Annotated in this window: 50 protein-coding genes and 4 pseudogenes (2 of these 54 cut by a window edge); 39 read left to right on the top strand and 15 right to left on the bottom strand. The window is 70.5% G+C overall.

What is annotated here, in order from left to right; genetic code table 11:
* Together OG507_RS13115 and OG507_RS13110 are read left to right on the top strand one after the other, a co-directional pair.
* Window positions 1-791: pseudogene (locus OG507_RS13115) on the top strand (IS5 family transposase); it begins 193 nt to the left of the window's first position.
* A 308-nt stretch (window positions 792-1099) separates the two neighbouring features.
* Window positions 1100-1984: a YceI family protein gene (locus OG507_RS13110; protein ID WP_327367372.1), complete on the top strand. Its 885-nt coding sequence runs from the start codon at window positions 1100-1102 to the stop codon at window positions 1982-1984.
* A gap of 23 nt (window positions 1985-2007) precedes the next feature.
* On the opposite strand, the gene OG507_RS13105 is transcribed toward OG507_RS13110, so the two are convergent.
* The gene (locus OG507_RS13105; protein WP_327367371.1) at window positions 2008-2253 is read right to left on the bottom strand and encodes a hypothetical protein; all 246 of its coding nucleotides are present in this window, start codon (window positions 2251-2253) and stop codon (window positions 2008-2010) included.
* Window positions 2254-2330: 77 nt separating this feature from the next.
* On the opposite strand from OG507_RS13105, the gene holA reads away from it, so the two are divergent.
* Window positions 2331-3317 carry a DNA polymerase III subunit delta gene (holA, locus tag OG507_RS13100; RefSeq protein ID WP_327367370.1) on the top strand — a complete coding sequence of 329 codons (987 nt, stop codon included), beginning with the start codon at window positions 2331-2333 and terminating at the stop codon, window positions 3315-3317.
* Window positions 3318-3580: 263 nt separating this feature from the next.
* Here holA and rpsT read toward each other — a convergent pair whose 3' ends face one another.
* A complete protein-coding gene (rpsT, locus tag OG507_RS13095) occupies window positions 3581-3847 on the bottom strand; it encodes a 30S ribosomal protein S20 (protein WP_093897085.1) in 267 nt (88 codons plus the stop codon).
* A 215-nt stretch (window positions 3848-4062) separates the two neighbouring features.
* Between rpsT and lepA the strand changes: the two genes are divergently transcribed.
* The 4 genes from lepA (at window position 4063) to hemW (ending at window position 11645) form a co-directional block, all read left to right on the top strand.
* Window positions 4063-5937 carry a translation elongation factor 4 gene (lepA, locus tag OG507_RS13090; protein WP_327367369.1) on the top strand — a complete coding sequence of 625 codons (1875 nt, stop codon included), beginning with the start codon at window positions 4063-4065 and terminating at the stop codon, window positions 5935-5937.
* 333 nt (window positions 5938-6270) lie between these two features.
* Window positions 6271-8160: an AMP-dependent synthetase/ligase gene (locus OG507_RS13085; RefSeq protein ID WP_327367368.1), complete on the top strand. Its 1890-nt coding sequence runs from the start codon at window positions 6271-6273 to the stop codon at window positions 8158-8160.
* 217 nt (window positions 8161-8377) lie between these two features.
* Window positions 8378-10309: a SpoIIE family protein phosphatase gene (locus tag OG507_RS13080; RefSeq protein ID WP_327371957.1), complete on the top strand. Its 1932-nt coding sequence runs from the start codon at window positions 8378-8380 to the stop codon at window positions 10307-10309.
* 94 nt (window positions 10310-10403) lie between these two features.
* Window positions 10404-11645 (top strand): radical SAM family heme chaperone HemW, encoded by a 1242-nt coding sequence (gene hemW, locus OG507_RS13075; protein ID WP_327367367.1) that lies wholly within the window; start codon window positions 10404-10406, stop codon window positions 11643-11645.
* A 58-nt stretch (window positions 11646-11703) separates the two neighbouring features.
* On the opposite strand, the gene OG507_RS13070 is transcribed toward hemW, so the two are convergent.
* Both OG507_RS13070 and OG507_RS13065 read right to left on the bottom strand, forming a co-directional pair.
* Complete coding sequence (locus OG507_RS13070) at window positions 11704-12537, bottom strand: DUF3097 domain-containing protein (RefSeq protein ID WP_327367366.1); 834 nt, start codon at window positions 12535-12537, stop codon at window positions 11704-11706.
* Window positions 12538-12562: 25 nt separating this feature from the next.
* A complete protein-coding gene (locus OG507_RS13065) occupies window positions 12563-13285 on the bottom strand; it encodes an MBL fold metallo-hydrolase (RefSeq protein ID WP_327367365.1) in 723 nt (240 codons plus the stop codon).
* Window positions 13286-13481: 196 nt separating this feature from the next.
* Between OG507_RS13065 and hrcA the strand changes: the two genes are divergently transcribed.
* The 9 genes from hrcA to OG507_RS13020 all read left to right on the top strand — a co-directional run bounded on the left by hrcA (window position 13482) and on the right by OG507_RS13020 (window position 24084).
* Entirely contained in the window at window positions 13482-14498 is a 1017-nt protein-coding gene (gene hrcA / locus OG507_RS13060; RefSeq protein WP_327371956.1) for a heat-inducible transcriptional repressor HrcA, read from the top strand.
* On the top strand, window positions 14499-15635 hold the full coding sequence (gene dnaJ, locus OG507_RS13055; RefSeq protein ID WP_327367364.1) for a molecular chaperone DnaJ: 1137 nt from the start codon (window positions 14499-14501) through the stop codon (window positions 15633-15635). It abuts the gene before it with no gap.
* 178 nt (window positions 15636-15813) lie between these two features.
* The gene (locus OG507_RS13050; protein ID WP_327367363.1) at window positions 15814-16890 is read left to right on the top strand and encodes a nitronate monooxygenase; all 1077 of its coding nucleotides are present in this window, start codon (window positions 15814-15816) and stop codon (window positions 16888-16890) included.
* On the top strand, window positions 16887-17633 hold the full coding sequence (locus tag OG507_RS13045) for a 16S rRNA (uracil(1498)-N(3))-methyltransferase (protein WP_327367362.1): 747 nt from the start codon (window positions 16887-16889) through the stop codon (window positions 17631-17633). Before OG507_RS13050 ends, OG507_RS13045 begins: the two co-directional genes overlap by 4 nt.
* 121 nt (window positions 17634-17754) lie before the next feature.
* Window positions 17755-18285, top strand: coding sequence for a hypothetical protein (locus OG507_RS13040; RefSeq protein WP_327367361.1), 531 nt, complete (start codon window positions 17755-17757; stop codon window positions 18283-18285).
* A gap of 80 nt (window positions 18286-18365) precedes the next feature.
* Window positions 18366-21602, top strand: coding sequence for a S41 family peptidase (locus tag OG507_RS13035; protein ID WP_327367360.1), 3237 nt, complete (start codon window positions 18366-18368; stop codon window positions 21600-21602).
* A gap of 150 nt (window positions 21603-21752) precedes the next feature.
* A complete protein-coding gene (locus tag OG507_RS13030) occupies window positions 21753-22112 on the top strand; it encodes a histidine triad nucleotide-binding protein (protein ID WP_327367359.1) in 360 nt (119 codons plus the stop codon).
* A gap of 19 nt (window positions 22113-22131) precedes the next feature.
* A complete protein-coding gene (locus tag OG507_RS13025) occupies window positions 22132-23040 on the top strand; it encodes a ribonuclease Z (RefSeq protein WP_327367358.1) in 909 nt (302 codons plus the stop codon).
* A gap of 51 nt (window positions 23041-23091) precedes the next feature.
* Window positions 23092-24084, top strand: coding sequence for an adenosine deaminase (locus OG507_RS13020; protein ID WP_327367357.1), 993 nt, complete (start codon window positions 23092-23094; stop codon window positions 24082-24084).
* On the opposite strand, the gene OG507_RS13015 is transcribed toward OG507_RS13020, so the two are convergent.
* Window positions 24048-25406, bottom strand: a complete 1359-nt coding sequence (locus tag OG507_RS13015; RefSeq protein WP_327367356.1) for an MFS transporter — start codon at window positions 25404-25406, stop codon at window positions 24048-24050. The two genes, OG507_RS13020 and OG507_RS13015, sit on opposite strands and share 37 nt — an antisense overlap.
* 343 nt (window positions 25407-25749) lie before the next feature.
* Between OG507_RS13015 and OG507_RS13010 the strand changes: the two genes are divergently transcribed.
* From OG507_RS13010 to OG507_RS12980, 7 genes and pseudogenes are all read left to right on the top strand, one after another.
* On the top strand, window positions 25750-26883 hold the full coding sequence (locus OG507_RS13010; protein ID WP_327367355.1) for a carbohydrate kinase family protein: 1134 nt from the start codon (window positions 25750-25752) through the stop codon (window positions 26881-26883).
* Window positions 26884-27023: 140 nt separating this feature from the next.
* Entirely contained in the window at window positions 27024-28106 is a 1083-nt protein-coding gene (locus OG507_RS13005; protein ID WP_327367354.1) for a PhoH family protein, read from the top strand.
* A gap of 12 nt (window positions 28107-28118) precedes the next feature.
* Window positions 28119-28616 (top strand): rRNA maturation RNase YbeY, encoded by a 498-nt coding sequence (ybeY, locus tag OG507_RS13000; protein WP_327367353.1) that lies wholly within the window; start codon window positions 28119-28121, stop codon window positions 28614-28616.
* Window positions 28613-29905 carry a hemolysin family protein gene (locus OG507_RS12995; RefSeq protein WP_327367352.1) on the top strand — a complete coding sequence of 431 codons (1293 nt, stop codon included), beginning with the start codon at window positions 28613-28615 and terminating at the stop codon, window positions 29903-29905. The genes ybeY and OG507_RS12995 overlap by 4 nt, the downstream gene beginning before the upstream one ends.
* Window positions 29902-30255, top strand: a complete 354-nt coding sequence (locus OG507_RS12990; RefSeq protein ID WP_327367351.1) for an MmcQ/YjbR family DNA-binding protein — start codon at window positions 29902-29904, stop codon at window positions 30253-30255. The genes OG507_RS12995 and OG507_RS12990 overlap by 4 nt, the downstream gene beginning before the upstream one ends.
* 127 nt (window positions 30256-30382) lie before the next feature.
* Complete coding sequence (locus OG507_RS12985) at window positions 30383-30736, top strand: cytidine deaminase (protein WP_327367350.1); 354 nt, start codon at window positions 30383-30385, stop codon at window positions 30734-30736.
* 34 nt (window positions 30737-30770) lie between these two features.
* Window positions 30771-31179, top strand: a pseudogene (locus tag OG507_RS12980) (beta-xylosidase); the annotation flags it as partial.
* On the opposite strand, the gene OG507_RS12975 reads toward OG507_RS12980, so the two are convergent.
* Window positions 31169-31726 carry a hypothetical protein gene (locus tag OG507_RS12975; RefSeq protein WP_327367349.1) on the bottom strand — a complete coding sequence of 186 codons (558 nt, stop codon included), beginning with the start codon at window positions 31724-31726 and terminating at the stop codon, window positions 31169-31171. The pseudogene OG507_RS12980 and the gene OG507_RS12975 sit on opposite strands and share 11 nt — an antisense overlap.
* Before the next feature lie 108 nt (window positions 31727-31834).
* Between OG507_RS12975 and era the strand changes: the two genes are divergently transcribed.
* Window positions 31835-32809: a GTPase Era gene (era, locus tag OG507_RS12970; RefSeq protein ID WP_327367348.1), complete on the top strand. Its 975-nt coding sequence runs from the start codon at window positions 31835-31837 to the stop codon at window positions 32807-32809.
* 165 nt (window positions 32810-32974) lie between these two features.
* On the opposite strand, the gene OG507_RS12965 is transcribed toward era, so the two are convergent.
* Together OG507_RS12965 and OG507_RS12960 are read right to left on the bottom strand one after the other, a co-directional pair.
* Window positions 32975-33241 (bottom strand): protealysin inhibitor emfourin, encoded by a 267-nt coding sequence (locus tag OG507_RS12965; RefSeq protein WP_327367347.1) that lies wholly within the window; start codon window positions 33239-33241, stop codon window positions 32975-32977.
* A gap of 40 nt (window positions 33242-33281) precedes the next feature.
* Window positions 33282-34358: a M4 family metallopeptidase gene (locus OG507_RS12960; protein ID WP_327367346.1), complete on the bottom strand. Its 1077-nt coding sequence runs from the start codon at window positions 34356-34358 to the stop codon at window positions 33282-33284.
* Window positions 34359-34652: 294 nt separating this feature from the next.
* On the opposite strand from OG507_RS12960, the gene leuA reads away from it, so the two are divergent.
* From leuA to OG507_RS12920, 8 genes are all read left to right on the top strand, one after another.
* A complete protein-coding gene (leuA, locus tag OG507_RS12955; protein WP_327367345.1) occupies window positions 34653-36440 on the top strand; it encodes a 2-isopropylmalate synthase in 1788 nt (595 codons plus the stop codon).
* A gap of 206 nt (window positions 36441-36646) precedes the next feature.
* Complete coding sequence (locus tag OG507_RS12950) at window positions 36647-37324, top strand: TerB family tellurite resistance protein (RefSeq protein WP_327371955.1); 678 nt, start codon at window positions 36647-36649, stop codon at window positions 37322-37324.
* A gap of 161 nt (window positions 37325-37485) precedes the next feature.
* Window positions 37486-39582, top strand: coding sequence for an MMPL family transporter (locus OG507_RS12945; protein ID WP_327367344.1), 2097 nt, complete (start codon window positions 37486-37488; stop codon window positions 39580-39582).
* A gap of 24 nt (window positions 39583-39606) precedes the next feature.
* Window positions 39607-40857: a sensor histidine kinase gene (locus OG507_RS12940; protein WP_327367343.1), complete on the top strand. Its 1251-nt coding sequence runs from the start codon at window positions 39607-39609 to the stop codon at window positions 40855-40857.
* On the top strand, window positions 40854-41537 hold the full coding sequence (locus OG507_RS12935; protein ID WP_327367342.1) for a response regulator transcription factor: 684 nt from the start codon (window positions 40854-40856) through the stop codon (window positions 41535-41537). The genes OG507_RS12940 and OG507_RS12935 overlap by 4 nt, the downstream gene beginning before the upstream one ends.
* A gap of 58 nt (window positions 41538-41595) precedes the next feature.
* Window positions 41596-42342 (top strand): DNA repair protein RecO, encoded by a 747-nt coding sequence (recO, locus tag OG507_RS12930; protein WP_327367341.1) that lies wholly within the window; start codon window positions 41596-41598, stop codon window positions 42340-42342.
* Window positions 42343-42377: 35 nt separating this feature from the next.
* Window positions 42378-43205: an isoprenyl transferase gene (locus tag OG507_RS12925; protein WP_327367340.1), complete on the top strand. Its 828-nt coding sequence runs from the start codon at window positions 42378-42380 to the stop codon at window positions 43203-43205.
* Between the two features lie 45 nt (window positions 43206-43250).
* On the top strand, window positions 43251-43781 hold the full coding sequence (locus OG507_RS12920; RefSeq protein WP_327367339.1) for a hypothetical protein: 531 nt from the start codon (window positions 43251-43253) through the stop codon (window positions 43779-43781).
* A 73-nt stretch (window positions 43782-43854) separates the two neighbouring features.
* On the opposite strand, the gene OG507_RS12915 is transcribed toward OG507_RS12920, so the two are convergent.
* The 4 genes from OG507_RS12915 to OG507_RS12900 all read right to left on the bottom strand — a co-directional run bounded on the left by OG507_RS12915 (window position 43855) and on the right by OG507_RS12900 (window position 47034).
* Window positions 43855-44298: a Fur family transcriptional regulator gene (locus OG507_RS12915; protein ID WP_327367338.1), complete on the bottom strand. Its 444-nt coding sequence runs from the start codon at window positions 44296-44298 to the stop codon at window positions 43855-43857.
* 65 nt (window positions 44299-44363) lie between these two features.
* Window positions 44364-45257: a metal ABC transporter permease gene (locus OG507_RS12910; protein ID WP_327367337.1), complete on the bottom strand. Its 894-nt coding sequence runs from the start codon at window positions 45255-45257 to the stop codon at window positions 44364-44366.
* Window positions 45258-45259: 2 nt separating this feature from the next.
* The gene (locus tag OG507_RS12905) at window positions 45260-46042 is read right to left on the bottom strand and encodes a metal ABC transporter ATP-binding protein (protein ID WP_327367336.1); all 783 of its coding nucleotides are present in this window, start codon (window positions 46040-46042) and stop codon (window positions 45260-45262) included.
* Between the two features lie 38 nt (window positions 46043-46080).
* Entirely contained in the window at window positions 46081-47034 is a 954-nt protein-coding gene (locus tag OG507_RS12900) for a metal ABC transporter substrate-binding protein (protein WP_327367335.1), read from the bottom strand.
* A gap of 209 nt (window positions 47035-47243) precedes the next feature.
* Between OG507_RS12900 and OG507_RS12895 the strand changes: the two genes are divergently transcribed.
* The 3 genes from OG507_RS12895 (at window position 47244) to OG507_RS12885 (ending at window position 49404) form a co-directional block, all read left to right on the top strand.
* A complete protein-coding gene (locus OG507_RS12895) occupies window positions 47244-48626 on the top strand; it encodes a glycine--tRNA ligase (RefSeq protein ID WP_327367334.1) in 1383 nt (460 codons plus the stop codon).
* Window positions 48627-48726: 100 nt separating this feature from the next.
* Window positions 48727-48930 (top strand): hypothetical protein, encoded by a 204-nt coding sequence (locus OG507_RS12890; protein ID WP_327367333.1) that lies wholly within the window; start codon window positions 48727-48729, stop codon window positions 48928-48930.
* Window positions 48931-49143: 213 nt separating this feature from the next.
* Window positions 49144-49404, top strand: coding sequence for a DUF6243 family protein (locus OG507_RS12885; protein ID WP_327367332.1), 261 nt, complete (start codon window positions 49144-49146; stop codon window positions 49402-49404).
* An 87-nt stretch (window positions 49405-49491) separates the two neighbouring features.
* On the opposite strand, the pseudogene OG507_RS12880 reads toward OG507_RS12885, so the two are convergent.
* Together OG507_RS12880 and OG507_RS12875 are read right to left on the bottom strand one after the other, a co-directional pair.
* Window positions 49492-50013, bottom strand: a pseudogene (locus tag OG507_RS12880) (MFS transporter); the annotation flags it as partial.
* Window positions 50014-50080: 67 nt separating this feature from the next.
* Window positions 50081-50251 carry an Arc family DNA-binding protein gene (locus OG507_RS12875; protein WP_327367331.1) on the bottom strand — a complete coding sequence of 57 codons (171 nt, stop codon included), beginning with the start codon at window positions 50249-50251 and terminating at the stop codon, window positions 50081-50083.
* 50 nt (window positions 50252-50301) lie between these two features.
* Between OG507_RS12875 and OG507_RS12870 the strand changes: the two genes are divergently transcribed.
* The gene (locus OG507_RS12870; RefSeq protein ID WP_327367330.1) at window positions 50302-51507 is read left to right on the top strand and encodes an RNA-guided endonuclease InsQ/TnpB family protein; all 1206 of its coding nucleotides are present in this window, start codon (window positions 50302-50304) and stop codon (window positions 51505-51507) included.
* Window positions 51508-51656: 149 nt separating this feature from the next.
* Window positions 51657-51983: pseudogene (locus OG507_RS12865) on the top strand (MmyB family transcriptional regulator); the annotation flags it as partial.
* Here OG507_RS12865 and OG507_RS12860 read toward each other — a convergent pair.
* Window positions 51956-53437: an MFS transporter gene (locus OG507_RS12860; protein ID WP_327367329.1), complete on the bottom strand. Its 1482-nt coding sequence runs from the start codon at window positions 53435-53437 to the stop codon at window positions 51956-51958. The pseudogene OG507_RS12865 and the gene OG507_RS12860 overlap by 28 nt on opposite strands.
* Window positions 53438-53507: 70 nt before the next feature.
* On the opposite strand from OG507_RS12860, the gene dusB reads away from it, so the two are divergent.
* Together dusB and ppdK are read left to right on the top strand one after the other, a co-directional pair.
* Window positions 53508-54656 (top strand): tRNA dihydrouridine synthase DusB, encoded by a 1149-nt coding sequence (gene dusB, locus OG507_RS12855; protein ID WP_327367328.1) that lies wholly within the window; start codon window positions 53508-53510, stop codon window positions 54654-54656.
* A gap of 598 nt (window positions 54657-55254) precedes the next feature.
* On the top strand, window positions 55255-57671 hold the 5' portion of the coding sequence (gene ppdK, locus OG507_RS12850) for a pyruvate, phosphate dikinase (protein ID WP_327367327.1). It continues 346 nt past the right edge of the window; the window shows 2417 of its 2763 coding nt (coding positions 1-2417); it begins with the start codon at window positions 55255-55257; its stop codon lies beyond the right edge, outside the window.

The raw sequence follows: 57671 nt of genomic DNA, 5'->3' as shown, positions 1-57671 counted from the left end.
TCTGGACGCGCGAGGGCGTCTTCCAGCACCTGATGGAGACGGTCATCGGTTATGCCGCAGAACGCGGTGAGGCAGACCTGTCGCTGGTCAGCGTGGACTCTGCTACCTCCCGCGCTCACCACCACGCCGCCGGGATGGTTCTGGACGAAGAGCAGTTGGAAGCGCTGGTGGAGGCCGCAGAGTCCGAAAAGGGGGCGGGAAGAAGGGACGGGAGCCGCAATACGATCAGGACGGGGACCCGGAACGAGCCGAGCGGCAGCGGTTGCGGCGACGCCGCCGGGCCCGTTTGAAGGCTGCTGAGCTCGGTCGTTCCCGGGGCGGGCTGACCAGCAAGGTGCACTTGTCAGCCGAACGGCGCTGCCGTCCACTGTCGTTCGTCCTCACCCCCGGCCAGGCCGGTGACAGCCCGCAGTTCGCGCGGGTCGTGGACAAGATCAAGGTCCGTGGCAGGAGGGGCCGCCCCGCACCCGCCCGGACGCGGTCGCCGGCGACAAGGCGTACTCCTCCCGCCGCAACCGCGCCTACCTGCGCAAACGCCAAATCCGGGCGGTGATCCCGGAGAAGGCGGACCAGACGGCCAACCGCAAAAGAAGGGCTCGCGCGGAGGCCGCCCCGTCAGTCACGACGCCGAGCTGTACAAGGACCGCAACACGGTCGAGCGGTGCATCAACCGGCTGCGCAACTGGCGCGGGATCGCCACCCGCTACGACAAGACTCCCGAGAGCTACCTGGCCGGACTCCACCTGTGCGGCACGATGCTGTGGCTACGCAGCATCACCCGACGAGCATGATCTGAACTCCGTACAGGACCTAGGGCCACCGGCTCATGGCGCAGGGCACTGCACCGGGACAGGCTACGGCCATGGACCCGCGGGGTGATCCGCGGCCGCGGGCTCTCGCGGACTTCCGAGCCGACGCACACAAGCGGAACGAGCAATTCGGACCTTCGGTAACACCTCCATCCAAGCTCCGACCAGACCTTCCGTTTGCCTCGAACGCCCCAAGGATGATCGAATGCATGCTCGTCGGCGGGCCGCTGCTCCGACAACGACGTCCAGCCGTCAGGCCCCATGGTGAATCTCCCCCGGGGGTACTGAAGATGTTCGGGCGTTGGCTGGGAAGCAGGAAGGCGACGCACACGGCCGGTGGCAGCCCGCTCGCCGGGCTCGCGCTGCCGCGCACCGCGGGAGTGCTGAGCTGCCGGGTGCTCGATCCGGTCAACGCGGCTGTTCAGCAGGCCGAGTTCGTGGTCATGGACAGCGGGGGCCGCAAGGTCGTCGCCGGTGAGACGGACCCGTACGGCAACGTCCTCGCCACCGTCCCGGCCGGTGAGTACCGGCTGGCCGTCACTGCTGAGGGCTTCACCCCGTACCACGGCGCCGCCACGGTCGTCGAGAGCGGTCACGCGAGCCTCGGTGATGTGACGCTGCAACTGTCCGCGCCACCGCAGCTGCCCGACCCCGGGGAGTGGGAGGTCGAGCCGATGCACTCGCAGATCGGCTTCACGGCCCGGCACATCGGCATGGCGCGCATCCACGGCCGGTTCAACAGCTTCGCCGGTGCTGTACGGATCGCCGAGCGCATGGAGGACTCGGCCATGCACGTGATCATCGATGCCGCGTCGATCGACACGAACGTCCAGATGCGCGACGACCATCTGCGCTCCAGCGACTTCCTCGATGTCGGGCGCTATCCGACGCTGGAGTTCTACAGCGACCGCTTCGTCCACCGGGGTGGTACCCGCTGGGGTGTCACCGGCGCGCTCACCCTGCACGGCGTCAGCCGTACGGTCACGCTGGACACCCAGTACCTCGGCCTGGGCAACGGCCTGGAGGGCGAGACCCGCGCCGCCTGCCGGGCCACCACGGAACTGCGCCGTGAGGACTTCACCCTCACCTGGCAGACCATGCTGGCCCGCGGCATCGCGGCCGTCGGCTCCAGCATCTCCATCGACATGGACATCCAGATCGTCCCCAAGGACTGAGCCCACGGGCGCCTCCGGCGGATCTAGGGCGCTTCGAGCCAGCCCTCGTGCTCCGCGGCGAACGCGTCGAGCGCCGCGGAGTCCAGCCGCCCCGACGGGTCCTCCACGATCACCAGCCACTGGGCGTCCTCGGCGTCGTCCTCGCCGGCCAGCGCGTCGCGTACGAGCTGGGGCTCTTCGGCGATCCCGAAACGGTCGCCGAGCTCTTCGGCCACCTCCTCCGCGGCATCGCGGTCGGGCAGCACCAGTACATGTCTCACATCGCTCACCTGCTCATTCTCCCGTACGGCGTACACCGTTCTTCCGCCGACGGGGTTGTCAGTGGCGCGTGGGATGCTGGACGGCGATGGCCACCAGAAGGAATTCCACCGACGATCCGCTCGCCCCCCTCACGCTCGCCGTGGGACAGGAGGACCTGCTCCTCGACCGCGCCGTGCAGCAGGTGGTGGCGGCCGCCCGGGCCTCCGACCCCGACACGGATGTCCGCGACCTCGCCTCCGACCAGCTCCAGCCCGGCACCCTCGCCGAGCTGACGAGCCCGTCGCTCTTCGCCGAGCGCAAGGTGGTGATCGTGCGCAACGCGCAGGATCTCTCCGCCGACACGATCAAGGACGTCAAGGCGTACCTCGGCGATCCGGTCGAGGAGATCACCCTGGTGCTGCTGCATGCGGGCGGCGCCAAGGGCAAGGGCCTGCTGGACGCGGCGCGCAAGGCCGGTGCGCGGGAGGTCGCGTGTCCGAAGACGACCAAGCCGGCCGAGCGGCTCTCGTTCGTACGGTCGGAGTTCCGGGCGCTGGGGCGCTCGGCGACCCCCGAGGCGTGCCAGGCGCTGGTCGACTCCATCGGCAGCGATCTGCGCGAGCTGGCGAGTGCGGTCTCGCAGCTCGTCGCGGATGTCGAGGGCACGATCGACGAGGCGGTCGTCGCCCGCTACTACACGGGCCGCGCGGAGGCATCGAGTTTCACGGTCGCCGACCGCGCAGTGGAGGGCCGGGCCGCCGAGGCGCTTGAGGCCCTGCGCTGGTCGCTGTCGACGGGGGTGGCACCCGTGCTGATCACCAGCGCGCTGGCGCAGGGCGTACGGGCGATCGGAAAGCTGTCCTCGGCGCGCGGGGGGCGGCCCGCGGACCTCGCCCGTGAGCTGGGCATGCCGCCGTGGAAGATCGACCGGGTGCGCCAGCAGATGCGTGGGTGGACGCCGGACGGGGTGGCCGCGGCGCTGCGGGCGGTCGCGGACGCGGACGCGGGCGTCAAGGGGGGCGGCGACGATCCGGAGTACGCGCTGGAGAAGGCGGTGGTCGCGGTGGCGCGGGCAGCGCGGGCCGGGCGGTAGCCCGGAGCGGGGTGAGGGTGCGAGGTCGTCCGGCAGCCGGCCCTGTCCTCAATCGCCGGACGGGCTTGATATTGCCGGACGGACCGGATGGGGTACGCCGAAGGCCCCGGGCTCGCTCTGGGGAGAGCGGGGCCCGGGGCCTTCGTTCGCGCTTGGTGCGCCGCACCCGCGTGGCGAACGCAGGTTCGGTGTGCGGCGCGGGGGCCGGGCAGGGGCGGGAGAGAGGGCCCGCTGGTCCGTTCCGGCGATTACATCAGAGAAGCTCAGCCCTGGAGGGAGGCAACCTTGGAGGCCAGCGCCGACTTCTTGTTGGCGGCGGCGTTCTTGTGGATGACACCCTTCGAGACAGCCTTGTCGAGCGCGCGGGAGGCGTCGCGAGCGGCCGTGGTGGCCTTCTCGACGTCACCGGCGACGGCAGCCTCACGGGCCTTGCGGATAGCGGTCTTGAGCGAGGACTTGACGGCCTTGTTGCGCAGGCGCGCCTTCTCGTTCGTCTTGTTCCGCTTGATCTGGGACTTGATGTTCGCCACGAAAGAGCCTTTTCAGGTTCGATGGATCTTCGATGTGCGCCTCACGGCCCGAAAGAGTCACGAGGCACAGCTGTCAACGGTACCAGCCCCGCTCCGACCGGCCCAAACCGGTCTCCGCCCCACAACCATGGGACGATGGAGGCTACGTATCGATCCGACCGAACCGACATCGACCCGAGACACGGCGTTCGGCGTCTCAAGAATCAGGACCCTGCGTGCCCGCGACTCCTACCAACGTGCCCGAGCCGAGCCGTACCGACCCGGCGCTGATCCGCAACTTCTGCATCATCGCGCACATCGACCACGGCAAGTCGACCCTTGCCGACCGGATGCTCCAGCTGACGGGCGTGGTCGACCAGCGGCAGATGCGCGCTCAGTACCTCGACCGTATGGACATCGAGCGCGAGCGCGGCATCACCATCAAGTCCCAGGCGGTACGTCTGCCCTGGGCACCCAACACGGGCGAGGACCAGGGCCGCACCCATGTCCTCAACATGATCGACACCCCGGGCCACGTGGACTTCACCTACGAGGTCTCCCGCTCGCTCGCCGCCTGTGAGGGCACGGTCCTGCTGGTCGACGCCGCACAGGGCATCGAGGCCCAGACGCTGGCCAACCTCTATCTGGCGATGGAGAACGACCTCACCATCGTCCCGGTGCTCAACAAGATCGACCTGCCGGCCGCGCAGCCCGAGAAGTTCTCCGAGGAGCTGGCCAACCTCATCGGCTGCCAGCCGGAGGACGTGCTCAAGGTCTCCGCGAAGACCGGTGTCGGCGTGGACGCGCTGCTGGACCGGGTGGTCAGGGACGTTCCGGCGCCCGTCGGCAAGGCCGACGCCCCCGCCCGCGCGATGATCTTCGACTCGGTCTACGACTCGTACCGCGGCGTCGTCACGTACGTCCGTGTCGTCGACGGTCAGCTCAACAAGCGCGAGCGCATCAGGATGATGTCCACCGGCGCCACCCACGAGCTGCTGGAGATCGGGGTCTCCTCCCCGGAGATGACTCCGGCCGACGGCCTCGGCGTGGGTGAGGTGGGCTACATCATCACCGGCGTGAAGGACGTCCGGCAGTCCAAGGTCGGTGACACGATCACCTCCCTGAACAAGGGCGCGACCGAGGCGCTGGGCGGCTACAAGGACCCCAAGCCGATGGTGTTCTCGGGCCTGTACCCGCTGGACGGCTCGGACTACCCGGACCTGCGCGAGGCGCTCGACAAGCTCCAGCTCAACGACGCCGCCCTGGTGTACGAGCCGGAGACCTCCGCGGCCCTCGGCTTCGGCTTCCGTGTCGGTTTCCTCGGCCTGCTCCACCTCGATGTGATCCGCGAGCGCCTGGAGCGCGAGTTCGGCCTCGAACTCATCGCCACCGCCCCCAACGTGGTCTACCGCGTCGAGATGGAGGACGGCTCCGAGCACACCGTCACCAACCCGAGCGAGTTCCCCGAGGGCAAGATCGACAAGGTGCACGAGCCGGTCGTACGTGCCACCGTCCTCGCTCCCAGCGAGTTCATCGGCGCGATCATGGAGCTCTGCCAGAACAGGCGCGGCACCCTGCTCGGCATGGACTATCTCTCAGAGGACCGGGTCGAGATCCGCTACACCCTGCCGCTCGCCGAGATCGTCTTCGACTTCTTCGACCAGCTGAAGTCCAAGACCCGTGGTTACGCCTCCCTCGACTACGAGCCCACCGGCGAGCAGTCCGCCCAGCTCGTCAAGGTCGACATCCTGCTGCACGGCGACAAGGTCGACGCGTTCTCCGCGGTCACGCACAAGGACAAGGCGTACGCGTACGGCGTGCGGCTCGTCGCCAAGCTGCGTGAGCTGATCCCGCGGCAGAACTTCGAGGTACCGATCCAGGCGGCCATCGGCTCCCGGGTCATCGCCCGTGAGACCGTCCGCGCCATCCGCAAGGACGTCCTCGCCAAGTGCTACGGCGGTGACATCTCCCGTAAGCGGAAGCTGCTGGAGAAGCAGAAGGAAGGCAAGAAGCGGATGAAGATGGTCGGCAATGTGGAGGTGCCGCAGGAGGCCTTCATCGCCGTGCTGTCGACGGACGAGTCGGGCGGGGAGGGCAAGGCCAAGAAGTAGCCCACGCCCCGGACGCCCACCGGATTCGCCCGGGACGCAACACCACTTCTGTCCCGGACGCCACACCGGCTCCGTCCGCCACCGCCCGGTGGCGGCCCGACGGGCCCCTGCGTCGCAGCGCGCTGCGACGCAGGGGCCCGTTCGTTATGAAGCGGCGGCCCGTTGCCCCTTACGCGGCGGACGCGGGCGCTCTACCCTGATCACGGCCTCGTAGTTACTCGCCAGTTAAACAAGCGGGATCGAGCACCACAGGACAAGCAACAGAACGAGCAACAGGACAAAGCAGCAACCAGCAGCCGGTCGTGAAGCACTGCCGCAGGCCCGGAGGATGTCGTGAGCGACACACAGACCTTGATCGAGAACCGACCGCCCTCCGTGGCGAACCTCTTCATCGACCGCGTGGCGGCCACCCCGGACGGGGAGGCCTATCGCTACCCCGTTCCCGCGGCCGCGGGCGAGGGGCCCGATGAGTGGAAGTCGCTGAGCTGGGCACAGGCCGCCGAACGGGTGTACGCCATCGCGGCAGGGCTCATCGGTCTGGGTGTGCGGCCGGAGGAGCGCATCGCGCTCGCCGCCGGTACTCGGGTGGAGTGGATCCTCGTCGACCTCGGTGTGATGTGCGCGGGCGCCGCCACGACCACGATCTACCCGTCGACCAACGCCGAGGAGTCGGCGTTCATCCTCTCCGACTCCGAGAGCCGGGTCCTGATCGCCGAGGACGCGGGCCAGCTGGCCAAGGCCCGCGAGCGCCGCGCCGAGCTGCCGAACCTCACCCATGTCGTCGTCATCGACCCCGAGGGCGCCGAACCCGCCGAGGGCGACCCGGAGGGCTGGGTGCTCACCCTCGCCGACCTGGAGGCCCGCGGCGCCGAGCACCTCGCGAAGACCCCCGAAGCTGTCAAGGAGCGGGTCGCCGCCATCACGGCCGACCAGCTGGCCACCCTGATCTACACCTCGGGCACCACCGGCCGCCCCAAGGGTGTGCGCCTGCCGCACGACAACTGGTCGTACATGGCCAAAGCCACCGTGGCGACCGGCCTGATCACCAAGGACGACGTCCAGTACCTCTGGCTGCCGCTCGCGCACGTCTTCGGCAAGGTCCTCACCTCCGGCCAGATCGAGGTCGGCCACGTCACCGCCGTCGACGGCCGGGTCGACAAGATCATCGAGAATCTGCCGGTGGTCCAGCCGACGTACATGGCCGCCGTCCCCCGTATCTTCGAAAAGGTCTACAACGGTGTCGCCGCCAAGGCGCGGGCCGGTGGCGGGGCCAAGTACAAGATCTTCCAGTGGGCGGCCGGGGTCGCCCGCGAGTACGCGACGGTCTCGCAGGACAACTTCCGGCGCACCGGCACGGCCTCCGTGCCGTTCGCGCTCGGCGCCAAGCACAAGGTCGCCGACGCGCTCGTCTTCGCCAAGATCCGCGAGGCCTTCGGCGGCCGGCTGCGCGCCTGCGTCTCCGGCTCCGCGGCGCTCGCCCCCGACATCGGCTACTTCTTCGCGGGCGCCGGCATCCACATCCTGGAGGGCTACGGCCTCACCGAGACCAGCGCCGCCTCCTTCGTCAACCCGGGCGAGGCCTACCGCACCGGAACCGTCGGCAAGCCGCTCCCCGGCACCGAGGTACGGATCGCCGACGACGGCGAGATCCTGCTGCGCGGCCCCGGCCTGATGCAGGGCTACCAGGGGCTGCCGGAGAAGACCGCCGAGGTGCTGGAGGCGGACGGCTGGCTCCACACCGGCGACATCGGCGAGCTGTCCGTGGACGGCTACCTCCGGATCACCGACCGCAAGAAGGACCTGATCAAGACGTCCGGCGGCAAGTACATCGCCCCGGCGGAGGTCGAGGGACAGTTCAAGGCGGTCTGCCCGTTCGTCTCCAACATCCTGGTGCACGGCGCGGACCGTAACTTCTGCACCGCCCTGATCGCACTGGACGAGCCGACCATCCTCGGCTGGGCCGCCGAGAACGGCCTGGGCGGGAAGCCGTACGCCGAAGTGGTGGCGTCCCCGCAGACCGTCGAGCTCATCGAGGGCTATGTGAGGCGGCTCAACGAGGGGCTGCAGCGCTGGCAGACCATCAAGAAGTTCCGGCTGCTGCCTCGCGATCTCGACATCGAGCACGGCGAGCTGACGCCCAGTCTGAAGCTGAAGCGGCCGGTCGTCGAGCGCGAGTACAAGGGCCTCATCGACGACATGTACGCGGGGGCCCGCGAGGCGTAGTACGGGTCCTTGCGGACGGGCCGCGCGGTGCGGCTTCCGCTGTTCTTCTCCGCTCATTTTCTCTGCCCACTTCGGCAACTCGTCGCTTATGGGCAGGGTCCATCTGTCACTCTGTCGGTGTCGTCAGCGGCGCCCAGCGAGAACAGAACGAGAACAGAACGAGAACAGACAGACAGAGCGAGAACAGGTCAGGAGCTGCACCGTGGGGTCCGTTCCCTTGCAGCGGGACATCGTTCAGCGTCCCGGTATCAATGTCGGCCACGCGGATGCGCGGCCGGTCGCCCGTACGTCCCTGCCCGGCAATCTCCTCGCACCCTCCGCGGCCCGCCGGTTCGTCCGCGCAGCGCTCACCGAGTGGACCAGGCTCGGACTGCCGACGGCCGTGGGCTTCAGCGAGCGTCTCGCCGATGACGCCTCGGTCGTCGTCAGCGAACTGGTCACCAACGCGGTCGTGCACGCCGGGACCCATGTCGAGCTGCTCTGCCGGCTGGAGGAGGCCGCCGAGGACGAGGCCGCGGCCCTGGTGCTGGAGGTCTCCGACCACCACCCGGCCCGCGCCGTGCGCAGCGAACGCCCGGAGGCGGGCGGCGCGGCGGAAGAGGCGGAGGGCGAGGCCCCCGCCGGCCCCGAGGAGCCCGCGGAGTACGGTCGCGGGCTCCAGCTCGTCGGCACCCTCGCCGAGCGCTGGGGCATCACCTACCGCACCGGCCTCAAGACCGTCTGGGCCCGGCTCCCGGTCGACGACTGGAACCCGTTTCCCGAACCGTCGGCCGAGCCCGGCTTCCAGCAGGGGCTGCGCGCCGCCGAGCTGCTCGCCCCCAGCGCCCGGCGCGCCCTGCGCGACGACGCGGACTGGGCGGGCCGCGGCGCGCTCTCGTTCCTCGCCGAGGCGTCGGACCTGCTCGCCGGCCAGCTCGACGAGGACATCGTCGCGGCGCTCGCCGGGCAGTTACTGGTGCCCAGGCTCGCCGACTGGTGCGCGATCTGGCTGGAACCCGAGAACGGCGGCCCCTCGGCCGTCCCCCGGCTCGCCAGCGTCTGGCACCGGGACGAGGCCGAGACCGGGCAGCTGCGCACGGTGCTGGAGCAGGGCCCGATCCGGCTGCCCGAGCGGGTGGGTACGGGCCCCGTCTCCATGCCCTGGCCCGGTGGCGAGGAGGACGGCACGGAAGCGGAATCCGACGGGCGCACCGGGTCCGCCCTCGCCTACCGGATCACCTCGGGAGGCCGCACACTCGGCGCCGTACTCCTCGCCAGGGAGGGCACGGCACGCGTACCCGACGAAGTGACCGCCCTGATCGAGGACTTCGTACGCCGTGTCGGCCTGGCCGTCGGCGCCGCCCGCGCGTACACCCGGCAGGCCACCATCAGCCGCATCCTGCAGCGGGCACTGCTGCCCAGCAAGGTCGCCGACATACCCGGCGTCACCAGCTCGCTGGTGTACGAACCCAGCGACGACGGAGTCGTCGGCGGTGACTTCTACGACATCTTCCCGTGCCCCGGCGACCGCTGGTGCTTCGTCCTCGGCGATGTGCAGGGCAGCGGCCCCGAGGCGGCCGTCGTCACCGGTCTCGCCCGGCCCTGGCTGCGGCTGCTGGCCCGCGAGGGCTTCGGCGTAGGCGAGGTGCTGGACCGGCTCAACCGGCTGCTCCTCGACGACGCGATGGAGGCCGCCGAGGCGGCCGCGCTCATGGTGGCCGCGGCGGGCGGCCAGCAGACGGCGGACACCGGGCAGTCACGCTTCCTCTCCCTGCTGTACGGAGAACTGGTGCCGCTGCCCGGCGGCGGTGTTCGCTGCACCCTGGCCAGCGCCGGCCACCCGCTGCCGCTGCTGCTGCGGCCCGGCGGCGAGGTGCGCCCGGCCGCCGAGCCGCAGATGCTGCTCGGGATCTTCGACGACGTCGCGTACGAGAGCCAGAGCTTCGAGCTGGCGCCGGGCGACAGCCTGCTGTGCGTCACGGACGGGGTGACGGAGCGGCGCTCCGGGGCGCTGATGTTCGACGACGGGGACGGTCTGGCCATGGCGCTGGCCGACTGCACCGGTCTGTCGGCGGACGGGATCGCGGACCGGATCAAGCGGGCCGTGCACGAATTCGCCGAGCGGCCGCCGGATGACGATCTGGCGTTGCTGGTGTTGCAGGCCGGGTGAGGCGCCCTTCTGGAGGCGCCCTCCCAGGGGAGGACGGGGCGGGCGGTCTGCGTGATCATGGGCATGGCCCGGGGATCCGCGGCGGCGAGTCACAATGGGCGGTATGCCTTCCGTACTGCCCGATGGTGAACCCGTACCCGACGACGGGGCGCTGCCCCGCCATGCCCTGGAAGGCGCCGCCGACCGGCCGCTCGGCTTCTACCTGCATGTGCCCTACTGCGCGACCCGCTGCGGCTACTGCGACTTCAACACCTACACCGCCACCGAGCTGCGCGGCTCCGGCGGTGCGCTGGCCTCCAGGGACAACTACGCCGCCCATCTGATCGGCGAGGTCCGCCAGGCCCGGAAGGTCCTCGGCGATGATCCGCGTACGGTCCGTACGGTCTTCGTCGGCGGCGGTACGCCGACCCTGCTGGCCGCCGGGGATCTCGTACGGATGCTGGGGGCGATCCGCGAGGAGTTCGGGCTCGCGGACGATGCCGAGATCACCACCGAGGCCAATCCGGAGTCCGTCGGTCCGGCCTATCTGGCCGAGCTGCGGGAGGGTGGGTTCAACCGGATCTCGTTCGGGATGCAGAGCGCGCGGCAGCACGTACTGAAGATCCTGGACCGTACGCATACGCCGGGGCGGCCCGAGGCATGCGTCGCGGAGGCGAGGGCAGCGGGCTTCGAGCACGTCAATCTCGATCTGATCTACGGCACTCCCGGGGAGTCCGACGACGACTGGCGTGCCTCGCTGGACGCGGCGATCGGGGCGGGGCCGGACCATGTGTCGGCGTACGCGCTGATCGTCGAGGAGGGCACGCAGCTGGCGCGGCGGATCCGGCGCGGCGAGATCCCGATGACCGATGACGACGCCCACGCCGACCGGTATCTGATCGCGGACGAGGCGATGGCCGCTGCGGGCTTCTCCTGGTACGAGGTGTCGAACTGGGCCCGTACGCCCGAGGGCCGGTGCCTGCACAACGAGCTGTACTGGCGTGGCGCCGACTGGTGGGGCGCCGGGCCGGGGGCGCACAGCCACGTCGGCGGGGTGCGCTGGTGGAATGTGAAGCATCCGGGGGCGTACGCGCAGGCGCTGGCCGAGGGGCGGTCGCCGGGGGCCGGACGCGAGATCCTCTCCGCCGAGGACCGGCGGGTCGAGCGGATCCTGCTGGAGCTGCGGCTCGCGGACGGGTGCCCGTTGTCACTGCTGGAACCGGCGGGGCTGGCCGCCTCCCGGCGCGCTCTGGCGGACGGGCTGCTGGAGCCTGGTCCGTACGAGCAGGGGCGGGCGGTGCTTACCTTGCGGGGGCGCTTGTTGGCGGATGCGGTGGTGCGGGACCTGGTGGACTGAGGGGGCGGGGGCGCTGCCCCCGGACCCCCGCTCCTCAAACGCCAAAGGGGCTGAAAGGTCAGTCGGAAGGGCTGGATCCGGGCGCTGTCACGAAGTCGATCAGGTGTTCCATCGAACCCAGCAGCGACGGCTCCAGGTCGCGGTAGGAGTGGACCGTGGACAGGATGCGCTGCCAGGCCGCGCCCGTGTTCTCCGGCCAGGCCAGTGCGCGGCACACGCCCGTCTTCCAGTCCTGGCCGCGCGGGATCACCGGCCAGGCGGGGATGCCGACGGACGACGGCTTCACCGCCTCCCAGACGTCGATGTACGGGTGGCCCACCACCAGTACGTATCCGTCCGAGACCTGCTCGGCGATGCGGGACTCCTTGGAGCCGGGGACCAGGTGGTCGACCAGGACGCCCAGTCTGGCGTCCGGACCGGGGGAGAAGGCGCGCACGATGGCCGGGAGGTCGTCGATGCCCTCCAGGTACTCGACGACCACGCCCTCGATCCGCAGATCGTCACCCCAGACGCGCTCGACCAGCTCCGCGTCGTGGCGGCCCTCCACATAGATCCGGCCGGCCCGCGCCACCCGGGCGCGCGCCCCGGGTACCGCGACCGAGCCCGAGGCCGTGCGTGCGGGGCGCGTGGGAGCGGCCGCCGACGGGCGTACGAGCGTGACCACCCGGCCCTCCAGCAGGAATCCGCGCGGCTCCATCGGGAACACCCGGTGCTTGCCGAAGCGGTCCTCCAGGGTCACCGTCGGACCCTGGGCCGTCTTCTCGCAGCGGATCACCGCACCGCAGAAGCCGGTGGAGACCTCCTCCACGACCAGATCGGGCTCGGCGGGGACCTCGGGAACGGGGGCGGACTTCTTCCACGGCGGGGTCAGGTCCGGCTGGTAACTGCGCATCGGATGACGATAGGACGACCACACATCACGACACGCCGAAGAGGGCGGCCAGCCGGTCGCGCTGGTCCCGTACGAACGCCGCGTCCACCACCGCCCCGTGCCCCGGAACGTACACCGCGTCCTCGCCGCCCAGCGCCAGCAGCCGGTCCAGCGCGGCCGGCCAGCGGGACGGGACCGCGTCCCGGCCCGCCTGCGGTTCGCCGGACTCCTCGACCAGGTCGCCGCAGAGCACCACGGCGGGGGAGCCGGGGACGAGTACCGCCAGATCGTGGCCGCTGTGGGCGGGGCCCACATTCGCCAGCAGCACCTGACGGCCGCCGCCCAGATCGAGCGTCCACTCGCCGCGCACCTCGTGCTGCGGTGCCACCAGTGCGTCGGTGGCCTCGGTCGCCTCGTGTTCGGACACCCCGTGGCGGATCGCGGAGGCGCGCAGATCGTCGGCCCCGAGCTTCAGCAGCGCGGCCATGCCGACCGCTCCGTACACCTGGGCGCCGGAGAACGCGGCGGTGCCCAGCACATGGTCGAAGTGGGGGTGGCTGAGTGCGATATGCGTCACCCTCCGGCCGAGCAGGGCCTGTGCCTGGGTGCGTACTTCCGCGCCTTCGCGCAGTGTCGATCCGGTGTCGTGCAGCAGCACTCCATCCGCTCCGACCACCAGTGCGACCGTCGCATCCCAACCGGGAAGGCGCCGCCGGCCCACTCCGTGACCGAGTCGCTCCCAGCCGAACTCTTCCCAAGAGGCGTCCATACCGCGACGCTATCGGCAACGACCTGCGCAGTCTCGCGGTAGCGTGGCCGGTCGCTCTTGCTAGGCCCCCACTCGACCGCCGTACACTGGCCGGGGGGTTGCTGGCACTCGTACGGACAGAGTGCCAGGCGGATTCCTGGGAATGAAGCAGGAACGGCCCGAGAACCACCGAGGAACACAGCTGGAGGTGTGCGCGATGCTCAGCGAACGCAGACTCGAAGTGCTGCGCGCCATCGTCCAGGACTACGTCGGCACCGAGGAGCCCGTGGGTTCCAAGGCGCTCACCGAGCGGCACAAGCTGGGGGTCTCCCCGGCCACCGTCCGCAACGACATGGCGGTGCTGGAGGACGAGGGCTTCATCGCCCAGCCGCACACCAGCGCGGGCCGCATCCCGACGGACAAGGGCTACCGGCTCTTCGTCGACAAGCTCGCGGGCGTCAAGCCCCTCTCGTCGCCGGAGCGCCGTGCCATTCACAATTTCCTCGACGGCGCGGTCGACCTCGACGATGTCGTGGGCCGCACCGTACGGCTGCTCGCGCAGCTGACCCGGCAGGTCGCCATCGTGCAGTACCCCTCGCTGACCCGGTCGACGGTCCGGCATGTGGAACTGCTGTCGCTGGCGGCGGCCCGGCTGATGCTCGTGCTGATCACGGACACCGGCCGGGTCGAACAGCGCATGATCGACTGCCCCGCCCCGTTCGGTGAGAGTTCTCTCGCCGATCTGCGGGCCCGGCTCAACAGCCGGGTCGTGGGACGCCGTTTCGCGGACGTTCCGCAACTGGTGCAGGATCTGCCGGAATCCTTCGAGAGCGAGGACCGGGGAACCGTGTCCACCGTGCTCTCCACCCTGCTCGAAACCCTCGTCGAGGAGACGGAGGAGCGGCTGTTGATCGGCGGCACCTCCAACCTCACCCGCTTCGGGCACGACTTCCCTGTGATGATCCGGCCGGTGCTGGAGGCATTGGAGGAGCAGGTCGTGCTGCTGAAGCTGCTCGGCGAGGCCAAGGACTCGGGCATGACCGTACGTATCGGGCACGAGAACGCCTACGAGGGGCTCAACTCCACGTCCGTCGTCGCGGTCGGCTACGGTTCGGGCGACGAGGCAGTCGCCAAACTCGGCGTGGTCGGACCGACCCGCATGGACTACCCCGGAACGATGGGAGCGGTACGCGCAGTGGCACGTTACGTCGGACAGATCCTGGCGGAGTCGTAAGTGGCCACGGACTACTACGCCGTACTCGGCGTGCGCCGCGACGCATCTCAGGACGAGATCAAGAAGGCCTTCCGGAGGCTCGCCCGCGAGCTGCATCCGGATGTGAACCCCGATCCGAAGACCCAGGAGCGGTTCAAGGAGATCAACGCCGCCTACGAGGTGCTGTCGGACCCGCAGAAGAAGCAGGTCTACGACCTCGGCGGCGACCCGCTGTCCGCCTCCGGCGGCGGTGGCGCGGGCGGATTCGGACAGGGCGGCTTCGGCAACTTCTCCGACATCATGGACGCGTTCTTCGGTACGTCGTCGCAGCGCGGACCCCGTTCGCGCACCCGGCGCGGCCAGGACGCGATGATCCGTCTGGAGATCGATCTCTCCGAGGCCGCGTTCGGCACCACCAAGGACATCCAGGTCGACACGGCCGTCGTCTGTGCGACCTGCAACGGCGAGGGCGCCGCACCCGGCACCTCCGCCCAGACCTGTGACATGTGCCGCGGCCGCGGCGAGGTCTCCCAGGTCACCCGGTCCTTCCTCGGCCAGGTCATGACCTCGCGGCCCTGCCCGCAGTGCCAGGGCTTCGGTACGGTCGTGCCGACCCCGTGTCCGGAGTGCGCCGGTGACGGCCGCATCCGGTCGCGGCGCACGCTCACCGTGAAGATCCCCGCCGGTGTCGACAACGGCACCCGCATCCAGCTCGCGGGCGAGGGCGAGGTCGGCCCCGGCGGCGGCCCGGCCGGCGATCTGTACGTGGAGATCCACGAGCTGTCGCACGCGGTGTTCCAGCGCCGGGGCGACGACCTGCACTGCACGGTCACCATCCCCATGACGGCGGGCGCGCTCGGCACGAAGGTGCCGCTGGAGACGCTCGACGGCCTGGAGGAGGTCGACATCCGGCCCGGCACCCAGTCCGGCCAGTCCGTCCCGCTGCACGGACGCGGCATCACGCATCTGCGGGGCGGCGGGCGCGGCGACCTGATCGTGCACGTCGAGGTGATGACCCCGACGAAGCTGGACCCGGAGCAGGAGCGACTGCTGCGGGAGCTGTCGAAGATGCGTGGCGAGGAGCGGCCCACCGGGCAGTTCCAGCCCGGGCAGCAGGGGCTGTTCTCCCGTCTGAAGGACGCCTTCAACGGCCGCTGACGGCCCCGGCACCCTGCTCACTTCCGCCGGACGGGCTCGCCTGCCGAGCCCGTCCGGGGTGTGAGGGCGGACCGGCCCGCCCGGTGTTTGCGGGCAAAGCGGACCGCCCGGTGTTTGCGGGCAAAGCGGACCGCAGGCCGCGCACGCCATGGCGCACGGGACGTGGCACGATGCGGTCATGTCATCCGTGTTGACCGATCTCTGCCGGTATCCGATCGTGCAGGCCCCGATGGCCGGTGGAACATCCTGTCCGCAGCTCGTCTCGGCCGTCGCCGAAGCGGGCGGGCTGGGCTTTCTCGCCGCCGGGTACAAGACGGCGGACGGCATGTACAACGAGATCAAACAGCTGCGCGGGCTGACCGGTCAGCCCTTCGGCGTAAATCTCTTCATGCCGCAACCGGGTCTCGCCGACCCGAGCGCCGTCGAGGTGTACCGGCATCAGCTCGCCGGTGAGGCGGCCTGGTACGAGACCCCGCTCGACGACCCGGACTCCAGCGGCGGCGACGACGGCTACGAGGCCAAGCTCGCCATCCTCCTGGACGACCCGGTCCCAGCCGTCTCGTTCACCTTCGGCTGCCCGACCCGCGAGACTCTCGACGCGTTCGCCGGCGTCGGCACGTACACCGTCGTGACGGTCACCACGCCCGAGGAGGCCCAGGCCGCCCAGTGGGCGGGTGCCGACGCGGTCTGTGTCCAGGGCATAGAGGCGGGCGGCCACCAGTCCACCCACCGCGACGACCCGCAGACCGACGGCACCGGGATCGGGCTGCTCTCCCTGGTGTCCCAGGTCCGCGAGACCGTGCAGGTGCCGCTCATCGCCGCGGGCGGGCTGATGCGCGGATCCCAGATCGCCGCGGTGCTCGCCGCGGGCGCGGAGGCGGCGCAGCTCGGCACGGCATTCCTAGTCTGTCCCGAGTCCGGGGCGCATCTGCTGCACAAGCAGGCGCTGACCAATCCGCTGTTCGTACGGACCGCCCTGACCCGGGCGTTCTCCGGCCGCCCGGCCCGCGGTCTGGTCAACCGCTTCATGCGTGAGCACGGCCCGTACGCCCCCGCCGCGTACCCGCAGGTCCACTATCTGACCGCCGGGCTGCGCCGGGCGGCGGCCAGGGCCGGGGACGCGCAGGGCATGGCACTGTGGGCGGGGCAGGGGCACCGGATGGCACGCGAGCTGCCCGCCGGCCGGCTGATCGAGCTGCTCGCCGAAGAACTGGACGCCGCGCGCGCGGCAGTGAGCACAGGGAGTACGCAGTGACCGCACCGGTCTTCGTCGTCGAACAGGTCCCCGAGGGGCCCGAGTTCGTCCTGGAAGGACCCGAGGGACGGCACGCCGTATCGGTGAAGCGGCTGCACGCCGGTGAGGACGTCGTGCTGACGGACGGCCTCGGCCGCTGGACGGAAGGCGTCGTCAGGGCCGCCGAGGGCAAGGACCGGCTCGTCGTCACCGATCTGACGGCGGTCCAGGAGGAGCCGTGGCCCACGCCCCGTGTCACCGTCGTCCAGGCCCTGCCCAAGGGCGACCGCGGCGAGGTCGCCGTCGAGACTATGACGGAGACCGGTGTCGACGCGATCGTGCCTTGGCAGGCGGCGCGCTGCATCACGCAGTGGAAGGGCGACCGCGGCCTCAAGTCCCTCGCGAAATGGCGCAACACCGCCCGGGAGGCGGGCAAGCAGTCGCGCCGGGTGCGCTTCCCCGAGGTGGCGGACGCGCTGACGACCAAGCAGGTTGCCGCGCTTCTGGCCGCGGCGGACTTCGCCGCCGTCCTGCACGAGGACCGGGGCCACGACAGTGAGCCGCTGGCCACCGTCCAACTCCCCACCCAGGGCGAGATCGTGCTGGTCGTCGGCCCCGAGGGCGGGGTGTCGCCGGACGAACTGGCGGCCTTCGCCGCGGCGGGCGCCCGGACCTGCCGGCTCGGAACGTCCGTCCTGCGCACCTCGACGGCCGGCACGGCGGCGACGGCACTGCTGCTGGGGCGCACCGGCCGCTGGTCGTAAGCCGCTTCGGTGGGGGCGCACCGGCCGGCCGGGTGCAAGCCCCCACCGGCGCGCCGGAGCCGCCCCTTTGTGGCCGCAAGCCGTCTACCCTCCCGGGGGGTAACGGTGGGAAGCTGCCCTTATGGGGACATCAAGGGCATGGAGTCAGGGAAGGACCCGTCGCTTTCTGGCCGCGTCCGCACTCGCGGTCGCGGCGGTCGCGGGTGTCGTGGCCTGTGAGCCGACGGGCAGTCTGAACTCCGCATCCATCGCCGTGACCACCGACCTGGCCGGCACCAGCGACCTGGAACGCAACGGGGTCGATGTGCGGTGGCTGAACTGCACGGCCGACGTCGACGGGGACCGGGTCCGGGGTGCCTCGCCCACCGCCTCCCCGCGCCGGATCGCGGACGTCGCCTGCACCGGAAAGACCGGGAACGGCAAGGACATCACGCTCAACGGCAAGGTGACTCAGGCGCTCGACGGGCGGTGCGTGCGCGGGGACCTGACCGCCAGGACCGGCGGGAAGGACGTGTTCCGGGCCGATGTGCTCGGCGACTGCGACGCCGCCCCGTCGACCACCGCGGCCGATCCGCCCCTGGACGGCGCCGGCGGCGCCCGTCCGGCGGTCACCGTGACGGTCACGGTGACCGAATCGCCCCGGGACAAATGAGTGCGTCCGGCACGCAACCACCCGGCGTACTCCGGCCAACCCAGTTACGCAGAGCACTTCCGCGGCCTAGGGTGATCGATGTGACACAGCCTGCCTACCTCCGATACCCCCATGTCCAAGGCGATTTGATCGCCTTCACCGCCGAGGACGATGTCTGGCTGGCGCCGCTGGACGGCGGCCGGGCCTGGCGCGTCAGCGCCGACAACCGACCTGTCACCAATCCGCGGATATCTCCCGACGGAACCTGGGTGGCCTGGACGTCCACCCGGGACGGAATGCCCGAAGTGCACGTCGCACCGGTCGACGGCGGCCCCTCCAGGCGGCTCACCTACTGGGGCGACGCACGGACCTCCGTACGCGGCTGGACGCCCGAGGGCGACGTACTGGTCATCAGCACCCAGGGGCAGGCATCGCTGCGGCGCAGCTGGGCCAGGGCCGTCCCGGTCGACGGCGGTCCCGCGCGGACCCTGCCGTACGGGCCGGTCGGCTCCCTCGCGTACGGACCCGGCGGACGGGTCCTGCTGCTCTCGGCCACCATGGGGCGCGAGGCCGCCGCCTGGAAGCGCTACCGGGGCGGCACCGCGGGCAAGCTGTGGATCGCGGAAGAGGGCGCGACCGACGGCCCGGCGGAGTTCGTACGGCTGCACGAGGACCTCGACGGGAACATCGAGGCGCCGATGTGGGTGGGCGACCGAGTGGCCTTCCTCTCCGACCACGAAGGCGTCGGCGCGCTCTACTCCTCGCTGCCCGACGGCTCGGACCTGCGCCGCCACACCGGCGTCGAAGGGTTCTACGCCCGCCACGCGACCACCGACGGCACCCGCGTCGGCTACGCCTCGGCCGGTGAGCTCTGGCTGCTGGAGGACCTCGAAGGCGCCGAGCCGCGCCGCGTCGCCATCCGGCTCGGCGGCCAGCGCGCAGACCTCCAGCCGCACTCCGTGCACGCCGGCAGTCACCTCGACTCCGCGTCCCCGGACCGCACGGGCCGCGGCAGCGCCGTCGGGACGCGCGGCGCCGTCCACTGGGTCACCCACCGCGAGGGCCCGGCCCGCGCACTCGCCGTCGAACCCGGCGTACGGGCCAGGATGCCCCGCACCTTCCAGGCCGACGGCGACCAGCACGTCGTCTGGGTCACCGACGCCGAGGGCGACGACGCCCTGGAGTGCGCACCCGCCACCGGCACCGCACCGGGCGCCGTGCCGCGCCGCCTCGCCGCGGGCCGTATCGGCAGGGTCCTCGACCTGGAAGCGGCCCCGGACGGCAGCCGGTTCGCCGTCGCCGCGCACGACGGGCGGGTCCTGATCGTCGAGCGGGAGAGCGGCGAGGTCCACGAGGTGGACCGCAGCGAGCACGGCGACGCCTCCGGCCTCGTCTTCTCGCCCGACTCCTCCTGGCTCGCCTGGTCGCACCCCGGCCCCGAGCCGCTCAGGCAGCTCAAGCTCGCGCACCTCGCCGATCTCTCCGTCGCCGAGGCCACCCCGCTGCGCTTCCGGGACTTCGCCCCCGCGTTCACCACCGACGGCAAGCACCTCGCGTTCCTCTCCGAGCGGGCCTTCGACCCGGTCTACGACGCCCATGTCTTCGACCTCGCGTTCATCGGCGCCTGCCGCCCGCATCTGCTGACGCTCGCGGCCACCACACCCTCCCCGTTCGGACCGCAGCTCCACGGCCGCCCGACCGAGAAGGAGAAGGGCGCCGGCGATGGCGAGGACAACCCGACCGCACTGCCCGTCACCCGGATCGACCTCGACGGACTCGCCGACCGGATCGTGCCGATGCCGGTCGAGGCCGCCAGCTACTCCTCGCTGCGCGCCGCGAAGGACGGGCTGCTGTGGCTGAACCACCCGGTGACCGGGGTGCTCGGCACGAGCGGCGCCACGCCCGACGCGCGGCGGCCCGAGACCGTCCTCGAACGGTACGACCTGGAAAAGCTGCGCTGCGAGGAACTCGCCTCGGACGTCGGTGGCTTCGCGGTCAGCGGCGACGGCAAGCGGATCGTCCTGCACACCCGGGGCAAGCTGCGTGTCGCACCGTCCGACAGCCGTGTCCCGGCCGGTGACGACGACCACGACGGCGGCAGCGACGGCAACGTCACCGTCGACCTCTCCCGGATCCGCCGGACCCTTGACCCGGCCGCCGAGTGGCGCCAGATGTACGACGAGGCCGGGCGCATCATGCGGGACAACTTCTGGCGCCCCGACATGAGCGGCATCGACTGGGACGGGGTCCTGGACCGCTACCGCCCGGTGCTGGAGCGCGTCGCCACCCATGACGACCTGATGGACCTGCTGTGGGAGGTGCAGGGGGAGCTCGGCACCTCGCACGCCTATGTGACGCCGCCCGGCGGCTGGCGCGACGACTCGGCCCGGCAGGGGCTGCTCGGCGCGGACATCTCCCGTACGGACGAGGGAAGTTGGCGCATCGACCGCATCCTGCCCTCGGAGACCTCCGACCCGGAGGCCCGCTCGCCGCTGGCCGCACCCGGGGTCGCGGTGCGCGTCGGGGACGCGATCCTCGCCGTCGACGGGAGCCCGGTCGACCCGGTGGCCGGGCCCGGCCCGCTGCTCACCGGCTCGGCCGGCAAACCGGTCGAGCTGACGGTCTCCCCGGTGGACGGCGGCGACTCGCGCCATGTCGTCGTCGTACCGGTCGCCGACGAGGAGGCGCTGCGCTACCACGCATGGGTCGCCGACCGGCGGGCCTACGTCCACGAGCACTCCGGCGGACGCCTCGGCTATCTCCATGTCCCCGACATGGTCGGCTCGGGCTGGGCGCAGCTCCACCGCGATCTGCGGATCGAAGTGGCCCGCGAGGGCCTGGTCGTGGACGTCCGGGAGAACCGGGGCGGCCACACCTCGCAGCTGATCGTGGAGAAGCTCGCCCGGCGCATCGTCGGCTGGGACCTGCCGCGCGGCATGCAGCCGTACAGCTACCCGGATGACGCGCCGCGCGGCCCGGTGGTGGCCGTCGCCAACGAGTTCTCCGGCTCGGACGGCGACATCGTGAACGCCGCGATCAAGGCGCTGCGCATCGGTCCCGTGGTCGGTACGCGCACCTGGGGCGGGGTGGTCGGCATCGACAGCCGGTACAAGCTCGTCGACGGTACGTCGGTCACCCAGCCCAAGTACGCGTTCTGGCTGGAGGGATACGGCTGGGGCGTGGAGAACCACGGGGTCGATCCCGATGTCGAGGTCGTGATGGCGCCGCAGGACCATGTGGCGGGGCGGGATCCGCAGCTGGACGAGGCGATCCGGATCGCGCTAGCGGCGCTGGCGGAGACCCCGGCCAAGCGGGCGCCGGAGCGGCCGGGGGCGTAGGAGGCGGGTGCCGGGGGTTCGGGGGCTCTGCTGCCCCGGACCCCCGCTTCTCAGTCGCCGGAGGGGCTCGATCGTGCCGGGCGCGGAGCCCCGCACAGGCGCCCCGATAGCATGCCGTACAACGATCACCACCGACCGAGGAGCCAGCCCATGGCGGGAGAACCGCAGCCCGACTGCCTGTTCTGCAAGATCGTCTCGGGTGAGATCCCGGCGACCATCGTCCGGGAGACCGAAACCACCGTCGCCTTCCGGGACATAAACCCCCAGGCCCCCACCCATGTGCTCGTGATCCCCCGCGTCCACCACCCCGACGCCGCCTCCCTCGCCGCCGCCGAGCCGGGGATCGCCGCCGACATACTGCGCGAGGCCGGGCACGTCGCCGCCGAGGAGAAGATCGTGGACAGCGGCTACCGGGTCGTCTTCAACACCGGCTCCGGCGCCGGCCAGACCGTCTTCCACGCGCACGCCCATGTCCTGGGCGGCCGCGGACTGCAGTGGCCCCCCGGCTAGAAACAGGCGATCGCACACCGTGTCCGTACGTGAACTCGTGGTCCTCGGCACCGCCAGCCAGGTCCCGACCAGGCACCGCAATCACAACGGCTATCTGCTCCGCTGGGACGGCGATGGCATCCTCTTCGACCCGGGCGAGGGCACCCAGCGCCAGATGCTGCGGGCCGGTGTCGCCGCGCACGACATCGACCGGATCTGCGTCACGCACTTCCATGGCGACCACTCGCTGGGCCTGGCCGGGGTGATCCAGCGGATCAACCTCGACCAGGTCCCGCACCCGGTCACCGCGCACTACCCGGCGAGCGGACAGCACTTCTTCGAGCGGCTGCGGTACGCGACCGCCTACCGCGAGTCCGTCGAGCTGACCGAGGCCCCGGTCGCCGCCGACGGGGTCCTCGCCACCACGGACGCGTACACGCTCAGCAGCCACCGGCTCTCGCACCCCGTCGAGTCGTACGGCTACCGGCTCGTCGAGCCCGACGGGCGCCGCATGCTGCCCGCGAAGCTGGCCGAGCACGGCATCAAGGGGCCGGACGTCGGCCGGATCCAGCGCGAGGGCGCCCTCGGCGGCGTCACGCTCGACGACGTCTCCGAGCGCAGGCGCGGCCAGCGGTTCGCGTTCATCATGGACACAAGGCTCTGCGACGGCGTGCACGTGCTCGCCGAGGGTTGCGACCTGCTGGTCATCGAGTCGACCTTCCTCGACGAGGACGAACGACTCGCCGCCGACCACGGCCATCTGACCGCCGGCCAGGCGGCCCGGGTGGCCCGGGACGCGGGCGTACGGCATCTCGTGCTGACGCACTTCTCGCAGCGGTACGACGACCCGGCCGTCTTCGAGAGCCAGGCCCGCGCCGCGGGGTTCGAGGGCGAACTGACCGTCGCCCGCGACCTCGGCCGCGTGCCCGTGCCCACCCGGCACCTCTGAAACAGATCAGCACCACACATCAGCACCACCACTTGTGAGCGTGAAAGACCCGTGCACCTCCCCAAAGCCGAACTCCACCTCCACATCGAAGGAACCCTCGAACCCGAGCTGGCCTTCGCGCTCGCCGCACGCAACGGCGTGGAGCTGCCGTACGCGAACACCGAAGAGTTGCGTACCGCCTACCTCTTCGACGATCTGCAGAGCTTCCTCGATCTGTACTACGCCCTGATGGCGGTGCTCCGGACCGAGGAGGACTTCGAGGAACTGGCCGACGCGTACCTCACCCGCGCCGCCGCGCAGGGCGTACGGCACGCGGAGATCTTCTTCGACCCGCAGGCGCACACCGCCCGCGGCGTCCCGATCGGCACCGTCGTCGAGGGGCTCGGCCGGGCGCTGGACCGCAGCGAGGAGAAGCACGGCATCTCCACCCAGCTGATCATGTGCTTCCTGCGCGACCGGTCGGCCGAGTCGGCGCTTTCGACCCTGGAGGCCGCGAAGCCGTATCTGCACCGGATCAGCGCGGTCGGCCTCGACTCGGCGGAGGTCGGGCATCCGCCCGTCAAGTTCCGTGAGGTGTACGAGGCGGCCGGGGCGCTCGGGCTGCGCAAGGTCGCCCACGCGGGCGAGGAGGGCCCTGCCGAGTACATCCGGGAGGCGCTCGACGTGCTCGGGGCCGAGCGCATCGACCACGGGCTGCGCTGCATGGAGGACCCGGACCTGGTGAAGCGGCTCGTCGCCGACCGGGTGCCGCTCACGCTCTGCCCGCTGTCCAACGTACGGCTGCGCGCCATCGACACCCTGGAGCAGCACCCGCTGCGGGACATGATGGCCGCCGGGCTGCTCTGCACGGTGAACTCCGACGACCCCGCCTACTTCGGCGGATACGTCGGGGACACCTTCCACGCCGTCCACGAGGCGCTCGGCCTGGACCGCGAGCAGCTTCGGACACTGGCCCGCAACTCCTTCGAGGCGGCCTTCCTCGACCACGAAGAGGAGCGCAGGGCGCGCTATCTGGCCGAGGTCGAGGCGTACGCGTTCGACTGACCGGCACCGCCCGGCGGGCCGGCCGTCCGGAACGCGTTCCGGACCGGGCGCCTGCGGCGCAGCGCGGGCGGTCTGATCTCCGTGACGGCCTGCTCGGGCGCGCCGACCTCGGGCACGGCGCCGGGCACCGCTGCGGTGGTCACGGCGAGCAGCGCGGCCGGTGCGCCACCTCTGCGGCGCACCGAGCCCGGCACCAGCGGACGGCCACCGGTGTGCAGGGCGACGGCCGTGACGGGGGCCGCGACCAGCAGCGTGACGGCGCCCAGGACCAGGCCCATGACCGGGTAACCGGCCTGCTCGGACAGCACACTGCCGAGGACCGGTCCGCAGGCCACCCCGACGGAGGAGGCGGAGCCCGCGAGGACCGCCCAGCGGCCGCGTACGTCCAGGGAGGCGGCCAGGCCGATCAGATACGACAGGACCACCGGGTAGACGGTGTTCCACAGGATCTCGCCGGTCGCGAACGTACCGAGATTCCCGGCCGACGAGCTGAGCACGATGCTCACCGCGATGATCACGGTGCCCAGGCCGATCGGCACCGCCCGGCCGAGCCGTGCGCCCAGCACCCCGGCACCCGTCACCCCGAGCAGGCCCGCACCGAGCGCGACGGCGAACACCGCGCCGACGGTGACCTCGGAGAGACCGGCCTGGACCACACCGATCCGGCCGCTGACGCCCCACAGCGCGTTCTGCGCCATGGACCAGACGAGCATGCCGCCCGCCAGCACCAGTCCGGAACGGCGGTGCGGCAGCCGGCCCGCGACGGAGGACGCGAGGCTGCCCGGCACGGAGCCGCCGAGCCGCGCGGTGGCGGGCCAGACGAGCAGCGCGACCAGGGCGATCGAGGCGAACGGCAGCCGGTGGCCGCCGCCGAGGTGCGGGATCGTCAGATAGAGGGCGCCCGCCGTCGCGGAGACGCTGAGCAGCCCGAGCGAGGAGGTCCGGTGCGGATCGCGCTGGGCGGCGATGCCCGCCGCGGCCACCGCGGTCGCCGTACCGGAGCCGAAGCCGCCGGTCATCGCGCCCAGGACCACCAGCGGCACGGAGCCCGCCAGTGCGGCGCAGCCGTACCCCGCCACGATCAGCACCAGTCCGATCCGGGCCGGCCTTCGCGGCCCGTACGTCTCGATCCGGCCCGCCAGCGTGAACCCGGCGCTCGCCGAGCACAGCAGGAGGGCGCTGCCCACGAGACCGGCCTGGGCCGTACTGAGGCCCAGATGGACGGAGAGCCGCCCGACGACGGTGGGGAGCAGATAGGCGGCGAGGTAACCGGCGGTGAACACGGCGACCAGGGGCCACGCGGCGCGAGGGCGCGAGGACATGGGCGTTCCTGAAGACATGCCGAAGGAGGCGAAGAAGGCAGGGGAGGGCAAGGCAGGGGGAGGGTGATGCGGGAGACGGGGCACGCGTCGGCAACTGATGCCCACGGGCTCGCCGGGCCAATTTGTATCAACTGCTTCCAGTTGGCCGAAACCCGCCCCCATGTGATCTGGGACACGTATATGTTTGCTCTCTGGCCGTGCGGGTAGTAGCGGGCGTTCGCGCAGGTCAGGGTCTGCATGTGCAGGGTCGCCGCTGGCCCTTTGGGAGTGACGGCGCCGACCCTCCGGTTACGGGGGCGAATCGGGCACACTGGCCAGATCTGCCACGACCGGGGAGTGCAAGGTGAGCACGGACATTCCAGGCATCGACCCCATCGACCCACTGGACGGGCTGCGGGCCCCGCAGGACCCGGACTGCGACGTCTTCCTCACCGGCACGGTCTTCCTCGACATCATCTTCACCGGCCTGGACAGCGCCCCGGTGCGCGGCACCGAGTCCTGGGCGCGCGGCATGGGGTCAAGCCCCGGCGGGGTCGCCAACATGGCCACCGCGCTGGCCCGGCTGGGACTGCACACCTCACTGGCCGCGGCGTTCGGCGACGACCACTACGGGGAGTACTGCTGGGACGCCCTGGAACAGGGCGAGGGCATCGACCTGTCCATGTCGCACACCGTCCCCGGCTGGCACTCGCCGGTGACCGTCTCCATGGCGTACGAGGGCGAGCGGACGATGGTCTCGCACGGCCACGAGGCCCCGGGCCCGGTGGGCCGCCCCGGCGCCGCGGTCTCCGCCGAGGACGCCGCGTTCCCGAGGTGCCCGCCGCGCGCCCGGGCCGCCATCGCCTCGCTCGCACCCGGCCGCAGCGAGCCCTGGGTCGCCAAGGCGGCCAGGAACGGCGCCCGGATCTTCGCCGACGTCGGCTGGGACGAGACGGGCCGCTGGGACCTGGACGCCCTGACCGACCTGGAGCACTGCCAGGCATTCCTCCCCAACGCCGAGGAGGCGATGCGCTACACCCGTACCGACTGCCCGCGCGCCGCCGCCCATGCGCTGGCCGAGCGGGTGCCGCTCGCCGTGGTCACCCTGGGCGCGGAGGGCGCGTACGCGGTGGACGCGGCGACCGGGGCGAGCGCCGTGGTGCCCGCGATCGAGGTCGAGGCCCTGGACCCGACCGGGGCGGGCGATGTCTTCGTCGCCGGATTCGTCACCGGCACCCTGGCGGACTGGCCGCTGGCCGACCGGCTGGCCTTCGCCGGACTCACCGCGGCGCTCTCGGTGCAGGAGTTCGGCGGATCGCTGTCGGCGCCGGACTGGGACGAGATCGCCGCCTGGTGGCAGCAGATCCGCACCCTCGCCGACCAGGATCCGGCGGCGCTGCAGCGGTACGCGTTCCTGGAGGAGCTGCTGCCCGCGGCCGCCCGGCCGTGGCCGCTGCGCAGGGCCGTTCCGACGATCGGGTTCCGCCGCCCGGAGTAAGCCCTGCGCACGGGTGTTCGCAATGCGTACGGAAAAGCCCTCGGCGTTGTCGGTGCGGAGTCGTACGCTTGGTAATCCAGAGGTTGTCGATTGGCGAGAACCTTGCAACGGGAGGTATGTGCAGGCCACAGAGCCGGCCCATGACTCAGACACCCACAGCCCAGACCCCCGCGCCGGGGCAGGCGCGAGCCCACTTCACCGTTCCGGCCAAGCATCCGATGGTGACCGTTCTGGGCTCAGGTGACGCCCTGCTGCGTGTGATCGAGACGGCCTTCCCGGGGGCCGACATCCATGTCCGGGGAAACGAGGTCAGCGCCGCCGGTGATGCGACGGAAGTCGCTCTGATCCAGCGCCTGTTCGACGAGATGATGCTGGTGCTCCGCACCGGTCAGCCGATGACGGAGGACGCAGTGGAACGTTCGATCGCGATGCTCAGGGCGAGTGAGAGCGGCGAGGGGGACGGCCCGGAGACCCCGGCCGAGGTGCTCACCCAGAACATCCTCTCCAGCCGCGGTCGCACGATCCGCCCCAAGACGCTCAACCAGAAGCGGTACGTCGACGCCATCGACAAGCACACGGTGGTCTTCGGCATCGGCCCCGCCGGCACCGGAAAGACCTATCTCGCCATGGCGAAGGCGGTCCAGGCCCTGCAGTCCAAGCAGGTCAACCGGATCATCCTGACCCGTCCCGCCGTCGAGGCGGGCGAGCGGCTCGGCTTCCTGCCCGGCACGCTCTACGAGAAGATCGACCCCTATCTGCGCCCGCTCTACGACGCGCTGCACGACATGCTCGACCCCGACTCGATCCCACGGCTGATGGCGGCGGGCACGATCGAGGTGGCGCCCCTGGCGTACATGCGCGGCCGCACGCTCAACGACGCGTTCATCATTCTCGACGAGGCGCAGAACACCAGCGCCGAGCAGATGAAGATGTTCCTGACCCGACTCGGCTTCGAGTCGAAGATCGTCATCACCGGTGACGTCACCCAGGTCGACCTGCCGAACGGGACCAAGAGCGGTCTGCGCCAGGTCCAGGACATCCTGGACGGCGTCGAGGACGTGCACTTCTCCCGGCTCACGTCAACGGATGTCGTCCGGCACAAGCTGGTCGGCCGTATCGTCGACGCGTACGAGAAGTACGACAGCCAGGACGGTCACGGCGGCCGGGACGGTCACAGCGGCCGGGACAGCCACGGCAGCCGGGACGGCCACAAAGGGAAGTAGTCGCAGCGCACCATGTCGATCGACGTCAACAACGAGTCCGGAACCGAGGTCGACGAGCAGGCGATCCTCGACATCGCCCGCTACGCGCTCGCGCGGATGCGGATCCACCCCCTCTCCGAACTCTCGGTGATCGTGGTGGACACCGACGCCATGGAGCAGCTCCACATCCAGTGGATGGACCTGCCGGGGCCGACGGATGTCATGTCCTTCCCGATGGACGAACTCCGTCCGCCGTCCAAGGACGACGAGGAGCCCCCGCAGGGGCTCCTCGGTGACATCGTGCTCTGCCCTGAGGTCGCCAAGAAGCAGGGCGAGGACGCGGAGACCCAGCACTCCATGGACGAGGAGCTCCAGCTCCTCACCGTCCACGGAGTGCTGCATCTCCTCGGCTACGACCACGAGGAGCCGGACGAGAAGGCCGAGATGTTCGGCCTCCAGGCCGCGATCGTCGACGGCTGGCGCGCCGAGCGCGGCCTGACCGGTCCGTCGCCCGCCCCCACCGTGTCGTGAGCGTCCCCCTCGTCCTGGGCGCCGTCCTGCTGGTCGTCGTCGGCTGGCTGGCGGCCTGTGCGGAAGCGGGCATCGCCCGTACGTCGAGCTTCCGGGCCGCCGAGGCGGTCCGCTCCGGGCGGCGCGGCAGCCAGAAACTGGCACAGGTCGCGGCGGATCCGACCCGCTACCTCAATGTCGCCCTGCTGGTGCGGGTCGCCTGCGAGATGTCGGCCGGTGTACTCGTCACGTACGCCTGCCTCAAGGAGATTCCGGAGACCTGGGAGGCACTGGCCGTCGCCATGGCCGTGATGGTCCTCGTCTCCTACGTCGCCATCGGTGTGTCGCCGCGGACCATCGGCCGCCAGCACCCGCTGAACACGGCCACGGCAGCGGCGTACGTCCTGCTGCCGCTGGCCAGGATCATGGGCCCGATCCCGCAGCTGCTGATCCTCATCGGCAACGCGCTGACCCCGGGCAAGGGGTTTCGCAAGGGACCGTTCGCCAGCGAGGCCGAACTGCGGGCGATGGTCGACCTCGCCGAGCAGGAGTCGCTGATCGAGGACGAGGAGCGCCGCATGGTGCACTCCGTCTTCGAGCTCGGTGACACGCTCGTGCGCGAGGTCATGGTGCCGCGGACCGACCTGGTCTGCATCGAGCGCTACAAGACGATCCGGCAGGCGCTGACCCTGGCGTTGCGCTCCGGCTTCTCGCGCATCCCCGTCACGGGGGAGAACGAGGACGACATCGTCGGCATCGTGTATCTCAAGGACCTGGTCCGCAAGACGCACATCAACCGCGAGTCGGAGGCCGATCTGGTCTCCACGGCGATGCGGCCCGCGGCGTTCGTGCCCGACACGAAGAACGCCGGTGATCTGCTGCGCGAGATGCAGCAGGACCGCAGCCATGTCGCCGTCGTGATCGACGAGTACGGCGGCACGGCGGGCATCGTCACCATCGAGGACATCCTCGAAGAGATCGTCGGCGAGATCACCGACGAGTACGACCGCGAACTCCCGCCCGTCCAGGCGCTGGAGAACGGCTGCTTCCGGGTGACCGCGCGCCTGGACATCGGCGACCTCGGGGAACTGTTCGGCCTCGACGAGTACGACGACGAGGACGTGGAAACGGTCGGCGGACTGCTCGCGAAGGCGTTGGGCCGGGTGCCGATCGCCGGGGCGTCCTCGACCGTCGACCTGCCCGACGGCCGACGCCTGCGGCTGACGGCGGAATCCCCGGCGGGACGCCGGAACAAGATCGTCACGGTGCTGGTGGAGCCCGTGGGACCGGAGGGGGTGGGCGCGGGGTGACTCCGCAGCAACTGAGGGCGTTCTGTCTGGACTTCAACGCGAGCGTCGAGGAGTTCCCGTTCGGGCCGGAGACATCCGTTTTCAAGGTGCTCGGCAAGATGTTCGCCCTCAGCACGCTGGACGCGCGCCCGCTGACGGTGAACCTCAAGTGCGATCCGGACGAGGCGGTGCGGCTGCGGGAGGAGTACGACGCGGTGGTCCCGGGCTGGCACATGAACAAGCGGCACTGGAACACGGTGACGGCGTCCGGGGTGCCGGACCGGGTGCTCCGTGAGCTGATCGAGGACTCCTACGACCTGGTGGTGGCGGGACTTCCGAAGTCGGCACGCCTACGGCTGGACCGGGCGTAGTCCGGGGGCTCCGCGACGGGGCAAAATCCAGCCTCGCCGGCGTTTGAGGCGCGGGGTCCGGGGCGGAGCCCCGGTCACGGGAAGGGGCGGGGCGGGGAACAGGCCCCCCGCTTCGTATGCTCGGCACATGACTGAGAGCACCGACCTCGGCCCCGAGGACCGCAAGATCGTCACGCTGGCCCGCAGCGCCCGCGCCCGCAACGGCGTCCCGGAGGGCGCCGCCGTGCGGGACGAGACCGGACGCACCTATGTCGCCGGCACAGTGCGCCTGGAGTCGCTTCAGCTCAGCGCGTTGCAGACCGCCGTGGCGATGGCCGTGGCCAGCGGTGCCACCTCGCTGGAGGCGGCCGCGGTCGTCTCCGAGGCGCAGACCCCCTCGGACGCGGACCGCGCCGCCGTACGCGACCTGGGCGGCCCGGACACACCGGTCCTGCTCGCCGGTCCCGACGGCACTCTGCGGGTCAGCGTGACGGCGGGCTGACGCCGGCACCGCTGGGCCGCCGCGCTGGGCGCGGGCCTACACCGTCACCGGTGGCGGCGGCGGTGGCGAGATCCCGGACGGCAGCCGACAGCCGGCAGCTCAACTCGTCCGTCGAGGCGGGCACGCTCTCCATGGCCCGGGCCGGGGACACCGTCGAGATGTCGGCGGTCGACTTCGGCAGGGGCGGCGCCTCCCGCGGCTCACCGCGGACGGTGACCGTCGAGGACTACCGCGGCGGCCCCGCCGGCTGGTCCCTGACCGCAAAGGTCACCGACTTCAAGGGCCCCGGCGGCGCGACGATCGGCGCATCCGCACTCGGCTGGACCCCGGTCTGCGCGACGAAGCCCGGCAGCCCCAGCACCTGCGCGGCCGGTCCCGAAGGACCGGTGGGCAGCGCGGGCGCCACGCCGGCGTCCACGCCGAACGGGACCTTCACCGGCGGCGCTGCTCGGCGCCCCCACCGTCCACGCCGCGGACAACGGCAGCCGGTCGGTCTACCCGGCCACCGCCACCACGCACTCCGCTCAGCGCCCGTACTTCCACGTCTTCGCCGACCCCGGCGACGCGGGAGCCGTCGCCCGGATCCATCTGCGGGTCAACGGACCGACCATGCCCGCGCTCTCCGTGGACGACATCAGGGTCGAGCACACCCAGCCGCTGGTCCCCGGCACCGGGAAGAGCCGGGCCGTCATCTCGTACACGCTCCACAACCGGGGCAACGTCACCCTCGACCCCAGGGTCGCCCTCAGGGCCGAGGGCCTCTTCGGCCGCACCCTGCTCGCCCGCGACCTCAAGAACATCCCCTCCGAGCTGCTGCCCCGCCAGCGGGTCCGGCTGACCGAAAAGCGGGCCGACGCGCCCCCAGCTGGAATGGGGCGAGATCAGGGTGACCGCGAGCGCCCGCGACCCCCGCGAGTCCGCCGCCGTCTCCTGCTTCGCACTGCCCTGGCTGGTGGCCGGGGTCCTGCTGGTGATCGTCGGCGGGGGCACGGGACTGTGGATACGGGCCCGTCGGAGCCGCGTCCGCAGGGCCTGAGAGGGTGCGTGACAGGCCCCGGCGCCGCCTTTGGTACGGCGGGGCCGCCAGGATCGGGGACAATGGGCGCCATGAGCGTTCGACCTGACACAGAAGCCGCTGCACAGCAGGGCGCGAGCAACGCCCCCCACCGGGCCGGCTTCGCCTGCTTCGTGGGCCGCCCCAACGCGGGCAAGTCCACCCTCACGAACGCTCTGGTCGGCCAGAAGGTGGCGATCACCTCCAACCGGCCCCAGACGACCCGGCACACCGTGCGCGGCATCGTGCACCGCGAGGACGCGCAGCTGATCCTGGTCGACACCCCCGGCCTCCACAAGCCGCGCACGCTGCTGGGCGAGCGCCTCAACGACGTCGTACGCACCACCTGGGCCGAGGTCGACGTCATCGGCTTCTGCCTGCCCGCCGACCAGAAGCTCGGCCCCGGCGACAAGTACATCGTCAAGGAACTCGCGGGCATCAAGAAGACCCCGAAGATCGCCGTCATCACCAAGACCGACCTGGTCGACTCCAAGCAACTCGCCGAACAGCTGCTCGCCGTCTCCCGCCTCGGCGACGAGCTCGGCTTCGAGTGGGCGGAGATCATCCCGGTCTCCGCGGTCAAGGACACGCAGGTGGACCTGCTGGCCGACCTGATCGCCCCGCTGCTCCCGGAGAGCCCGCCGCTCTACCCGGAGGGCGACCTCACCGACGAGCCCGAGATGGTCATGGTCGCGGAGCTGATCCGCGAGGCCGCGCTCGAAGGCGTACGGGACGAGCTGCCGCACTCCATCGCGGTGGTCGTCGAGGAGATGCTCCCGCGCGAGGACCGCCCGGCGGACAAGCCGCTGCTCGACATCCACGCCAACGTCTACATCGAGCGCCCCAGCCAGAAGGGCATCATCATCGGCCCGAAGGGCAAGCGGCTGAAGGACGTCGGCACGAAGTCACGCAAGCACATCGAGGCCCTGCTCGGCACCCCGGTCTTCCTGGACCTGCACGTGAAGGTCGCCAAGGACTGGCAGCGCGACCCGAAGCAGCTGCGGAAGCTCGGTTTCTGACCGGCGCCGAGCCCGGCGGCCGGAGGCCGGCGCAGCTGCCCGACGCCGCTGAGGCCCCCCGGGCCGAGGGGTGCGAGGACAGCCGTGGAGATGGGTCCCGAAGCAGCTGCGTAAGCTCGGATTCTGACCCTGGTCACGTGTGGACGGCTCGCGTGTACGCAAGTCTCACGCGCCCTCCTTCAGGACGCGTGAGACCAGTGCGCGCTGGGCCTCGGTCAGCTTCGGGTCCGCGCAGTGGACCGTGCGGGCGTCGACCGTGATCCGGTACCGGAAGCCGTCCGGTACGCCCGCGGGCGGGGTGCCGTGGCCCTCGGCGAGTGCCGATGCGGCCAGGGCCTCCCACTCCGCCGCGTCGGCCCGTCCGGCGGTGTCGACCTCGCGGTGGCGTGCGATGCCGGCGAAGCCGCCGGTCCTGCTGACCTGAATCCGCATGCGGTGTTCTCCTCCATCGCCGGATGGGCCCGGGGCTGCTCTACGCGGTCGGTACGCCCACCTCCGACCAGGCCTTGAGGACCGCCTCGACCTCGTCGCCATCCCCGAAGCGGCTGCGGGCCGCGGCCACCGTCAGCCGGGCGAAGGACGCGAAGTCCGCGTCCACCGCCAGTTGACCACCGGTGAGCACATCGAACCAGAGCTGCCCGGCCCGCTCCCACGCATTGCCGCCGAGCGCCGTCGCCAGCAGACAGAACGCGCGGTTCGGGATACCGGAGTTGAGGTGCACCCCGCCGTTGTCCTCGCCGGTGTGGATGTAGTCCTGCATCGACGCGGGCTGCGGGTCCTTGCCGAGCACGTCGTCGTCGTACGCGGTGCCGGGCTCCTTCATCGAGCGCAGGGCGACGCCCTGGACCCGGGGTGCCAGCAGCCCGGCGCCGATCAGCCAGTCGGCCCGGTCCGCGCTCTGGCCCAGCGAGTACTGCTTGACCAGGGAGCCGAAGACATCGGACATCGATTCGTTGAGCGCGCCGGACTGGCCGTAGTAGCTCAGATTGGCGGTGTACTGGGTCAGGCCGTGCGCCAGCTCGTGGGCGATCACGTCGATCGCGACGGTGAAGTCCAGGAAGATCTCGCCGTCCCCGTCGCCGAAGACCATCTGCTCGCCGTCGAAGAAGGCGTTGTTGTACTTCTCGTCGTAGTGCACGGAGCCGATCAGCGGCAGCCCGTTGCCGTCGATCGAACGGCGGCCGTACGCCTTGAGCAGCAGTTCGAAGGTGGCGCCGAGCCCCGCGTACGCGCGGTTGACGCTCGCGTCCTTTGTCGGCTCCTGCCCCTCGGCGCGGACCTCGGTGCCGGGCAGCTGCGTGCCGTGACGGCAGTCGTACAGCGTCCGGTCGGGTTTGTCGGACGCCTCACCCCCGGTCGCGGGGGCGACGGGCACGGTGACGACCGTTGCCATCTGGCGGCGGGTACGGCGGGCGGCGTCGCTCTCCAGGGTGCGGCGGGCGGGGCCCGCGAGATCGGGGTCGTCCGACTGCGACAGCTTGTCGAGGACATGGGGCGGCACGATGGTGCAGAAGACGGGGTGGAACCCGTGCTGGGAGTGAGGCTGCATGGAGTCGACTGTGGCACCGGGTAATCGAGATGTCACCGGTTGTGACCATGATTGATGAAATGGAGTGATCGATCACCTCTGGGCGTTTCCGGTGCCCGGTCCCGCATACTGATACGGGACGGACGCATCAGACGCCTCTCGGCTACTCTCGTCGCATCATGCGTTTCGGGCTGCTTCTTCTTAGCTGCCGCGGCGAGGGCCTGTAGTCGTAGGCCGACCCCCTCCCCGCGGAGTCTGGTGTTGCAGCGACACAGTCGGCCGTCCCGTTGGTTGGATCCCGAGGAGCCCTACGCCATGACCGCCGCAAATCCCGCTCGGACGCCCGCTGAGACCGCTGTCGGCCGTCCGACGCCGATCACGAACGCGACCCGGCTGCAGAAGCCGTCCGGGATGCCGATCCACAAGTACGGCCGGTACGAGGCCGTCGAGATTCCCGACCGCACCTGGCCGGACAACCGGATCACCGTCGCACCCCGCTGGCTGTCCACCGATCTGCGCGACGGCAACCAGGCCCTGATCGACCCGATGTCGCCGGCCCGCAAGCGTGAGATGTTCGATCTGCTGGTACGCATGGGCTACAAGGAGATCGAGGTCGGCTTCCCGTCCTCCGGCGAGACCGACTTCGCGTTCGTCCGCTCCATCATCGAAGAGGGTGCGATCCCCGAGGACGTCACGATCTCCGTGCTGACGCAGGCCCGCGAGGACCTGATCGAGCGGACCGTCGAGTCCATCGTCGGCGCCCACCGTGCGACCGTGCACCTGTACAACGCGACGGCGCCCACCTTCCGCCGGGTAGTCTTCCGCGGCTCCAAGGACGACATCAAGCAGATCGCCGTGGACGGCACCCGGCTGGTCATGGAGTACGCGGAGAAGCTGCTGGGCCCGGAGACGACCTTCGGCTACCAGTACAGCCCCGAGATCTTCACCGACACCGAGCTGGACTTCGCCCTGGAGGTCTGCGAGGCGGTCTGTGACGTCTGGCAGCCCGAGGAGGGCCGCGAGATCATTCTCAATCTGCCCGCCACCGTGGAGCGTTCGACGCCGTCCACGCACGCGGACCGGTTCGAGTGGATGTCGCGCAATCTCTCGCGCCGCGAGTTCGTCTGTCTGTCGGTCCACCCGCACAACGACCGCGGCACCGCCGTCGCCGCCGCCGAACTGGCCATCATGGCCGGTGCGGACCGGATCGAGGGCTGCCTGTTCGGTCAGGGCGAGCGCACCGGCAACGTCGACCTGGTGACGCTGGGCATGAACCTGTTCTCGCAGGGCGTCGACCCGCAGATCGACTTCTCGCAGATCGACGAGATCCGCCGCACCAGCGAGTACTGCAACCAGATGGAGGTCCACCCGCGCCACCCCTACGCGGGCGACCTGGTCTACACCGCCTTCTCCGGCTCCCACCAGGACGCCATCAAGAAGGGCTTCGACGCCATGGAGGCCGACGCGGCCGCCCAGGGCAGGACGGTCGACGAGATCGAGTGGGCGGTGCCGTACCTGCCGATCGACCCGAAGGACGTCGGCCGCAGCTACGAGGCCGTCATCCGGGTCAACTCGCAGTCCGGCAAGGGCGGAATCGCCTACGTCCTGAAGAACGACCACAAGCTGGACCTGCCGCGCCGGATGCAGATCGAGTTCTCCCGGATCATTCAGGCCAAGACCGATGCCGAGGGCGGCGAGGTCACGCCGAAGCAGATCTGGTCCGCGTTCCAGGACGAGTACCTGCCCAACCCCGAGAACGCCTGGGGGCGCGTACAGATCCGCTCCGGCCAGACCACGACCGGCTCCGACGGCCAGGACACCATCACCGTCGACGCGACCGTGGACGGCGCGGACACCGTGCTGACCGGTTCCGGCAACGGTCCGATCTCCGCTTTCTTCGAAGCGCTGCAGGCCATCGGCATCGACGCCCGTCTGCTGGACTACACCGAGCACACGATGAGCGAGGGCGCCAGCGCTCAGGCCGCCTCGTACATCGAGTGCGCGATCGACGGAAAGGTCCTGTGGGGCATCGGCATCGACGCCAACACCACGCGGGCCTCGCTGAAGGCGGTCGTCTCCGCGGTCAACCGCGCGACCCGCTGACCCGACGCCCGAAAGGGCATGAAGCCGCACGGCCGAAGACCCCGTCCACCCGTATCAGGGGGGCGGGGTTCGGCCATCTCCTGCGGTTGTGACGACCGGGGTGCTGACGTCACATCATGACTGTGGTTAACATCACGTCCACACGGCAATGTTGCCGGAGCGTTACGGAGGTGTGCGACGTGCGGTCAGCCCTGGGACAACGCGCCATGAAGCTGCGTATCTGCGGCATCCGCACCATCTGGGACACCGTCGGTGACGGCGAGTTCTTCTGCCCCGGCTGCGGCGGCGACCGCAACTACCGCCGTCTCACCGGCCGTCGCCGCTTCGCGGTGCTCGGCGTGCCGATGCTTCGGCGCGGCACCACGGGCCCCGTCGTCGAATGCGCCGCCTGCCGGACCCACTTCGCCACCGATGTGCTCGACCACCCCACCACCACCCGGTTCTCCGCCATGCTCCGCGACGCCGTGCACACGGTCGCGCTCGGCGTCCTCGCGGCCGGCGGCACCACCTCCCGTACGGTCCTGGAGGCCGCGGCCGCCATCGTGCGCGACGCCGGATTCGACGACTGCACGGAGGAACAGCTCTGCACCGTCGTCGAGGTCCTCTCCGCCGACATCGGCCACGGCTCCGCCTTCGGTCCGGCGGCCGAGGCCTGCGGCGCGGCCCTCGCCATCGAACTGCACGAGGCGCTGGAACCCCTCGCCCCGCATCTGGCCCCCGCAGGACGCGAATCGATCCTGCTCCAGGGCGCCAGGATCGCGCTCGCCGACGGCCCGTACGGGCAGGCGGAGCGCGAGGTGCTGGCGACCGTCGGCGGGGCGCTGCGGCTCCGCGCCGAGGACACGGCCCGGCTGCTCGCCGCGGCGGCGCGTACCCCCTCCTGAGCGGCCCCGTCCGCACCGGGCGCGTACTCCCTCGGGAGTAATCGGGCCCGCGCGTCCACCGCGGCAGTAGCCGCGAAGTCGGCCCAGGGCGCGACGTACCGGCCCCGTTCCGCCGGGATTCTGGAGAGGAATCCAGACACCCGGCGGAAGGGGGGCCCGTCATGAGGGCCGAAGTGGAACCGAGCGGTACGCGACCACGCACGATGCGGCGTGTGCTGCCCTGGGCGATCCTCGCGCTGTGGGTCGCCGTGATCGCGCTCGCGGGGCCGCCGGCCGGCAAGCTAGGCGACGTACAGACCAACCGCGCCGTCGACTACCTTCCCGCAAACGCCGACTCCACCCAGGTGGCGAAGATCCAGGACGCGCTGCCCGGCGGTGAGGCCACCGAACTCGTCCTCGTTTACCACCGCGACGGCGGACTGACCGCCGCCGACCGGGCTCTGGCCGCCGGGCAGGCCGCCGAGGTCGCCCGCGCCCACACCCTCACCGCGGCCCCGCGAGCCGTCCCGTCGAAGGACGGCACAACCCTGATGTACCCGGTCTCCTCCACCGAGCCGGGACAGGACGACGACGCCAGGAACGCCTTCGTCGACGATGTGCGCGCGGTCGCCGGGGGCGGCGGCGGACTGAGCGTCGACGTCGGCGGCCCCGGGGCGCTGAACACGGATGCGAAGAAGGTCTACGAGTCCCTCGGCGGACCGCTGCTCTACACGACCGTCGCCGTCGTGGCGATCCTGCTGATCCTCATCTACCGCAGCCCGCTGCTGTGGCTGGTGCCGCTCGTCGTCGCGGGCGTCGCCGACGCCCTGTCCATGGCCGTCGTGTACGGACTCAACCGTGGCTTCGACATCACCGTCACCGGCCAGAGCTCCGCCGTGATGACCATCCTCGTCTTCGGCGCGGGCACCGACTACGCGCTGCTGCTCGTCTCCCGCTACCGGGAGGAACTCGGCCGCTTCGCCCGGCCGTACGACGCCATGGTGGCCGCCCTGCGCGGCTGCGGACCCGCCGTCGTCGCCTCCTCGGGCACCGTCGCCGCCGGTCTGCTGTGCCTGCTGGCCGCCGACCTCACCAGCAGCCGGGGCATGGGCCCCATCGCCGCCGTCGGGGTGCTCTGCGCGCTGCTCGCCATGACGACGCTGCTCCCGGCGCTGCTGGTGCTGCTCGGCCGCCGGGTGTTCTGGCCGCTCGTTCCCGGGTACGGCAGCGTGCCCGTACAGCGTCGATCGGTCTTCGCCGCGATGGGCGGCACGGCCGGGCGCAGGCCGGTGGCCGTGCTCGCCTGCGGGGGTGTGCTGCTGGGGGCGCTGGCGCTCGGTGCGTTCAACCTGCCCGGCGATCTCAAGCAGGAGGACTCCTTCTCCAGCAAGCCGGAATCGATCGTGGCGATGGAGACCCTCGCCGACGCCTATCCCGGACGCTCCACCCAGCCGATCACCGTGATGACCCCGACCGAACGGGCCGGGGCGACCCTGGCGAAGGCCCGTGCCACCGAGGGTGTCACCGCCGTCGAGCGCGGCCGCAGCGGCGGCGGCTGGACCGAACTGTCCGTCGTCGCCGCCGACCGTCCCGAGTCCGCGGGGGAGCGGGCGACCATCGAGGCACTGCGCGACTCCCTGGACGGCAGCCATGTCGGCGGGCCCAGTGCCCAGCAGATGGACGCGAAGACGGCCAACGCCCGGGACCTCAGGACAGTCGTACCGCTCGTCCTGATCTCCGTCCTGCTGATCCTGATCGCCCTGCTGCGCAGCCTCGTCGCACCACTGCTGCTGGTCGCCGCCGTCGTCGCGGTGTGGGGCGCCTCGCTCGGCATCGGGGGACTCGTCTTCGAACCGCTCTTCGGGATGAAGGGCACCGACCCCGGGCTCCCGCTGCTGTCCTTCGTCTTCCTGGTGGCACTCGGCGTCGACTACGGCATCTTCCTGATGCACCGCGTCCGCGAGGAGGCCCTCTCCGGCGCCGCACCGACGGCCGCCGCCCTCACCGCACTGCGCACCACGGGCGGTGTGATCGCCTCGGCGGGCCTGGTGCTCGCCGCCACCTTCGGGGTCCTGCTGAACATGCCGATGGTGAGCCTGGTCCAGATGGGCTTCGTCATCGCCGTCGGCGTACTCCTGGACACCTTCCTCGTCCGCACCTATCTGGTGACCTCGGCGAGCGTGGCGCTCCAGCGCAGGATCTGGTGGCCGGGCGCGCTCAGCCGGATCCCCACCGCATCCGAAGGCCCCCGCGAGCCCGAACTCGTCACGACCCCCTGACGGTTTCCCCACCCGTACCGGAGGATGGCAAGCGTGTCCCCGACCACGCGCCGACGCGAGCGCATCATGGCCGTCGTCAACCGCGACCCCATGGAGGCTCCGCACAAGACGCGCACCGACGCCCTCATAGCCGGGGGCGCCGGTGCGCTCTCCGCCGTACTCGCCCTGCTCACCGACCCGGCCCGGTCGCCCGACGCGCTCGGCTGGGTGCTGCTCGTCGCGAGCGCCGTGCCGATCGTCTGGCGGCGGCGCAACCCGCTGCTCGCCCTGCTCGCGATGATCCCGTTCATCGCCCCGTACCACGCGCTCGACAACGCGCACGCGGCCGTGATGCCGCAGGCCTGGATCGCGCTCTACACGGTCGCGGTGACCGGCAGGCCGCTGCGTACGGTGCTGACCGGTCTCGGCGTCCTGTCCGTCGTGGTCACGGTGGTGCTCACCATCAACGCCCACGAGGGCATCCAGCTGCTGCGCATCTCCGGCTGGATCGTCGCCATCCTGTTCTGCGGCGTCGACATGCGCGTCTACCGCCAGTACATGGCCTCCGTGCTGGAGCGCGCCGAACGCGCGGAGCGCACCCGCGAGGAGGAGGCCCGGCGGCGGGTCGCCGAGGAACGGCTGCGGATCGCCCGCGATCTGCACGATCTGCTGGCCCACAGCATCACCCTCATCGGCGTCCAGACCTCGGTGGCCTCGCACATCCTGACGGTCGACCCGGACCGGCTCGACCGGCACGCGATCGCCGCGGCACTGGAGGACATCGCCGGTACCTGCCGGGAGGCCAGGGCCGAGCTGCGCACCACCCTGGAGGTGCTGCGCGACGGCAGGCACGACAGCCACGACCGGCACGACGCCGAGGGCCCGCTGCCCGATCTGGCGGCGCTGCCCTCTCTCGTACGGGCTGCCGAGGCGGCCGGGGCACACGTCGACCTCGCGGTACGCGCACCGGCCGGGCGGCTGGCCCCGGCGACCGGCGCCGCCGCGTACCGCATCGTGCAGGAGTCGCTGACCAACGCCGTACGGCACGCCGGGGCCGGTGTACGGGTCAGGGTCGCCGTGGCACCGGACAGCGGCAGCGGAGGCGCGCTGCGGGTCACCGTCACCGACGACGGCACAGGACCCCCGAAGGAAGGCTCCGTACCCGGGTTCGGCATCGTGGGCATGCGGGAACGGGCCCGCAGCACCGGCGGCACACTGGACGCGGGACCCCGCCCCGGCGGCGGCTTCGAGGTCTCGGCGCTGCTGCCGTTCCAGGAGGGGGAGGCCGCACCATGATCCGGGTACTGCTCGCCGACGACCAGACACTGGTACGGGCGGCCTTCACGATGCTCATCGAGTCCGACCGGGAGATGGAGGTCGTCGGCCAGGCCGGCACCGGCCTCGAAGCCGTCGAACTGACCCGCGCGCACCGGCCCGACCTCGTCGTCATGGACATCCGGATGCCCGAGCTCGACGGCATCGGGGCGACCCGCCGCATCGCCGCCGACGAGGACCTCGCCGGAGTGAAGGTACTGGTCCTGACCACGTACGACACCGACGAGCACATCGTCGACGCACTGCGCGCGGGCGCATCCGGCTTTCTGGTCAAGGACACCAGGCCCGCCGAACTCCTGGCCGCCATCAGGACCGTGGCGGCGGGCGAGGCCCTGCTCTCGCCCGGCCCGACCGCCCGGCTCATCGCCCGGGTGCTCAGCAGCCCCCGGACCCCGCCTGCCGGAGCGCCGGGCGGCCCGGACCGCCTGTCCCAACGGGAGCGCCAGGTCCTGTGCCTGGTCGGGCGCGGGCTGAACAACACCGAGATCGCCGCGGCCCTCGGCCTCAGCCCGCTCACCGCGAAGACCCACGTCAGCCGGATCATGGGCAAGGTCGGCGCCCGCGACCGGGCCCAGCTGGTGATCGTCGCGTACGAGTCGGGGCTGGTCGTACCGGCCGCGGGCGGGACGGACGGAAAGTGAGCGGCCCCGGTTTCGGGGGCGGGCCCGCCGAGCCGTCCCCGTACCCGACAATGGACGCATGAGCTTGTTCCGGGACGACGGCGTGGTGCTGCGCACGCAGAAGCTGGGCGAGGCCGACCGGATCATCACGATCCTGACCCGCGGCCACGGCCGGGTCAGGGCCGTCGCCCGCGGGGTGCGGCGCACGAAGTCCAAGTTCGGCGCGCGGCTGGAACCTTTCTCCCATGTCGACGTGCAGTTCTTCGCCCGGGGCAGCGAGCTGATCGGCCGCGGTCTGCCGCTGTGCACCCAGAGCGAGACGATCGCCCCGTACGGCGGCGCCATCGTCACCGACTACGCCCGCTACACCGCGGGCACCGCGATGCTGGAGACCGCCGAGCGGTTCACCGACCACGAGGGCGAACCCGCGGTCCAGCAGTACCTCCTGCTCGTCGGCGGGCTGCGCACCCTCGCCCGCGGCGAACACGAGCCGCATCTCATCCTCGACGCCTTCCTGCTGCGCTCGCTCGCCGTCAACGGCTACGCACCCAGCTTCGACGACTGCGCGAAGTGCGGAATGCCCGGACCGAACCGGTTCTTCTCCGTCGCGGCGGGCGGCGTCATATGCGGTGACTGCCGGGTACCCGGCAGCGTCGTACCCTCGGCTGAGGCCGTCACCCTGCTGAGCGCACTGCTCACCGGCGACTGGGGGACGGCGGACGCGTGCGAGGCGCGTCATGTCAGGGAGGGGAGCGGACTGGTGTCCGCCTATCTGCACTGGCATCTGGAGCGCGGACTGCGCTCACTGCGGTACGTAGAGAATTGACACAGGCAGATCAGGCACAGGGAGCGAGACAGTTCATGGCAGTACGCGGGATGCTCGGCGGCCGTAACCGGCGCGACTACAAGACCCCGGAGCCGCACCCCTCAGGTGCCACGCCCCCGAAGATCCCCGGCGAGCTGGTGCCCAAGCACATCGCCGTCGTGATGGACGGTAACGGCCGCTGGGCCAAGGAACGCGGCCTCCCGCGCACCGAGGGCCACAAGGTCGGCGAGGGCGTCGTCATGGACGTCCTCAAGGGCTGCATCGAGATGGGAGTCAAGAACCTCTCGCTGTACGCGTTCTCCACCGAGAACTGGAAGCGGTCCCCGGAGGAGGTGAAGTTCCTGATGAACTTCAACCGGGACGTCATCCGCCGCCGCCGCGACGAGATGAACGAGCTCGGTATCCGGATCCGCTGGGTCGGCCGCATGCCGAAGCTGTGGAAGTCCGTCGTCGAGGAGCTCCAGGTCGCCCAGGAGCAGACCAAGGACAACGACAAGATGACGCTGTACTTCTGCGTCAACTACGGCGGCCGGGCCGAGATCGCGGACGCCGCGCAGCGGATCGCCCAGGACGTCGCGGCCGGGAAGCTCGACCCGTCGAAGGTCAACGAGAAGACGTTCGCGAAGTACATCTACTACCCGGACATGCCGGACGTCGACCTCTTCGTCCGCCCCAGTGGCGAGCAGCGCACGTCCAACTACCTGATCTGGCAGAGCGCGTACGCCGAGATGGTCTTCCAGGACGTGCTGTGGCCGGACTTCGACCGCCGCGACTTGTGGCGGGCCTGCCTGGAGTTCGCCCAGCGCGACCGGCGCTTCGGCGGTGCGGTGGAGGCGGTGCGGAAGGCCGAACCCACGGCCTGAGCCGTTGCCGCTACGATCATGCCTCTTCACACTTCAGGGGGGTCCATGAGTGAGCAGCAGGGGGCCGTGCACGGTGCGGTCGAGCTGAGATACCGTCCGGTGCTGCGGGACTATTCGGCGGCGCTCGGCGCCCGCAACCGCGTCAGTGCGGCGGGTCGGCGGCAGCGGATTCTGGGGGTGGCCGCGACGGGTTGTGCCGTCGTGGCCACCTCACTGTCCCTGGCGAGAGGCACCGATGTGCCGGTGGCGCTGCTGGTGGCGCTGCTGTTCTCCGGCCCGCTGCTGCTCCTGAGCCCGCGGCTGATGGCACGCCAGCTGTTTCGGTTCGTGGGGCGGCAGGGCGAGTTCCGGGTGCGGGTCGAAGAGTCCGGCGTCAGCGTCGACACAGACAACTCCAGTGCGGTCGTCAGGTGGCAGGCGCAGCCGCGGTACGTGGAGACAGCGGATCTCTTCGTGCTGCTCAGCGACGACAAGAACGCCACCGCCCTGACCGTGATAGCCAAGCGCGGCGCCCAGGACCGGTCCGACGTGGATCGCCTGCGCGAGATCTTCGACCGGCACCTGACAAAGGCCTGACAGTCGAAGCCCGGCACCTCCCAGCCTCTCCGGCGAGGGGCGGCGGGGTCCCGGGGGCGCCGCCCCCGGACCGTCACCTCTTCGTGCTCGCGCACTGGGCGCACTCGGCGCACGTCCCGAAGATCTCCACCGTGTGGGCCACGTTCACATAGCCGTGCTGTGCGGCGATCGTCTCCGCCCACTGCTCCACCGCGGGCCCCTCGACCTCCACGGCCTTGCCGCACACCCGGCACACCAGATGGTGGTGGTGGTCGCCGGTCGAGCAGCGCCGGTACACGGACTCGCCGTCCGTGGTGCGCAGCACGTCGACCTCGCCCGCGTCGGCGAGGGACTGCAGGGTGCGGTAGACGGTGGTCAGTCCGACCGAGTCACCGCGGTGCTTGAGCACATCGTGCAGCTCCTGGGCGCTGCGGAACTCGTCCACCTCGTCGAGCGCGGCGGCCACCGCCGCCCGCTGCCGGGTCGACCGGCCGCGTACCGGGGCCGCGTTCGTTCCACTGATCGGCGCCGTCGCCACAGCGGCCTCCTCGTGTCGCCCGTACCTGTGTCGGGCCATTGTGCCAGCCCGTCCCGGTGTCACGGTCAAACCCGGAGTTCGTCTGCGGCCGGGCGGGATGCCGGTACTTCAAGAGTGCACTCCCCGGACGTCGCTTCGGTGCGGCGGGCGCGCCTTTTGGCCAGCGGGGTCGCGAGCAGCGTCAGGGCGACGAAGACCGCGATGGCCAGCAGCACGATCGTCGCGCCGGGCGGGACGTCCTGGTAGTACGAGGTCACGGTGCCGGCCAGGGTCACCGCCGTACCGATGACGACCGACAGCACGAACGTCACCTTGAAGGACCTGGAGATCTGCTGCGCGGCCGCGACCGGCACCACCATCAGCGCGCTGACCAGCAGCAGCCCGACCACCCGCATCGCCACGGTGACCGTCACCGCCGCCGTCACCGCGACCAGCAGGTTCAGCGCGCGCACCGGCAGCCCGGTGACCCGGGCGAACTCCTCGTCCTGGCTGACCGCGAACAGCTGCCTGCGCAGCCCCAGCGTCACCAGCAGCACGAAGGCGGCCAGCAGCCAGATCGCGGTGATGTCCTCGTCGGAGACCGTGGACAGGGAGCCGAAGAGGTACGAGGTGAGGTTGGCGTTGGAGCCGGTGTCGGAGAGGTTGATCAGCAGGACGCCGCCCGCCATGCCGCCGTAGAACAGCATGGCCAGCGCGATGTCGCCGCGGGTGCGTCCGTACCAGCGGATCAGCTCCATCACGACGGCGCCGACGACGGCGACCGCCGTGGCCATCCACACCGGGCTGGTGGAGAGCAGGAAGCCGAGGCCGACACCGGTCATCGCGATATGGCCGATGCCGTCGCCCATCAGGGCCTGGCGGCGCTGGACGAGGTAGATGCCGACGGCGGGGGCGATGACGCCGACCAGTACGGCGGCGATCAGGGCCCGCTGCATGAACGGAGGGTCGAGGAATTCCATGATCAGCTCAGCAGTCCCGTCCGGACGGGCTCGGAGGCCGCGTGGGGGTGTACGTGGTCGTGGCCGGGCAGCGCGTGCTGGCCCAGCGCCTTCGGGGGCGGCCCGTCGTGCATCACACAGCCGTCGCGCAGCACGATCGCGCGGTCGATCAGCGGCTCCAGCGGGCCGAGCTCATGCAGCACGAGCAGCACGGTGGTGCCGGCCGCGACCTGCTCGCGCAGCGTCGTGGCGAGGATCTCCTGGCTCGCCAGGTCGACGCCGGCCATCGGCTCGTCCATGATCAGCAGCTCGGGTTCGGCGGCCAGCGCCCTGGCGATCAGCACCCGCTGGTGCTGCCCGCCGGAGAGCGCGTTCACCGAGTCCTTGGCCCGGTCGGCGAGGCCGACGAGGCCGACGGCCCGGTCGACGGCGGCCCGGTCGGCCTTGCGGAGCAGGCCCAGTTTCGTACGGGACAGGCGCCCGGAGGAGACGACCTCACGGACCGTGGCGGGGACGCCGCCGGCCGCCGTGGTGCGCTGGGGTACGTAACCGATGCGCGCCCAGCTGCGGAAGCGGCGCAGCGGGGTGCCGAACAGCTCGATGGAGCCGCCGGTGAGCGGGACCTGGCCGATGACGGAGCGTACGGCGGTCGACTTGCCCGAGCCGTTGGCGCCGAGCAGGGCGACGACCTCGCCGCGGCGGACGGTCAGGTCGATGCCGCGCAGCACCGGACGCGCGCCGAGCGTGGCCGTGGCCCCGCGCAGGGCTATCACGGGTTCGGTGGTGGTGCTCCCGGGCTCGGACATGAGCGCCTCCGATGCTGCTGTGGCGGGTGTTACGAAGGTCACTTCGCGCCGAGCGCCTTCTGCAGGGCCGCGAGGTTGGACTGCATGACCTCGATGTAGTCATCGCCCTTGGACCTGTCCGTGATTCCCTCCAGTGGGTCCAGGACGTCGGTCTTCAGGCCGGTGTCCTTGGCGAGGGTCTTCGCGGTCTTGTCGCTGGCGAGCGTCTCGAAGAATACGGTGGTGGCCTTGTTCTTCTTCGCGATGGTGTGGATCTCGCTGATCCGGGCGGGGCTCGGCTCGGCCTCGGGGTCGATGCCGGCGATGCCCTCCTGGGTCAGGCCGTAGCGCTCGGCGAGGTACCCGAAGGCGGAGTGGGTGGTGATGAAGGTCTTGGTCGTGACGTCCTTCAGACCGTTCCGGTACGCCGTGTCCAGACCTTCGAGCTCGGTGACCAGCGCGTCCGTGTTCTTGCGGTAGTCCGCGGCGTGGGCGGGGTCGGTCTTCTCCAGGGACTTCCCGACGCCCTTGGCGACCTCGGCGTACTTCACCGGGTCCAGCCAGATGTGGGGGTCGGCTCCGGCCTCGTCGCCGTGGTGCTCATGGCCGTGCTCGTCGCCGCCGGTCTCGGTGCCGTGGTCCTCCAGCGTGGTGAGCGTGGAGGTGTCCAGGACGTGCTTCGAGCCGGACTCCTTGATGGCGTCGTCGACGGCGGGCTGGATGCCCTTGAGGTAGAGGATGTAGTCGGCGTCACCGAGTCCGCCGGTCTGGCGCGGGGTGAGTTCCAGATCGTGCGGCTCGACGCCCGGCTTGGTCAGCGTGGTGACGGAGACGTGCTTCCCGCCGATCTGCTCGGCCAGGAACTGCATCGGATAGAACGAGGCCACCACGTCGAGCTTGTCGCCGTTCTTGTGATCGGCGGCATCAGAGGTGGAGCAGGCGGTGAGCGCCGTGAGGCCGAGGACGGCTGCTCCGGCGACGGCGGCGGTGGGTATGAGGCGGCTTACGTTCATGACAGTCATTTTCAACAAAACTGGAAACGATTGTCAACAAGCCTGATGAGATGACCCCTCGGCCATCTGTGCCGGTACCGATTTGATCCAGGGGGCGTGCCCGCCGGTAATCTGAGGCATTCGCTCGCCCGTCTTCCGACCACCACCCCCCCACCGAGGCGCTTCGCGCCATCCCTGTCCAATTTCGTCGTCGTAATGAAGAGAGCACCGTGGCCGCCGACAAGATCGACTCCATCGTCAGCCTGAGCAAGCGCCGTGGCTTCGTCTATCCCTGCAGTGAGATCTACGGCGGCCAGCGAGCCGCCTGGGACTACGGACCGCTGGGCGTCGAGATGAAGGAGAACCTCAAGCGCCAGTGGTGGCGCTACATGGTCACCTCGCGCGAGGACGTGGTCGGACTCGACTCGTCGGTCATCCTGGCCCCCGAGGTGTGGGTCGCCTCCGGTCACGTCGCCACGTTCACCGACCCGCTGACCGAGTGCACCTCCTGCCACAAGCGCTTCCGCGCCGACCACCTGGAGGAGGCGTACGAGGAGAAGCACGGCCACGCGCCCGCGAACGGCCTGACCGAGCTCAACTGCCCCAACTGCGGCAACAAGGGCACCTTCACCGAGCCCAAGCAGTTCTCGGGCCTGCTCTCCACCCACCTCGGCCCGACCCAGGACTCCGGTTCGGTCGCCTACCTGCGCCCCGAGACCGCCCAGGGCATCTTCACCAACTTCGGCCAGGTGCAGCAGACCTCGCGCAAGAAGCCGCCGTTCGGCATCGCGCAGATGGGCAAGTCCTTCCGGAACGAGATCACTCCGGGCAACTTCATCTTCCGCACCCGCGAGTTCGAGCAGATGGAGATGGAGTTCTTCGTCAAGCCGGGCGAGGACGAGCAGTGGCAGGAGTACTGGATGGAGCAGCGCTGGAACTGGTACACGGACCTGGGCCTGCGCGAGGAGAACATGCGGTGGTTCGAGCACCCGAAGGAGAAGCTCTCCCACTACTCCAAGCGCACCGCTGACATCGAGTACCGCTTCCGCTTCGGCGGCAGCGAGTGGGGCGAGCTGGAGGGCGTCGCCAACCGCACGGACTACGACCTCAAGGCCCACTCCGCCGCTTCCGGCACGGACCTGTCGTTCTTCGACCAGGAGGCCGGCGAGCGCTGGACTCCGTACGTCATCGAGCCCGCGGCCGGTGTCGGCCGTTCGATGCTCGCCTTCCTCCTCGACGCCTACATCGAGGACGAGGCGCCCAACGCCAAGGGCGTCATGGAGAAGCGCACCGTGATGCGCCTCGACCCGCGCCTCGCGCCGGTCAAGGTCGCGGTGCTCCCGCTCTCCCGCAACCCGCAGCTGTCGCCGAAGGCCAAGGGCCTGGCGACCGACCTGCGGAAGAACTGGAACATCGAGTTCGACGACGCGGGCGCCATCGGCCGTCGCTACCGCCGTCAGGACGAGATCGGTACGCCGTTCTGCGTCACCGTCGACTTCGACACCCTCGACGACAACGCGGTGACCGTGCGCGAGCGCGACACCATGAAGCAGGAGCGTGTCTCCCTGGACCAGATCCAGGCCTACCTCGGCGCCCGTCTGCTGGGCTGCTGACGCATCACGGTTCCACGGCGGAGCCCCCGGTTCCTTGTACGGAACCGGGGGCTCCGTTGCACACTGGGCACCCGCGACCACGCGTCAACAGGAGGCTCGGATGCCGTCCATGACCACGAGCAAGGTCAGCAGATGGGATCAGCACGGCCGTGAACATGTAGTCCACGTACGCAAGTCGGGGATCCAGCGGCAGCTGAACTGCGACACCTGCGGTTGGCACAAGGGCGTGCAGTTCCTGCCCTGGCTCAAGGCCGAGGAGCATCTCGCCGAGGCCCACCAGGCGACGGTCGACCCGACGGCCTGACCGGGCGACGGCCGACCCGATGGCCCGAGCGGCCCCGGGCCGGACAGAAATCGGGTGCTGAGCCCGTTCCGGCCGGGGTACGGTTCGGGTATGTCTTCGTTCTTCCAGATCTACGAGTGAGAGCGCGGCGGGCTCGACCACCCGCCGCCCAATGGATCGATTCCAGGTCGCTTCGGACCAGACCTCACTTCTCACCATGAATGGGAGAACACCGTGGCCAAGAGCCGCAACAACCTCCTCGGTGTGGGCGGACAGCGCAAGAAGCTGTCCCGCGCCGAGCAGCAGGGCGCGGGCCCTGCCCGCGATGCCGACCGCAGGACGGCCGCCGAGAAGAAGCAGGAGCTGCTGCGCAAGATGCGGGAGCGTGCGCAGTCGGGACCTGCCGCCGCGCAGGCCGAGCCGTCCCCGGCCGACTCCGCGGACGGTTCCGCCGAGCCGGGCCCGTCCGGGCAGGACGCCCCGGCCCGGAGCTGACGCCTCCTCACCCGTACGACCGTGGGCCCGGATCACCTGAAGTGATCCGGGCCCACGCCCCTGTCCGTGCCCCGTCGTCGCCCGCGCTCACGTCACCGTGCGCGGCAGCCGCAGACTCAGCAGCACCGTCAGCACCACCGCGGCCAACTGCGCCAGCAAAGTCACCGTCAGTGCGTCCCGCATCCCCGCGCCGGGGACCAGGGAGAGGAACAGCGTGCCGAGCGTGGCCACGCCCAGCGCCAGCGCGGCCTGCTGGGTCGTCGTCATCACTCCGCCGCCCACACCGGCACGCGCGGGCGGTACGTCGGAGAGCACGATGCGGAACAGGACGGGCAGTTGCAGCCCCTGCCCGAACCCCGCGACAGCGACCCCCGGCATCAGCCCCAGCAGCCCGAGGCCGGACCACTCGCGCCACACGGTGAACGCGAGCACCAGCACGCCCACCGCCTGGATCAGCCCACCCGCCGTCACGACCCGGCTGCCGTACCGCAGGATCAGCCGCGGACCCGCCAGCGACGCGGCGAAGAAGGCCACCGCCATCGGGGCCATCGAGAGACCTGCCGCCGCAGGCCCCAGCTTCAGGCCCTGCTGCAACGCCACCGCGATCATTGACGGCCTGGGAAGGTGCCCTGTCCTCTACGGCGGGGGAATGCGGTTTCCCGCGTGGCGGGGCAGGTTAAGCCGATTCACTGCCGGACGAACCGGCGCTTCCCTGGGGAGTACTGAGGGTGACCTCCAGGAGGTGGACGATTTCCGAGTTGAGGGACCGTCGGTCGATGCGTGCGTGCTCGGTGAGACGGGCATGGAGGTCGTCGGGGAGGCGGAGGGTGAAGCGCTTCTCGTGCATGACCTCAGCGTAGTTGCAAAACTTCGGACAGTTAATGTTGGATTGACACCATGGCGACATCGAATAAGTGCGAGGGCGAAGCCGGGAGCGCCCGGTACACGTACCGCCTTCGCGTGTCGTCCAACGCGCTCGCCCTCCTCCTCAGGGAGTGGGACTGCTGCCGGTGGGTCTGGAACATGTGCGTCGAGGCATCCAGGACCGCATCCAGGGCCCGAGAGAAGTGCGGCCCCGCCGGCCTCGACAAGAAGCTCACCGGCTGGCGCACCGAACATGCCTGGCTCGGCAGGCGGTCCTCGGTCCCGCAGCAGCAGACCATCCGCGACTTCGGGAAGTCCCGCGCGAAGGCACTCCAGGACATCAAGGAACGCCTACCCACGCAGCGCCGCGCAGGGATGCCCCACTTCAAGAAGAAGGACGAAGCCCTCCCGACGCTGAACTACTCCCGGCGCGGCTTCCGGTTGAAGGACGGCCGCCTGCACCTGTCGGGCGGCATCACCCTGACCGTCGTTGGGTCCCGAGATCTGCGTGCCGACCCGACCAGCGTCCGCGTCTACCAGGACTCCCTCGGCCACTGGTACGCCTCGTTCGTCGTCCCCACCCGGACTCAGCCCCTTTCGGAGACCGGCAACGTCCTCGGCATCGACTGGGGCGTCAAAGAGACCGCGACCACCACCAGCGACCAGCACGACCTCCCGCACGCGGAGTTCGGGAAGAAGGCCGCCGTGAAGCTGGCACGCTGCCAGCGGCAGATGGCCCGCCGGAAACCGAGGCGCGAGCAGAGGCCTTCCAGGGGCTACCGGACAGCGCGCAGGCAGGTTGCGAAACTTCACAAAAAGGTCGCCCGGCAACGCCAGGACTACGGCCGCAAGTGGGCCAAGAAGGCCGTAACCGACCACGACGCCCTGGCCGTCGAGGACTTCAGGCCGAAGTTCCTCGCCAGGACGACCATGGCTCGCAAAGCCGCCGACGCCGCCATCGGCGCGACGAAGGCTGCCCTGATCGAGATGGGCCGTAAGCACGGACGGGACATCCGTCTCGTCCACCCCGCGTACACCACCATGGACTGCGCGCACTGCGGAGCGAGAGCCAAGCACGCACTGCCGCTGGGTGAACGCACCTACACCTGCACCGCCTGCGGAACCACGTCTCCCCGGGACAAGAACTCCGCACGCGTCATGCTTACCCGGGTGGGTCTGAACCCGGACAGCGCTGATCGCAGAAGACCTCCTGCCCCGCCGGGACAAGAGGCAGCGTGAGTTGTGAATCCCCGCAGGTCCTGCGGAGGGCGGGGAATCGAATCCCCTCCCCGGGGAGGGGAGCAGTCAAGAACATGAAGCCGCCGAAGCCGATCGAGATCGGTACCACCAGCGCCAGACCGCGTCGCAGCGAGTTCAGCCACAGCAGGCTCCCCGAGATGAACCGGGTGATGGCCGCCAAATTCCGCCGCGCGATGGCCGAGCATCTGGCCGAGCCCGCCTGGAAGGCACTCCTGCGGCGGCTGGAGGCAGCCTCGCCGGAATTCCGGGAGATCTGGGCGCGGCACGAGGTGGTGGGCCCCGGCGGCCGGACGAAGATCTTCCGCAACGCCCATGTCGGACTGCTCCGCCTCGACCACACCGACCTGTGGCTCGGCCCGTCCTCCGGGCCGCGCATGGTGACGTACGCCCCCGCCGACGAGGAGACCAGGCAGCGGCTGCGGCGCCTTCAGGCCCTGGATCCCGCCGACGCCTGATCCCCGGCCGGGGCACCCGCCGCCTCCAGCCGCTCCGCGGTACGGCGCGCGGTCCCGCGCGCCCACGGCCCGCTGGTCAGTGCCCCCACCACCAGGACGCACAGCCCGCACCCGGCGAGGATCCACCAGGCGGGCTTGCTCGCGTCCACGAACGCGGCCGCGTACGAGGCGCCGCGCGGCGACCCGGTACCGGCCACGCCCGCCGCCAGCACCGCCCCGATCACGGCGACCCCGAGCGTCCCGCCGGTCTGCCGGCTGGTCGAGGCGATCGCCGCTGCCACACCGGCCTGCGCGCGCGGCATCCCGGACACGGCCGTATTGGTGATCGGCGCGTTGACCATGCCGAAGCCGAGGCCGAACAGCACATAGCCGGTGAACAGCAGGACGGTGTCCGTCTCCGCGTCGAACGCGGCGAACAGCACCCCGCACGCCGTTATGGCCAGGCCCGCCACCAGCAACGGCAGCCGCGGCCCCCGGCTGCCGACGAGCCGCCCCGACAGCGGTGCGCAGACAAAGGTCAGGGCCGCCATCGGCAGCATGTACAGACCGGCGTGCAGCGCGTTCAGACCGCGCACGTTCTGCAGATACAGCGTGTTGAGGAAGAGGAAGCCACTCAGCGCGGCGAAGGCGCTGACCGCGATGACGGTGGCACCGCTGAACGGGGCGCTGCGGAAGAACCGCAGATCGATCAGGGGCTCGGCGCGCCGGGGCTCGTACAGCAGCAGCCCGACGAGCGAGCACACGGCGAGCGCGACGAACACCAGGATGCGCGGTGAGGCCCAGCCCGCCGAGGGCGCTTCGATGATCGCGTACGTCAGCGAACCGAGCAGCCCGATCACCAGCAGCTGCCCCACCGGATCGGGGCGACGCGGCCTGGGGGCGCGGGACTCGGGGACGTACCGCCAGGTGAGCAGCAGCGCGAGGACACCGACGGGAAGATTGATCCAGAAGATGGACCGCCAGCCGACCGAGTCCACCAGCAGCCCGCCGACCACCGGTCCCGCCGCCATGGAGATGCCGACGACAGCGCCCCACACCCCGATGGCCCGGGCCCGCTCACGCGGGTCGGTGAAGACATTGGTGATGATCGACATCGCGACGGGGTTGAGCATCGAGCCGCCCACCGCCTGCACCATGCGGAACGCCACCAGCGATTCCAGGTTCGGCGCCAGGGAACAGAGCACCGAGCCGAGGGTGAAGAGGACGAGCCCGATCTTGAAGATCTTCCGGCGCCCGATCCGGTCGGCGGTGGAGCCCGCGAGCATCAGCAGCGAGGCGAGGACGAGGGTGTAGGCGTCGATCGTCCACTGCATGCCCGCGACGGTGGCGTGCAGTTCTTTCTGCATGGAGGGGAGGGCGACGTTGAGGACGGTGTTGTCGAGGCTGACGATCAGCAGGCTCATGCAGCAGATCGCGAGCACCAGCTGCCGTCGGCGGTGGCTCAGGTCGTACATACATGGATAGTACGGCTAACTAACAAACTCCGCCGTCGGGCCGCACCGCTGCGTACGCGACAATGGAGCAATGACCACGCTCGCCCCCGCGCCCCCGCTGCTCCGGATCGGCCCCCACACGGTGCAGCCACCGGTGGTGCTCGCCCCCATGGCCGGCATCACCAACGCCCCGTTCCGCACCCTGTGCCGGGGGTTCTCCGGCGGCAAGGGGCTGTTCGTCAGCGAGATGATCACCACGCGGGCGCTGGTCGAGCGCAACGAGAAGACCATGCAGCTCATCCACTTCGACGCGAGCGAGACCCCGCGCTCGATCCAGCTGTACGGAGTGGACCCGGTCACCGTCGGCAAGGCCGTCCGCATGATCGTCGACGAGAACCTCGCCGACCACATCGATCTGAACTTCGGCTGCCCGGTCCCCAAGGTGACCCGCAAGGGCGGCGGCTCGGCGCTCCCGTACAAGCGGCCCCTGCTGCGGGCGATCCTCAATCAGGCGGTCTCCAACGCGGGCGATCTGCCGGTCACCATCAAGATGCGCAAGGGCATCGACGACGACCACACCACGTATCTCGACGCGGGCCGGATAGCGGTCGAGGAGGGCGTCACGGCCGTCGCCCTGCACGGCAGGACCGCCGCCCAGCACTACGGCGGTACCGCCGACTGGGACGCGATCGCCCGCCTCAAGGAGCACGTCCCGGAGATCCCCGTCCTCGGCAACGGCGACATCTGGTGCGCGGACGACGCCCTGCGGATGATGCGCGAGACCGGCTGCGACGGCGTGGTCGTGGGCCGCGGCTGCCTGGGCCGCCCGTGGCTCTTCGGCGACCTGGTGAGCGCGTTCGAGGGTACGGGGACGAGGCGTGCGCCGGGCCTGCGCGAGGTCGCCGACGTCATGGTGCGCCACGCGACGCTGCTGGGGGAGTGGATCGGCGACGAGACCCGTGGCGTGATCGACTTCCGCAAGCACGTCGCCTGGTACCTCAAGGGCTTCTCGGTCGGCTCCGAGATGCGCAAGAAGCTGGCGGTCACCTCGTCGCTTCAGGAGCTGGGCGGGCAGCTGCGGGAGCTGGACCTGGACCAGCCGTGGCCGGACGGCGCGGACGGGCCGCGGGGGCGCACCTCGGGCAACAACCGGGTGGTCCTGCCGGACGGCTGGCTGAAGGACCCGTACGACTGCGCGGGCGTGAGCGCGGACGCGGAGCTGGACACCTCGGGCGGCTGAGCGCGGGCCCTGCGCGGGCTCTTCCGGAGGCACGCGGCGTCACAGGCACCGCGTGCCTCTTCCGTTACCTCGCTCATCTGAGCGATATATCCAGCCGGGTTCGTCGATATTCGGCCAAGAGGGAGCCTCTGTGCGCCCACATCGGGTGTCGCGCACCCCATTCGCTCACGTTCGGCTGCGACCAGGTGATCAACGGGTGACGATCGGCCGCCCTTCGCCGGTCCGGATGGTGACATCTGAGCGCCGATCGTAGAGTGATTCTCGCCACCCTGAGAGCCTAGACGCTCAGATGAGCACAATTTTCGGGACTGCACTTCTCAAAGGATGGCACTCGGTGCCAGGCGACTCCATTTTGATCGATCGACGCTCCCTGTGCGCTGAGTGACCGGATCGAGGGAATCTGATCGCGGTGAGTATTTATTCATTCAAGAAGTGAAGATACTCCCTCGTTCGAGGGACAGGCCGTGTCACTTTCGATCTGCTGGCGGATGGGTGGTTGAGGCCTCATGACGCGCAAGTGGACGTACCCAGACACCTTCGATCTGGGTATGTTCCTCGCCGTCAGGGCAGCCACCGCGTCCTCGAGGAGTCGAGACCCGTGTCGGAAAACAAAGATCCCCACGTACCCACCCCGGAATCCCGGGAGCCCCAGGGCCAGAAGTTCGTCTACGACTTCACCGAGGGCAACAAGGATCTGAAGGACCTGCTCGGCGGGAAGGGTGCCAACCTCGCCGAGATGACCAATCTCGGGCTCCCCGTCCCTCCGGGCTTCACCATCACCACCGAGGCCTGCAAGGTCTACCTCGACAGTGGCGAGGAGCCGACGGAGCTGCGGGCCGAGGTCAGCGCGCATCTCGACGCCCTTGAGGCGCGGATGGGCAAGAAGCTCGGCCAGGCGGACGACCCGCTGCTGGTCTCGGTCCGCTCCGGCGCGAAGTTCTCGATGCCCGGCATGATGGACACGGTTCTCAACATCGGCCTCTCCGACGCGTCCGTGGTCGGTCTCACCGCCCAGGCCGGCGACGAGCGGTTCGCGTGGGACTCCTACCGCCGCCTCATCCAGATGTTCGGCAAGACCGTCCTCGGCGTCGACGGCGACCTCTTCGAGGAGGCGCTGGAGGCGGCGAAGGAGGCCAAGGGCGTCACGGTCGACGTGGATCTCGACGCGGCCGACCTGAAGAAGCTGGTCAAGCAGTTCAAGAAGATCGTCTCGCGGGACGCCGGACGTGACTTCCCGCAGGACCCGCGCGAGCAGATGGACCTGGCTATAAAGGCCGTCTTCGACTCGTGGAACACCGACCGGGCCAAGCTCTACCGCCGCCAGGAGCGCATCCCCGGCGACCTAGGCACGGCCGTCAACATCTGTTCGATGGTCTTCGGGAACCTCGGCCCCGACTCCGGTACGGGCGTCGCGTTCACCCGCGACCCGGCCAGCGGCCACCAGGGCGTCTACGGCGACTACCTGCAGAACGCGCAGGGCGAGGACGTCGTCGCCGGTATCCGCAACACCGTGCCGCTCGCCGAGCTGGAGTCGATCGACAAGAAGTCGTACGACCAGCTGATGCAGATCATGAAGACGCTCGAAACGCACTACAAGGACCTGTGCGACATCGAGTTCACCATCGAGCGCGGCCAGCTGTGGATGCTCCAGACCCGGGTCGGCAAGCGCACCGCCGGTGCCGCCTTCCGGATCGCGACGCAGCTCGTCGACCAGGGCCTGATCGACGAGGCCGAGGCGCTCCAGCGGGTCAACGGGGCGCAGCTCGCACAGCTGATGTTCCCGCGCTTCGACGACGCGGGAGTCGCCGACGGGAAGGGGCCCGAGCTGCTGGGCCGCGGCATCGCCGCCTCCCCGGGCGCCGCGGTCGGCAAGGCCGTCTTCGACTCGTACACCGCGGTGAAGTGGTCCCGGTCCGGCGAGAAGGTCATCCTCATCCGCCGTGAGACCAACCCCGACGACCTCGACGGCATGATCGCGGCCGAGGGCATCCTGACCTCGCGCGGCGGCAAGACCTCGCACGCCGCCGTCGTCGCCCGCGGCATGGGCAAGACCTGTGTCTGCGGCGCCGAGGACCTCGAAGTCGACACCAAGCGCCGCCGGATGACGGTGGGCGGCCGGGTCGTCGAGGAGGGCGACGTCGTCTCCATCGACGGCTCCACCGGCAAGGTGTACCTCGGTGAGGTCCCCGTCGTGCCGTCCCCGGTCGTCGAGTACTTCGAGGGCCGGATGCACGCGGGCGCCGACGACGCCGACGAACTGGTGGCCGCCGTGCACCGGATCATGGCGTACGCGGACCGGGTGCGCCGGCTGCGGGTGCGGGCCAACGCCGACAACGCCGAGGACGCGCTGCGGGCCCGCCGCTTCGGTGCCCAGGGCATCGGCCTGTGCCGTACCGAGCACATGTTCCTCGGCGAGCGCCGCGAGATGGTCGAGAAGCTGATCCTCGCGGACACCGACACCGAGCGCGAGACCGCGCTGGCCGCGCTGCTTCCGCTCCAGAAGGCCGACTTCATCGAGCTGTTCGAGGCGATGGACGGACTGCCCGTCACCGTACGGCTGCTCGACCCGCCGCTGCACGAGTTCCTGCCGGACATCACCGAGCTCTCGGTGCGTGTCGCGCTCGCCGAGTCCCGCAAGGACGCCAACGAGAACGACCTGCGCCTGCTCCAGGCCGTGCACAAGCTGCACGAGCAGAACCCGATGCTCGGTCTGCGCGGCGTACGGCTCGGTCTGGTCATCCCCGGCCTGTTCGCGATGCAGGTCCGGGCGATCGCCGAGGCGGCCGCGCACCGCAAGAACGCCAAGGGCGACCCGCGCGCCGAGATCATGATTCCGCTCGTCGGCACGGTCCAGGAGCTGGAGATCGTCCGCGAGGAGGCCGACCGGGTCATCGCCGAGGTCGAGGCCGCCACCGGCACCGCGCTGAAGCTGACCATCGGCACGATGATCGAGCTGCCGCGCGCCGCGCTGACCGCCGGTCAGATCGCCGAGGCCGCGCAGTTCTTCTCCTTCGG

The organism is Streptomyces sp. NBC_01217 (assembly GCF_035994185.1).
Taxonomy (GTDB): domain Bacteria; phylum Actinomycetota; class Actinomycetes; order Streptomycetales; family Streptomycetaceae; genus Streptomyces.
The sequence above is the reverse complement of the archived record's forward strand: the minus strand, read 5'-3'. Positions and strand labels throughout refer to the sequence as shown.

Bases quoted from the DNA above. Each gene is read 5' to 3' on its own strand.
- OG507_RS13110 (WP_327367372.1), top strand. From the start codon at position 1,100: ATGTTCGGGCGTTGGCTGGGAAGCAGGAAGGCGACGCACACGGCCGGT.
- holA (WP_327367370.1), top strand. From the start codon at position 2,331: ATGGCCACCAGAAGGAATTCCACCGACGATCCGCTCGCCCCCCTCACG.
- hemW (WP_327367367.1), top strand. From the start codon at position 10,404: ATGGGCGGTATGCCTTCCGTACTGCCCGATGGTGAACCCGTACCCGAC.
- OG507_RS13070 (WP_327367366.1), bottom strand. From the start codon at position 12,537: ATGCGCAGTTACCAGCCGGACCTGACCCCGCCGTGGAAGAAGTCCGCC.
- OG507_RS13065 (WP_327367365.1), bottom strand. From the start codon at position 13,285: ATGGACGCCTCTTGGGAAGAGTTCGGCTGGGAGCGACTCGGTCACGGA.
- hrcA (WP_327371956.1), top strand. From the start codon at position 13,482: ATGCTCAGCGAACGCAGACTCGAAGTGCTGCGCGCCATCGTCCAGGAC.
- OG507_RS13050 (WP_327367363.1), top strand. From the start codon at position 15,814: ATGTCATCCGTGTTGACCGATCTCTGCCGGTATCCGATCGTGCAGGCC.
- OG507_RS13040 (WP_327367361.1), top strand. From the start codon at position 17,755: ATGGGGACATCAAGGGCATGGAGTCAGGGAAGGACCCGTCGCTTTCTG.
- OG507_RS13030 (WP_327367359.1), top strand. From the start codon at position 21,753: ATGGCGGGAGAACCGCAGCCCGACTGCCTGTTCTGCAAGATCGTCTCG.
- OG507_RS13015 (WP_327367356.1), bottom strand. From the start codon at position 25,406: ATGTCCTCGCGCCCTCGCGCCGCGTGGCCCCTGGTCGCCGTGTTCACC.
- OG507_RS13005 (WP_327367354.1), top strand. From the start codon at position 27,024: ATGACTCAGACACCCACAGCCCAGACCCCCGCGCCGGGGCAGGCGCGA.
- ybeY (WP_327367353.1), top strand. From the start codon at position 28,119: ATGTCGATCGACGTCAACAACGAGTCCGGAACCGAGGTCGACGAGCAG.
- OG507_RS12985 (WP_327367350.1), top strand. From the start codon at position 30,383: ATGACTGAGAGCACCGACCTCGGCCCCGAGGACCGCAAGATCGTCACG.
- era (WP_327367348.1), top strand. From the start codon at position 31,835: ATGGGCGCCATGAGCGTTCGACCTGACACAGAAGCCGCTGCACAGCAG.
- OG507_RS12965 (WP_327367347.1), bottom strand. From the start codon at position 33,241: ATGCGGATTCAGGTCAGCAGGACCGGCGGCTTCGCCGGCATCGCACGC.
- OG507_RS12960 (WP_327367346.1), bottom strand. From the start codon at position 34,358: ATGCAGCCTCACTCCCAGCACGGGTTCCACCCCGTCTTCTGCACCATC.
- leuA (WP_327367345.1), top strand. From the start codon at position 34,653: ATGACCGCCGCAAATCCCGCTCGGACGCCCGCTGAGACCGCTGTCGGC.
- OG507_RS12950 (WP_327371955.1), top strand. From the start codon at position 36,647: ATGAAGCTGCGTATCTGCGGCATCCGCACCATCTGGGACACCGTCGGT.
- OG507_RS12945 (WP_327367344.1), top strand. From the start codon at position 37,486: ATGAGGGCCGAAGTGGAACCGAGCGGTACGCGACCACGCACGATGCGG.
- OG507_RS12940 (WP_327367343.1), top strand. From the start codon at position 39,607: ATGGCAAGCGTGTCCCCGACCACGCGCCGACGCGAGCGCATCATGGCC.
- OG507_RS12935 (WP_327367342.1), top strand. From the start codon at position 40,854: ATGATCCGGGTACTGCTCGCCGACGACCAGACACTGGTACGGGCGGCC.
- recO (WP_327367341.1), top strand. From the start codon at position 41,596: ATGAGCTTGTTCCGGGACGACGGCGTGGTGCTGCGCACGCAGAAGCTG.
- OG507_RS12925 (WP_327367340.1), top strand. From the start codon at position 42,378: ATGGCAGTACGCGGGATGCTCGGCGGCCGTAACCGGCGCGACTACAAG.
- OG507_RS12920 (WP_327367339.1), top strand. From the start codon at position 43,251: ATGAGTGAGCAGCAGGGGGCCGTGCACGGTGCGGTCGAGCTGAGATAC.
- OG507_RS12910 (WP_327367337.1), bottom strand. From the start codon at position 45,257: ATGGAATTCCTCGACCCTCCGTTCATGCAGCGGGCCCTGATCGCCGCC.
- OG507_RS12905 (WP_327367336.1), bottom strand. From the start codon at position 46,042: ATGTCCGAGCCCGGGAGCACCACCACCGAACCCGTGATAGCCCTGCGC.
- OG507_RS12900 (WP_327367335.1), bottom strand. From the start codon at position 47,034: ATGAACGTAAGCCGCCTCATACCCACCGCCGCCGTCGCCGGAGCAGCC.
- OG507_RS12890 (WP_327367333.1), top strand. From the start codon at position 48,727: ATGCCGTCCATGACCACGAGCAAGGTCAGCAGATGGGATCAGCACGGC.
- OG507_RS12875 (WP_327367331.1), bottom strand. From the start codon at position 50,251: ATGCACGAGAAGCGCTTCACCCTCCGCCTCCCCGACGACCTCCATGCC.
- OG507_RS12870 (WP_327367330.1), top strand. From the start codon at position 50,302: ATGGCGACATCGAATAAGTGCGAGGGCGAAGCCGGGAGCGCCCGGTAC.
- OG507_RS12860 (WP_327367329.1), bottom strand. From the start codon at position 53,437: ATGTACGACCTGAGCCACCGCCGACGGCAGCTGGTGCTCGCGATCTGC.
- dusB (WP_327367328.1), top strand. From the start codon at position 53,508: ATGACCACGCTCGCCCCCGCGCCCCCGCTGCTCCGGATCGGCCCCCAC.